Source organism: Bradyrhizobium forestalis (assembly GCF_002795245.1).
Lineage (GTDB): Bacteria > Pseudomonadota > Alphaproteobacteria > Rhizobiales > Xanthobacteraceae > Bradyrhizobium > Bradyrhizobium forestalis.
On the sequence record NZ_PGVG01000030.1, the window covers coordinates 1 to 57,226 of the forward strand.

Annotated in this window: 52 protein-coding genes and 1 pseudogene (1 of these 53 cut by a window edge); 32 read left to right on the top strand and 21 right to left on the bottom strand. The window is 64.2% G+C overall.

The genetic code is table 11. From position 1 onward, the window contains the following. Positions 1 to 122 precede the first annotated feature (122 nt). The 8 genes and pseudogenes from pimA to CVM73_RS39375 all read left to right on the top strand — a co-directional run bounded on the left by pimA (position 123) and on the right by CVM73_RS39375 (position 10,051). Positions 123 to 1,805, top strand: a complete 1,683-nt coding sequence (gene pimA, locus CVM73_RS28120; RefSeq protein ID WP_100235050.1) for a dicarboxylate--CoA ligase PimA — start codon at positions 123 to 125, stop codon at positions 1,803 to 1,805. Further along, the gene (locus tag CVM73_RS28125) at positions 1,802 to 2,989 is read left to right on the top strand and encodes an acetyl-CoA C-acyltransferase (RefSeq protein ID WP_100235051.1); all 1,188 of its coding nucleotides are present in this window, start codon (positions 1,802 to 1,804) and stop codon (positions 2,987 to 2,989) included. Before pimA ends, CVM73_RS28125 begins: the two co-directional genes overlap by 4 nt. A gap of 59 nt (positions 2,990 to 3,048) precedes the next feature. Further along, on the top strand, positions 3,049 to 4,239 hold the full coding sequence (gene pimC, locus CVM73_RS28130) for a pimeloyl-CoA dehydrogenase large subunit (protein WP_100235052.1): 1,191 nt from the start codon (positions 3,049 to 3,051) through the stop codon (positions 4,237 to 4,239). A 183-nt stretch (positions 4,240 to 4,422) separates the two neighbouring features. After that, entirely contained in the window at positions 4,423 to 5,565 is a 1,143-nt protein-coding gene (gene pimD / locus CVM73_RS28135) for a pimeloyl-CoA dehydrogenase small subunit (protein WP_100235053.1), read from the top strand. Positions 5,566 to 5,730: 165 nt separating this feature from the next. After that, entirely contained in the window at positions 5,731 to 6,504 is a 774-nt protein-coding gene (locus CVM73_RS28140) for an SDR family NAD(P)-dependent oxidoreductase (protein WP_100235054.1), read from the top strand. 129 nt (positions 6,505 to 6,633) lie between these two features. Beyond that, positions 6,634 to 7,041: pseudogene (locus CVM73_RS28145) on the top strand (endonuclease domain-containing protein). A gap of 269 nt (positions 7,042 to 7,310) precedes the next feature. Beyond that, entirely contained in the window at positions 7,311 to 8,813 is a 1,503-nt protein-coding gene (gene glpK / locus CVM73_RS28155; RefSeq protein ID WP_100235056.1) for a glycerol kinase GlpK, read from the top strand. A gap of 95 nt (positions 8,814 to 8,908) precedes the next feature. Further along, positions 8,909 to 10,051: a hypothetical protein gene (locus tag CVM73_RS39375; protein ID WP_146006670.1), complete on the top strand. Its 1,143-nt coding sequence runs from the start codon at positions 8,909 to 8,911 to the stop codon at positions 10,049 to 10,051. A 5-nt stretch (positions 10,052 to 10,056) separates the two neighbouring features. On the opposite strand, the gene CVM73_RS28165 is transcribed toward CVM73_RS39375, so the two are convergent. Further along, entirely contained in the window at positions 10,057 to 10,476 is a 420-nt protein-coding gene (locus CVM73_RS28165; protein ID WP_100235058.1) for a DUF6636 domain-containing protein, read from the bottom strand. Positions 10,477 to 10,488: 12 nt separating this feature from the next. Then, entirely contained in the window at positions 10,489 to 11,472 is a 984-nt protein-coding gene (locus CVM73_RS28170) for a threonine/serine dehydratase (RefSeq protein WP_100235059.1), read from the bottom strand. 27 nt (positions 11,473 to 11,499) lie between these two features. Here CVM73_RS28170 and CVM73_RS28175 point away from each other — a divergent pair, with 27 nt between their 5' ends. Further along, complete coding sequence (locus CVM73_RS28175; protein ID WP_018318809.1) at positions 11,500 to 11,802, top strand: ArsR/SmtB family transcription factor; 303 nt, start codon at positions 11,500 to 11,502, stop codon at positions 11,800 to 11,802. Between the two features lie 140 nt (positions 11,803 to 11,942). Then, positions 11,943 to 12,572 carry a glutathione S-transferase family protein gene (locus CVM73_RS28180; RefSeq protein ID WP_100235060.1) on the top strand — a complete coding sequence of 210 codons (630 nt, stop codon included), beginning with the start codon at positions 11,943 to 11,945 and terminating at the stop codon, positions 12,570 to 12,572. Between the two features lie 399 nt (positions 12,573 to 12,971). On the opposite strand, the gene metH is transcribed toward CVM73_RS28180, so the two are convergent. Together metH and metF are read right to left on the bottom strand one after the other, a co-directional pair. Beyond that, positions 12,972 to 16,817: a methionine synthase gene (metH, locus tag CVM73_RS28185; RefSeq protein ID WP_100235061.1), complete on the bottom strand. Its 3,846-nt coding sequence runs from the start codon at positions 16,815 to 16,817 to the stop codon at positions 12,972 to 12,974. A 1-nt stretch (position 16,818) separates the two neighbouring features. After that, positions 16,819 to 17,739, bottom strand: coding sequence for a methylenetetrahydrofolate reductase [NAD(P)H] (gene metF / locus CVM73_RS28190; protein ID WP_167407111.1), 921 nt, complete (start codon positions 17,737 to 17,739; stop codon positions 16,819 to 16,821). Positions 17,740 to 18,139: 400 nt separating this feature from the next. On the opposite strand from metF, the gene CVM73_RS28195 reads away from it, so the two are divergent. Continuing rightward, complete coding sequence (locus CVM73_RS28195; protein WP_100235063.1) at positions 18,140 to 19,153, top strand: LLM class flavin-dependent oxidoreductase; 1,014 nt, start codon at positions 18,140 to 18,142, stop codon at positions 19,151 to 19,153. A gap of 156 nt (positions 19,154 to 19,309) precedes the next feature. Here the strand turns inward: CVM73_RS28195 and CVM73_RS28200 are convergent, their stop codons facing one another. Both CVM73_RS28200 and CVM73_RS28205 read right to left on the bottom strand, forming a co-directional pair. Next, positions 19,310 to 20,167 (bottom strand): prephenate dehydratase, encoded by an 858-nt coding sequence (locus CVM73_RS28200; protein WP_100235064.1) that lies wholly within the window; start codon positions 20,165 to 20,167, stop codon positions 19,310 to 19,312. 21 nt (positions 20,168 to 20,188) lie between these two features. Next, positions 20,189 to 20,929, bottom strand: a complete 741-nt coding sequence (locus CVM73_RS28205) for a 3-deoxy-manno-octulosonate cytidylyltransferase (protein WP_100235065.1) — start codon at positions 20,927 to 20,929, stop codon at positions 20,189 to 20,191. Between the two features lie 233 nt (positions 20,930 to 21,162). On the opposite strand from CVM73_RS28205, the gene CVM73_RS28210 reads away from it, so the two are divergent. The 6 genes from CVM73_RS28210 (at position 21,163) to CVM73_RS28235 (ending at position 29,667) form a co-directional block, all read left to right on the top strand. After that, entirely contained in the window at positions 21,163 to 21,720 is a 558-nt protein-coding gene (locus CVM73_RS28210) for a c-type cytochrome (protein WP_100235066.1), read from the top strand. 212 nt (positions 21,721 to 21,932) lie between these two features. Next, complete coding sequence (locus CVM73_RS28215) at positions 21,933 to 23,843, top strand: extracellular solute-binding protein (RefSeq protein WP_100235067.1); 1,911 nt, start codon at positions 21,933 to 21,935, stop codon at positions 23,841 to 23,843. Positions 23,844 to 23,857: 14 nt separating this feature from the next. Further along, a complete protein-coding gene (locus CVM73_RS28220) occupies positions 23,858 to 25,732 on the top strand; it encodes an extracellular solute-binding protein (protein WP_167407112.1) in 1,875 nt (624 codons plus the stop codon). A gap of 2 nt (positions 25,733 to 25,734) precedes the next feature. Then, on the top strand, positions 25,735 to 26,844 hold the full coding sequence (locus tag CVM73_RS28225; protein WP_100235069.1) for a microcin C ABC transporter permease YejB: 1,110 nt from the start codon (positions 25,735 to 25,737) through the stop codon (positions 26,842 to 26,844). After that, on the top strand, positions 26,844 to 28,022 hold the full coding sequence (locus CVM73_RS28230) for an ABC transporter permease (protein ID WP_100235070.1): 1,179 nt from the start codon (positions 26,844 to 26,846) through the stop codon (positions 28,020 to 28,022). The genes CVM73_RS28225 and CVM73_RS28230 overlap by 1 nt, the downstream gene beginning before the upstream one ends. 7 nt (positions 28,023 to 28,029) lie before the next feature. Continuing rightward, complete coding sequence (locus CVM73_RS28235; RefSeq protein ID WP_100235071.1) at positions 28,030 to 29,667, top strand: ABC transporter ATP-binding protein; 1,638 nt, start codon at positions 28,030 to 28,032, stop codon at positions 29,665 to 29,667. Between the two features lie 6 nt (positions 29,668 to 29,673). Here CVM73_RS28235 and CVM73_RS28240 read toward each other — a convergent pair whose 3' ends face one another. Continuing rightward, positions 29,674 to 30,516, bottom strand: a complete 843-nt coding sequence (locus tag CVM73_RS28240; RefSeq protein WP_100235072.1) for a C40 family peptidase — start codon at positions 30,514 to 30,516, stop codon at positions 29,674 to 29,676. Beyond that, on the bottom strand, positions 30,509 to 31,882 hold the full coding sequence (locus CVM73_RS28245) for a leucyl aminopeptidase family protein (RefSeq protein WP_100235073.1): 1,374 nt from the start codon (positions 31,880 to 31,882) through the stop codon (positions 30,509 to 30,511). The genes CVM73_RS28240 and CVM73_RS28245 overlap by 8 nt, the downstream gene beginning before the upstream one ends. 201 nt (positions 31,883 to 32,083) lie before the next feature. Here CVM73_RS28245 and CVM73_RS28250 point away from each other — a divergent pair, with 201 nt between their 5' ends. From CVM73_RS28250 to CVM73_RS28260, 3 genes are all read left to right on the top strand, one after another. Then, positions 32,084 to 32,287, top strand: coding sequence for a hypothetical protein (locus CVM73_RS28250; RefSeq protein WP_100235074.1), 204 nt, complete (start codon positions 32,084 to 32,086; stop codon positions 32,285 to 32,287). A 279-nt stretch (positions 32,288 to 32,566) separates the two neighbouring features. Next, a complete protein-coding gene (locus tag CVM73_RS28255) occupies positions 32,567 to 34,072 on the top strand; it encodes a metallophosphoesterase family protein (protein ID WP_100235075.1) in 1,506 nt (501 codons plus the stop codon). A gap of 98 nt (positions 34,073 to 34,170) precedes the next feature. Continuing rightward, positions 34,171 to 34,998 carry a tetratricopeptide repeat protein gene (locus CVM73_RS28260; RefSeq protein ID WP_100235076.1) on the top strand — a complete coding sequence of 276 codons (828 nt, stop codon included), beginning with the start codon at positions 34,171 to 34,173 and terminating at the stop codon, positions 34,996 to 34,998. Positions 34,999 to 35,049: 51 nt separating this feature from the next. On the opposite strand, the gene CVM73_RS28265 is transcribed toward CVM73_RS28260, so the two are convergent. From CVM73_RS28265 to CVM73_RS28305, 10 genes are all read right to left on the bottom strand, one after another. Beyond that, positions 35,050 to 36,024, bottom strand: coding sequence for a type II secretion system F family protein (locus CVM73_RS28265; RefSeq protein WP_100235077.1), 975 nt, complete (start codon positions 36,022 to 36,024; stop codon positions 35,050 to 35,052). 9 nt (positions 36,025 to 36,033) lie between these two features. Beyond that, complete coding sequence (locus CVM73_RS28270; RefSeq protein ID WP_100235126.1) at positions 36,034 to 37,011, bottom strand: type II secretion system F family protein; 978 nt, start codon at positions 37,009 to 37,011, stop codon at positions 36,034 to 36,036. Positions 37,012 to 37,027: 16 nt separating this feature from the next. After that, a complete protein-coding gene (locus CVM73_RS28275) occupies positions 37,028 to 38,497 on the bottom strand; it encodes a TadA family conjugal transfer-associated ATPase (RefSeq protein ID WP_100235078.1) in 1,470 nt (489 codons plus the stop codon). Positions 38,498 to 38,518: 21 nt separating this feature from the next. Continuing rightward, positions 38,519 to 39,787: a CpaE/TadZ family protein gene (locus CVM73_RS28280; protein ID WP_100235079.1), complete on the bottom strand. Its 1,269-nt coding sequence runs from the start codon at positions 39,785 to 39,787 to the stop codon at positions 38,519 to 38,521. Then, positions 39,784 to 40,518, bottom strand: coding sequence for a CpaD family pilus assembly protein (locus CVM73_RS28285; RefSeq protein WP_100235080.1), 735 nt, complete (start codon positions 40,516 to 40,518; stop codon positions 39,784 to 39,786). Before CVM73_RS28285 ends, CVM73_RS28280 begins: the two co-directional genes overlap by 4 nt. Positions 40,519 to 40,538: 20 nt before the next feature. Continuing rightward, positions 40,539 to 42,029 (bottom strand): type II and III secretion system protein family protein, encoded by a 1,491-nt coding sequence (locus CVM73_RS28290; protein WP_100235081.1) that lies wholly within the window; start codon positions 42,027 to 42,029, stop codon positions 40,539 to 40,541. Then, positions 42,026 to 42,823, bottom strand: coding sequence for a Flp pilus assembly protein CpaB (gene cpaB / locus CVM73_RS28295; RefSeq protein ID WP_167407113.1), 798 nt, complete (start codon positions 42,821 to 42,823; stop codon positions 42,026 to 42,028). Before cpaB ends, CVM73_RS28290 begins: the two co-directional genes overlap by 4 nt. A gap of 129 nt (positions 42,824 to 42,952) precedes the next feature. Further along, complete coding sequence (locus CVM73_RS28300; RefSeq protein ID WP_100235083.1) at positions 42,953 to 43,477, bottom strand: A24 family peptidase; 525 nt, start codon at positions 43,475 to 43,477, stop codon at positions 42,953 to 42,955. A gap of 120 nt (positions 43,478 to 43,597) precedes the next feature. After that, complete coding sequence (locus CVM73_RS40515; RefSeq protein ID WP_167407110.1) at positions 43,598 to 43,738, bottom strand: hypothetical protein; 141 nt, start codon at positions 43,736 to 43,738, stop codon at positions 43,598 to 43,600. A gap of 76 nt (positions 43,739 to 43,814) precedes the next feature. After that, positions 43,815 to 43,979, bottom strand: coding sequence for a Flp family type IVb pilin (locus CVM73_RS28305; protein WP_100235084.1), 165 nt, complete (start codon positions 43,977 to 43,979; stop codon positions 43,815 to 43,817). Between the two features lie 269 nt (positions 43,980 to 44,248). Between CVM73_RS28305 and CVM73_RS28310 the strand changes: the two genes are divergently transcribed. The 4 genes from CVM73_RS28310 to CVM73_RS28325 all read left to right on the top strand — a co-directional run bounded on the left by CVM73_RS28310 (position 44,249) and on the right by CVM73_RS28325 (position 47,176). Next, complete coding sequence (locus tag CVM73_RS28310) at positions 44,249 to 45,076, top strand: sterol desaturase family protein (protein ID WP_100235085.1); 828 nt, start codon at positions 44,249 to 44,251, stop codon at positions 45,074 to 45,076. A 155-nt stretch (positions 45,077 to 45,231) separates the two neighbouring features. Beyond that, entirely contained in the window at positions 45,232 to 45,735 is a 504-nt protein-coding gene (locus CVM73_RS28315) for a pilus assembly protein N-terminal domain-containing protein (protein WP_100235086.1), read from the top strand. A 221-nt stretch (positions 45,736 to 45,956) separates the two neighbouring features. Beyond that, positions 45,957 to 46,538, top strand: a complete 582-nt coding sequence (locus tag CVM73_RS28320; RefSeq protein WP_100235087.1) for a TadE/TadG family type IV pilus assembly protein — start codon at positions 45,957 to 45,959, stop codon at positions 46,536 to 46,538. A 23-nt stretch (positions 46,539 to 46,561) separates the two neighbouring features. After that, positions 46,562 to 47,176 (top strand): TadE/TadG family type IV pilus assembly protein, encoded by a 615-nt coding sequence (locus tag CVM73_RS28325; protein ID WP_167407114.1) that lies wholly within the window; start codon positions 46,562 to 46,564, stop codon positions 47,174 to 47,176. Positions 47,177 to 47,278: 102 nt separating this feature from the next. Here CVM73_RS28325 and CVM73_RS28330 read toward each other — a convergent pair whose 3' ends face one another. The 3 genes from CVM73_RS28330 to CVM73_RS28340 all read right to left on the bottom strand — a co-directional run bounded on the left by CVM73_RS28330 (position 47,279) and on the right by CVM73_RS28340 (position 49,609). Then, positions 47,279 to 47,491, bottom strand: coding sequence for a cold-shock protein (locus tag CVM73_RS28330; RefSeq protein WP_014439634.1), 213 nt, complete (start codon positions 47,489 to 47,491; stop codon positions 47,279 to 47,281). A 265-nt stretch (positions 47,492 to 47,756) separates the two neighbouring features. Continuing rightward, entirely contained in the window at positions 47,757 to 48,044 is a 288-nt protein-coding gene (gene infA / locus CVM73_RS28335) for a translation initiation factor IF-1 (RefSeq protein WP_092292310.1), read from the bottom strand. 23 nt (positions 48,045 to 48,067) lie between these two features. After that, positions 48,068 to 49,609, bottom strand: coding sequence for a DEAD/DEAH box helicase (locus CVM73_RS28340; protein WP_100235089.1), 1,542 nt, complete (start codon positions 49,607 to 49,609; stop codon positions 48,068 to 48,070). Positions 49,610 to 50,130: 521 nt separating this feature from the next. Here CVM73_RS28340 and urtA point away from each other — a divergent pair. From urtA to CVM73_RS28380, 8 genes are all read left to right on the top strand, one after another. Next, the gene (gene urtA, locus CVM73_RS28345) at positions 50,131 to 51,459 is read left to right on the top strand and encodes an urea ABC transporter substrate-binding protein (RefSeq protein ID WP_167407115.1); all 1,329 of its coding nucleotides are present in this window, start codon (positions 50,131 to 50,133) and stop codon (positions 51,457 to 51,459) included. 84 nt (positions 51,460 to 51,543) lie between these two features. Then, a complete protein-coding gene (gene urtB, locus CVM73_RS28350) occupies positions 51,544 to 53,151 on the top strand; it encodes an urea ABC transporter permease subunit UrtB (RefSeq protein WP_100235091.1) in 1,608 nt (535 codons plus the stop codon). Beyond that, the gene (gene urtC / locus CVM73_RS28355) at positions 53,148 to 54,326 is read left to right on the top strand and encodes an urea ABC transporter permease subunit UrtC (protein ID WP_100235092.1); all 1,179 of its coding nucleotides are present in this window, start codon (positions 53,148 to 53,150) and stop codon (positions 54,324 to 54,326) included. Before urtB ends, urtC begins: the two co-directional genes overlap by 4 nt. Next, positions 54,323 to 55,084: an urea ABC transporter ATP-binding protein UrtD gene (gene urtD, locus CVM73_RS28360; protein ID WP_100235093.1), complete on the top strand. Its 762-nt coding sequence runs from the start codon at positions 54,323 to 54,325 to the stop codon at positions 55,082 to 55,084. Before urtC ends, urtD begins: the two co-directional genes overlap by 4 nt. A 3-nt stretch (positions 55,085 to 55,087) precedes the next feature. Further along, on the top strand, positions 55,088 to 55,783 hold the full coding sequence (urtE, locus tag CVM73_RS28365) for an urea ABC transporter ATP-binding subunit UrtE (protein WP_100235094.1): 696 nt from the start codon (positions 55,088 to 55,090) through the stop codon (positions 55,781 to 55,783). A 31-nt stretch (positions 55,784 to 55,814) separates the two neighbouring features. Next, on the top strand, positions 55,815 to 56,645 hold the full coding sequence (locus CVM73_RS28370) for an urease accessory protein UreD (protein WP_100235095.1): 831 nt from the start codon (positions 55,815 to 55,817) through the stop codon (positions 56,643 to 56,645). 37 nt (positions 56,646 to 56,682) lie between these two features. Further along, positions 56,683 to 56,985 carry an urease subunit gamma gene (locus tag CVM73_RS28375; RefSeq protein WP_027553946.1) on the top strand — a complete coding sequence of 101 codons (303 nt, stop codon included), beginning with the start codon at positions 56,683 to 56,685 and terminating at the stop codon, positions 56,983 to 56,985. A gap of 112 nt (positions 56,986 to 57,097) precedes the next feature. Then, positions 57,098 to 57,226, top strand: the start of a protein-coding gene (locus CVM73_RS28380; protein ID WP_092227079.1) for an urease subunit beta. It continues 177 nt past the right edge of the window; 129 of the gene's 306 nt are visible here — the first part of the coding sequence; it begins with the start codon at positions 57,098 to 57,100; the stop codon falls past the right edge of the window.

Sequence of the window (57,226 nt, forward strand, 5' to 3'; positions counted from 1 at the left end):
GAGGGGGGTAGCCCCGGGGGAGGTCGGAGTTCGTGGCGCCCCCTTCCCCAACCCTTCCCCGCAAGGGGGAAGGGAGCCCGTCCGTCCGTGCCCGCCTTACGTTTGCAGAGTATCGATCGCCTATGACCCATCCCGGCGAACAGTTTTATCCCGAGGGCGTGCATTGGGACGACGCCATCGTCCAGGGCACGCTGCCTGACCTCTTGTCGAAAGCCGCCGCCGACTATGGCCCGCGCACCGCGCTGGAATTCCGCGAACGGCCGATCACCTACACCGAGCTCGCCGCCATGGCCGAGCGCGCCGCCGCGGCGTTCCTGCGCGCCGGCTGTGGCAGGAACTCTTCCGTCGCGCTGTTCCTCGGCAACACGCCGGATCACCCTGTCAATTTCTTCGGCGCGCTGAGGGCCGGCGCCCGCGTCGCGCATCTGTCGCCGCTCGACGGCGAGATCGCGCTGACGCACAAGGTCTCCGATTCCGGCTCGCGCCTGCTGGTCACCTCCAACCTTGCGGCGCTGCTGCCGACCGCGCTGAAATTTTTGGAGAAGGGCCTGATCGACAAGCTCGTCGTCTGCGAGGACGACAATTGGGGCAAGGTCGGCACCCCGCAGGCGGCCATCCCCGATGATCCCCGCATCGTCACCTTCAAGGGCTTCGTCGAAGGCGCCACCACGCCGGCACAGTGGCCGTCCGTGACTGCCGATGACGTCGCGCTGCTGCAATATACCGGCGGCACCACCGGCCTGCCCAAGGGAGCCATGCTGACCCACGGCAATCTCACCTCGGCGGTGTCGATCTACGACGTCTGGGGCAAGCCGGCGCGCGCCGCGCGCGGCGATGTCATCGAGCGCGTGATCTGCGTGCTGCCGTTGTTCCACATCTACGCGCTCACCGTCGTGCTCTTGTCCTCGCTCCGCCGCGGCAATCTGATCTCGCTGCACCAGCGCTTCGACGTCGAAGCCGTGATGCGCGACATCGAGGTCAAGCGCGCGACTTACTTCCCGGGCGTGCCGACGATGTGGATCGCGATCGCAGCGCTGCCTGACCTCGACAAGCGCGACTTCTCCTCGCTGGCGACGATCGGCTCCGGCGGCGCGCCGCTGCCGGTCGAGATCGCGAGCTTCTTCGAGCGCAAGGTCGGCAAGAAGCTGCGCAGCGGTTGGGGCATGACCGAAACCTGCTCACCCGGCACCGGCCATCCGCCCACCGGCCCCGACAAGCCCGGCTCGATCGGCCTGATGCTGCCCGGCATCGAGCTCGACGTCGTCGCGCTCGACGATCCCAAGCGCGTGCTGCCGCCGGGCGAGGTCGGCGAGATCCGCATCAAGGGTCCGAACGTCACCAGGGGATACTGGAACAAGCCCGAGGGATCGACCGAGGCCTTCGTCGACGGCCGCTTCCTCACCGGCGACATCGGCTATGTCGACACCGACGGCTATTTCTTCCTGGTCGACCGCAAGAAGGACATGATCATTTCCGGAGGCTTCAACGTCTATCCGCAGATGATCGAGCAGGGGATCTACACCATTCAAGGCGTGCACGAGGTGATCGTGCTCGGCATCCCCGACCAGTACCGGGGCGAAGCCGCAAAGGCCTTCATCAAGCTCAAGCCCGGCGCAAAGCCGTTCACGCTCGACGAGCTGCGCGCGCAGCTTGCCGGCAAGCTCGGCAAGCATGAATTGCCGGCCGCGGTCGAGTTCGTCGCCGACCTGCCGCGCACGCCGGTCGGAAAATTGTCGCGCCACGAATTGCGCCAGCAGCAGAAACCATCACAATCCACCAAAACCGCATCAGGAGGTCGCTCGTGACCGACGCCGTCATCGTTTCCACCGCCCGCACCCCGATCGGCAAGGCCTATCGCGGCGCGCTCAATGCCACCGAGGGCGCAACGCTGCTCGGCCATGCCATCGGCGAGGCTGTCGCGCGCGCAAAAGTCGATCCGAAGGAGATCGAGGATGTCGTGATGGGCGCGGCCCTGCAGCAGGGCGCGACCGGCGGCAACATCGCGCGCAAGGCGCTGCTCCGCGCCGGCCTGCCCGTCACCGTCGCCGGCACCACCATCGACCGGCAGTGCGCCTCGGGCCTGCAGGCGATCGCGCTCGCCGCGCGCTCGGTGATCTTCGACGGCGTCGAGATCGCGGTCGGCGGCGGCGGCGAGTCGATCTCGCTGGTGCAGAACGACAAGATGAACGGCTTCCATGCGCAGGATCCGGCGCTGCTCAAGATCAAGGGCGAGGTCTACATGCCCATGATCGACACCGCCGAAGTCGTCGCCAAGCGCTACGGCATCTCGCGCGAGAAGCAGGATGAGTATTCTCTCGAGAGCCAGCGCCGCACGGCTGCGGCCCAGCAGGCCGGCAAGTTCAAGGAGGAGATTGCGCCGATCACGACGCAGATGGCGGTGACCGACAAGGCGACCGGTGCCGTCTCGATGAAGGAGGTCACGCTGTCGCAGGACGAGGGCCCGCGTCCCGAGACCACCGCCGAAGGCCTCGCCGGCCTCAAGCCGGTGCGCGGCGAGGGGTTCACCGTCACCGCCGGCAATGCCAGCCAGCTCTCCGACGGCGCCAGTGCCACCGTGATCATGAGCGACAAGGAAGCCGCCAAGCGCGGCCTTGCGCCGCTCGGCATCTTCCGCGGCTTCGTCTCCGCCGGCTGCGAGCCGGACGAGATGGGCATCGGTCCGGTCTTCGCGGTGCCGCGCCTGCTCAAGCGCCACGGCCTCACCGTCGATGACATCGGCCTCTGGGAGCTGAACGAAGCCTTCGCGGTGCAGGTGCTGTATTGCCGCGACAAGCTCGGCATCGACCCCGACAAGATCAACGTCGACGGCGGCGCGATCGCGGTCGGCCATCCCTACGGCATGTCCGGCGCGCGCCTCACCGGCCACGCTTTGATCGAAGGCCGCCGCCGCAAGGCCAAGTATGCGGTCGTCACCATGTGCGTCGGCGGCGGCATGGGCGCGGCCGGCTTGTTCGAGGTGTTGCAGTAGTAATTGCTGTCGTCCCGGCGAACGCCGGGACGACGAAGGGAAGCTCACAGGAGGATCCGATGGATCTCGCATTCACGAAAGAAGAGCAGGCGTTTCGCGAGGAAGTGCGGTCGTTCTTCCGCGACAACGTGCCGCCGGACACGCGGCGCAAGCTGGTCGAGGGCCGCCACCTCACCAAGGACGAGATGGTGACGTGGTGGCGCATCCTCAACAGGAAGGGCTGGGGCGTCAGCCACTGGCCGACGCAATATGGCGGCACCGGCTGGACCAGCGTGCAGCACTACATCTTCAACGAGGAGCTGCAGTCCTATCCGGCGCCGCAGCCGCTCGCCTTCGGCGTCAGCATGGTCGGCCCGGTCATCTACACCTTCGGCAATGAGGAGCAGAAGAAGAAGTACCTGCCGCGCATCGCCAATGTCGACGATTGGTGGTGCCAGGGTTTTTCGGAGCCCGGCTCCGGCTCCGACCTTGCTTCGCTGAAGACGAAGGCCGAGCGCAAGGGCGACAAGTGGATCATCAACGGCCAGAAGACCTGGACGACGCTCGCCCAGCACGCCGACATGATCTTCTGCCTCTGCCGCACCGACAACAACGCCAAGAAGCAGATGGGCATCTCCTTCATCGTGTTCTCGATGAAGTCGAAGGGCGTGACCGTGCGCCCGATCCAGACCATCGACGGCGGCCATGAGGTCAACGAGGTCTTCTTCGACGACGTCGAGGTTCCCTACGAGAACCTGATCGGTGAGGAGAACAAGGGCTGGGATTACGCAAAGTTCCTGCTCGGCAATGAGCGCACCGGCATCGCCCGCGTCGGCGTCTCCAAGGAGCGGCTCCGCCGCATCAGGGATCTCGCCTCCAAGGTCGAATCCGCAGGCAAGCCGATCATCCAGGATGCCGCGTTCCGCGAGAAGCTGGCGGCCTGCGAGATCGAGCTGAAGGCGCTCGAGCTGACCCAGCTGCGCGTCGTTGCCGATGAGGGCAAGCACGGCAAGGGCAAGCCCAATCCGGCGTCCTCGGTGCTGAAGATCAAGGGCTCCGAGATCCAGCAGACCACCACCGAGCTCTTGATGGAAGTGATCGGTCCGTTCGCCGCGCCTTACGACGTGCACGGCGACGACGGCTCGAACGAAGCCATGGACTGGACCGCGCAGATCGCGCCGAGCTACTTCAACAACCGCAAGGTCTCGATCTACGGCGGCTCCAACGAGATCCAGCGCAACATCATCGCCAAGGCGGTGCTGGGGCTTTGACGTGATCCTCTTCGCGGAGGCGGGGAGGGCAATATTTCCACCGTCATTCCGGGGCGCGACGAAGTCGCGAGCCCGGAATCCATCGGGCCGCATACGCTGAGGCGAAATGGATTCCGGGCCTGGCCCTTCGGGCCATCCCGGAATGACGAAGCCAAATAAGTCCGGGTACGAGGAACCAAAGAAATGGATTTTGACCTGAACGAGGAGCAGCGGCTTCTCAAGGAAAGCATCGATGGCCTGCTGACCGATTCCTACGATTTCGAGAGCCGCAAGAAGTACATGAAGGAGAAGGGCGGTTGGAGCAAAACGGTCTGGCTCAAGCTCGCCGAGCAGGGCCTGCTCGGCCTGCCCTTCAGCGAGGCCGACGGCGGCTTCGGCGGCGGCGGCGTCGAGACCATGATCGTGATGGAGGCGCTCGGCAAGGCGCTGGTGCTGGAGCCCTATCTGGCAACGATCGTGATCGGCGGCGGCTTCCTGCGCCATGCCGGCACCGATGCGCAGAAGGCTGCGCACGTGCCCGGGATCATCGATGGCAGCAAGACGCTTGCCTTCGCCCAGCTCGAGAAGAGCTCGCGCTACGATCTGTTCGACGTCACCACGACCGCGAAGAAGAAGGGTGACGGCTGGATCATCGACGGCGAGAAGTTCGTCGTGCTCAACGGCGAGAATGCCGACACGCTCGTCGTCACTGCCCGCACCAAGGGCGATCGCCGCGACCGAAGCGGCATCGGCGTCTTCCTGGTCCCCGCGAATGCCAAGGGCGTCGCGAAGAAGTCCTATCCGACCCAGGACGGCCTGCACGCCGCCGACATCACTCTCACCGGCGTCGAGGTCGGCCCGGACGCCGTGCTCGGCAACCCCGAGGATTCGCTCGCGCTGATCGAGCGCGTGGTGGATGAAGCCCGCGTTGCGCTTTGCGCCGAGGCGGTGGGCCTGATGGACGAATCGCTGAAGACCACGGTCGAGTACATCAAGACCCGAAAACAGGTCGGCGTCGCGATCGGCTCGTTCCAGTCGCTGCAGCACCGCGCCTCCGACATGTTCGTCGCGGCCGAGCAGGCGCGCTCGATGTCGATGTTCGCGACCATGGCAAGCGACTTCGAGGACGCCAAGGAGCGCAGCAATGCGATCGCCGCGGCCAAGGTGCAGATCGGCAAGTCGCTGAAGTTCGTCGGCCAGCAGTCGATCCAGCTCCACGGCGGCATCGGCATGACCATGGAGGCGAAGATCGGCCACTATTTCAAGCGCCTCACCATGATCGAGAACAGCTTCGGCGACACCGACTACCACCAGCGCCGTGTCGCCGACGCGGGCGGGTTGATCTGAGTTGATCTAACCACACGAAGACTGTCGTCCCCCCGCGAAGGCGGGGGACCCAGTACGCCGCGGCCTCTCGGTTCCAGCCGCGCCGCCTCTGGAATACTGGGCGAATTCAACCGGTCAAGCCGGGCGATGACACCGAACAAGTGGACGCAGGGAAACCCAACAACAATGAAAAACACCCCGTTCGATCTCACCGGCAAGGTCGCCGTGGTCACCGGCTCCAGCCGCGGCATCGGCCGCTCTTCGGCCGAGCTGCTCGCAAAGCTCGGCGCGAAGGTGGTGGTTTCATCGCGCAAAGCCGACGCCTGCAAGGACGTCGCCGACGGCATCAATGCGGCTGGCGGCGATGCCATCGTGATCCCCTGCAACATCGCCCGCAAGAACGAGGTCGAGGCGCTGATCGCGGGTGCGACCAAGCACTACGGCAAGATCGACATCCTCGTCTGCAACGCCGCCGTCAATCCCTATTACGGCCCGCTGCTCGACATCACCGATGAAGCCTTCGACAAGATCATGGGGAGCAACGTCAAGAGCAACATCTGGCTCTCCGCGCTCGCGATCCCGCAAATGGCGGAGCGCGGAGGCGGCTCCGTGATCATCATCTCCTCGATCGGGGGCCTGCGCGGCTCCACCGTGATCGGCGCCTACGGCATTTCCAAGGCCGCCGATTTCGCGCTGTGCCGCTCGCTCGCCGGCGAATGGGGCCCCAAAGGCGTCCGCGTCAATTGCATTGCGCCCGGCCTCGTCAAGACCGACTTCGCCCGCGCCCTCTGGGAAGACGAAGCCAACCTGAAGCGCCGCACCGCCACCACGCCGCTGCGCCGCATCGGCGAACCCGACGAGATCGCCGGCGCCGTCGCCTACCTCGCCTCCGATGCCTCGAGCTTCATGACGGGCCAGACCATCGTCATCGACGGCGGCGTGACGACGGCGGCGGTGTAGCCGCTCACCACTTACAATTGCATCGAGGTGACGCTTCGCTTACCCTCCCCTGGAGGGGTTCGGGACGAGCGTAGCTCGCCCGTGGGTCGCTCGCGCGTAGCGCGAGCGGAGTGGGGTGAAGCCGCACAAATGGTCTCAACATCGATCCGACGCGCCGCCGCGAAGAAGCTGAGGGCGAATACCACGCCGCACGAGCGAATTCTGTGGCGCGCCCTCAAAGAGCTCCCGATCGAAGGCTCGCACTTCCGCCGCCAGGCGCCAATCGGTCGTTACGTCGTCGACTTTTTCTGTCCAGCTAAACGTCTCATCATCGAACTCGATGGCGGGCATCACAATGAAGACGACACCGCCACGCGGGACCTCGAACGACAGTGCTAGCTCGAGAACGAAGGCTATCGCGTCATCCGCTTCTGGAATTCGGAGATCACGAGCGATCTGACAGCGGTGATGGAGCGCATCTATGTGGAGCTCTATGGCTCGCGCGAGGTGGAAGCCTTGCGGCTCGAGCACTGGCGCAAGCGGAGAACGTCAACCTGAGCTGGGCTGTGCTCTTTCTTACCCTCCCCTGGAGGGGGAGGGTCGATCGCGCGTAGCGCGAGCGGGGTGGGGTGATCTCTCCACACGGGCACTATTCGAGGTGGAGAGACCTTCACCCCACCCCGTCTCACATTTCGCTGCGCTCCATGTGAGCCGACCCTCCCCCTCCAGGGGAGGGTAAGCGAGACCAATCTTGACCTTGCCGCCCTAATCCGCTCCCTTTGGCGCGACATAACGACCCCATCAGGGATAACGCCAAGGTAGCCGCCATGTCTTTCGTCCTCGCCATCGACCAGGGCACCACTTCTTCGCGCGCGATCGTGTTTCGCGGCGACATTTCCATCGCGGCGAAGGCGCAGGCCGAGTTTCCGCAGCACTTTCCAGCCTCGGGCTGGGTCGAGCACGAGCCGGAGGACATCTGGACCTCGACCGTGATGGTCTGCCGCGAGGCGATCGAGCATGCCGGCATCAGCGCCAAGGACATCGCCGCGATCGGCATCACCAACCAGCGCGAGACCACGGTGGTGTGGGACCGTGCCACCGGCCAGGCCGTGCACCGCGCCATCGTCTGGCAGGACCGCCGCACCGCCGATATCTGCGCCAAGCTGAAGGCCGACGGCCGCGAGCCCGTGATCTCGCAGAAGACCGGCCTGATCATCGATCCCTATTTCTCCGGAACGAAAGTCGCCTGGATCCTTGACCACGTTCCCGGCGCCCGCGCGCGTGCCGCGCGCGGCGAATTGATGTTCGGCACCGTCGATTGCTATCTGCTCTGGCGCCTCACCGGCGGCAAGGTCCACGCCACCGACGCCACCAACGCCTCGCGCACGCTGCTGTTCAACATCCACACCGGGGAGTGGGACGACGAGCTCTTGGAGATCATCGGCGTGCCGCGCTCGATGCTGCCCGAGGTGAAGGACTCCTCCGCCCGTTTCGGCGAGAGCACGCCGGACCTGTTCGGCGGTGCCATCGCTATCTCAGGCATCGCCGGCGACCAGCAGGCCGCCACCATCGGCCAGGCCTGCTTCCGTCCGGGCATGATGAAGTCCACCTACGGCACCGGCTGCTTTGCCTTGCTCAACACCGGCACGACGCCCGTGGTTTCCAAGAACAAGCTGCTCACCACCGTCGCCTATCAACTCGGGGGAAAACGCACCTACGCGCTCGAAGGCTCGATCTTCGTCGCCGGCTCGGCGGTGCAATGGCTGCGCGACGGTCTCGGCATCATCAAGCACGCCGCCGAGACCGGCCCACTCGCCGATCAATCCGACTCGATGCAGAGCGTCTATCTGGTCCCCGCCTTCGTCGGCATGGGCGCGCCCTACTGGAATCCGCGCGTGCGCGGCGCGCTGTTCGGCCTCACCCGCAACACCGGCCCCGCCGAGCTCGCCCACGCCGCGCTGGAAAGCGTCTGCTACCAGACCTTCGACCTCTGGGCCGCGATGCGCGCGGACTGGCCGAGCTCGGAAACAGCCAGCGTCGTGCTCCGCGTCGACGGCGGCATGACCGCGTCGGACTGGACCATGCAGCGCCTCGCCGATCTCTTGGATGCACCGGTCGACCGTCCAGTGATCCAGGAGACCACAGCGCTGGGCGCCGCCTATCTCGCCGGCCTCAACGCCGGCGTTTATCCCGAGCCGACCAAGTTCGCCGACAACTGGCGATTGGAGCACCGCTTCAAGCCGAACATGAGCGAAGCAACGCGCGAGCGAAAGCTCGCCGGGTGGGCGAGGGCGGTGAAGGGCGTGCTGGCGAGCGATGAGGGGGAGTGATGTACAGCACGAGGCTATATCGAAAGAAGCTCGGTCATTCGTTGATTCGTCAACTGGTCCATGATGGGGAAGCGTAAATTTGCTTGGAGGGATCAGTGAAATCCAAAAAGCCGGCCGATCGCATCGATCCCGAAAAATTCGTACCCTTCAGGCGATATCAGGAAAACCGTGAAGCTCTAACCAAGCATATTCGAGCTACCGATATCGCCTACGCGCTTACTGTGTGTACTCTTAGCGATCTTCGATTCAAGGCATCCGAGCCCGCTAGGCTCGAGCGAGCCGAGACATTTTCGAAAGCTGATTTTGGAGTGCGGAAGATCAAGCGTGAATATGGATGGGTCACTCTCAAGGAATATTCCGAACTTGAGGGCTTGCCGCTTGGTGATGTTGAGCGGCGCCTCGAAAGAGGCGAGTTGGGTCGGGTCGAGAAGCATCCGAAGTCTGGGTCGGCCGTCGTTATTTGGCCGTCTAGTAAGTCGGGATCGGTTGAAGCTCAAAACCTAACGGTAGGAATGAGCAATTGGGCGGTGGAGGTTCGTGAACCCAAAGCAATTGTTGGCATTGAATTCGAGGCCGACGATGAAGCTTCATTAGATCAAGCGCATGCTACGCTGGTTCATTTGGGTCGTGATCTTGGGGAACCAGACTTAGTATATCGGGAAGTAAGTGATCTCTTCTATCGCGGTTGTTTTCTAAATCTTTGGTCGAGCTTCGAGATATTCGTCAAGGATTGCTTTGGCGAACTATTGCGAAGCTTCCCAGCTGCCCTCGCGGCTCTGCCGGACTGGAGGAAACTCTCAATTTCTTATGCAGATCTCGTAGTTCAGACTGGCGGACTACAGGACATCTCGTCTCTTCGGGAGTTACTCATCAACACTGAGATTGCGAAAGCGGAGTCAGGTGGGCGCAGTGTGGCGGGTCTTATCAACCTTCTTAAGTCAGTCTTTGTCTGGCCTGAAGATCTTTATCGAAGATCCTATCGAGACAAGGGGAATACCGCCACGTCTAGATTCAGAGATCTAGAAGAAATAAGAGAGGTCCGGAATTTTCTGGCACATCAAGGTGGGAAGGATACAGAAGTGCTCAAAGCGTCAAAGAAGTTGAAATATCTCGATGGGCATCCATTCGTCGACAAAGAATACTTGCACTGGGCTGAAGTTGTGCTGAGTGCAGTTGCACATGGCATCTCCGAAGACGTCGTGGCAGGGCGTATCTCGGTCTCAAAGGGTGGTTCTTAGCTGCCTCAAAACACGTCCTGCTTCCCCCGCGCCAGCGAAAACCCCCGCTGCACGGCATTGAAGCACGTCAGCCCCACTTGCTCAGACCGGCACGTGAACCCCGCGCGTTGCCACACTTCACCATAGGCCAGCACCGGCAGTGACGCGTCCATCACGGTGTCGCCGGCGCAGATGCGCCCCGCAGTTCCCTTGGCGCTCATCTCGAAGGCGTGGCCGTAATCGAGCTCGCAATCGGCGGGGCGGCGCGGGCGAGTCTCCATGTTCATGATGTCGCAGCGGAGCAGGCCCTGACCGTTGTCAGTGAAGAACTGGCAGGCGATGTTCTTCGACGGGGTCAGAAAGCCGATCGGGCGGTCCTGAGCGTGTGCGGCGCCGGTCACCGGCAGCAGGATCGCCATCAGGATCAATGCGCGCGGCCCGATCATGTCACCCTCAAACTAGCTGTCGAAAGTCACCGCCGTGGTGTTGGCGCCGCAGACCAGAACCGCAATCCTTTCGCCGGGCGAGGGACGATAGCGGCCGGAGAGCAGCGCGGCAAAGGCGGCCGCGCCGCCGGGCTCGGCGACCAAGCGCAGGCTTGACCACAAGGCGGCTTGCGCTTGACGGATCGCCTCATCGCTGACCAGGACGACCCGCTCGACATGGGCCCGTGCGATCGGAAACATCAATTCACCGACGCGCTTTGGCGCGAGGCTGTCCGCGGCAAGGCCGCCAGCCGGTGCATCAACCGGGGCGCCTGCCGCGAGCGCGGCGTGCAGCGTCGGCGATTGCTCCGGCTCGACCGCTACGATTCGGGTTCGGCCTGAGAACCAGGCTGCGATCCCGCCGATCAGCCCGCCGCCGCCGACCGCCACCAGCAGCGTGTCGATGCCGGGAGCATCCTGCTCCAGCTCCAGTCCGACGCTGCCCTGGCCGAGCAGGGTTTCGGCCTGGTCGTAGGCATGGACGGCAAGCGCGCCGGTCTGCGCGACATGGGCTTCGCTCGCGGCGAGCGCATCGGCGTAGCGGCTGCCCGCAATCACGAGCTTCGCGCCATAACCCCTGATGCGCTCGGCCTTGGCCGGCGAGGTGATGTCAGGCACGAAGATCGTCGCGGGAATGCCGAGCCGCTGCGCCGCATAGGCCACCGCCGCGCCGTGATTGCCGCCGGAAGCGGCGACGACGCCGGCCTGCGGCACCTGCCGCAGCAAGAGATTGGCGAAAGCGCCCCGCGCCTTGAACGATCCGGAATGCTGCAGCATCTCGAGCTTGAACGTGACCGGCAGGGCCGGCAGGCCGAAATCGACGAGATCGGCCTGAACCAGCGGCGTGCGCCTGATATGCGGACGGATGACCGCCTCGGTCGCCGCAATCCGCTCCCGCGTGATGTCCATTGTCGCTGTCATGATACCGTCCCTGATAGCGCATCGGAGCGTTGACATCAATTAGGAAATTAGCAAAATGGCTAAATGAAATTTGCCGTCGCCCTGCGTGCGCTCGCCAACGAGCGTCGCCTGCAGATCCTGGAGTGGCTGCGGGACCCGCGGAAGCATTTTCGCGAGCAGGCCGACGGCGACCTGGTCGAGGACGGCGTCTGCGGATTGCTGATCGCCGAGAAGCTCGGCGTCAGCGCGCCGACGGTGAGCGAGCACATGCGGGTGCTGACGGCGGCCAAGCTGGTGCGCGCCAAGCGCATCAAGCAGTGGACGATGTACAAGCGCAACGAGACCGCGATCGCCGCCATCAAGCGCTCGATCCAGGACGGTCTTTGAGCGCGCGGCGCGTCAGGCTGTCGGACGTCGTTGCAGCCGGCGCAATGCTCCATTTCCAAGATCTTCCTTGCGCTGCGCCGCTCGTTCCGTGGAGACTGGACGGCCCTGCGATTTCCCACCCCTTGAGAAGAGCGAAAACCATGTTCCTGATCGGCCAATATGATTCCCCCTTCGTCCGCCGTGTCGCGATTGCGCTGCGGCTTTACGGGCTCGCCTTCGAGCACAGGCCGTGGTCGACCTTCGGCGATGCCGACAAGATTGCGCCGTACAATCCGCTGCGGCGCGTGCCGACGCTGGTGCTCGACGACGGCGAGGCGCTGATCGAGAGCATGATCATCCTCGACTATCTCGACGAGCTCGTCGGCGAGGGGAAGGCGATGCTGCCGCGCAACGGCACCGAGCGGCGCAGGCATTTGCGCATCTGTGCGCTCGCTTCCGGTCTCGGCGACAAGGCGGTGAGCCTGCTCTACGAGCGCGTGCTGCGGAAGGAGCAGCTCGCGCTGTGGGTCGAGCGTTGCCAGGCTCAGATCGGCGACGTGCTCAAGGTGCTCGAGGCCGAGCGGGCCAAGGTGACGACGCCGTACTGGCTGGGGATGCGCATCGGCCATGCCGACATCGCGGTGGCCTGCGTCGTCCGCTTCACCCGCGAGGCGCACCCACAGCTGTTCGATGCGTCACGCTATCCGGCCTTGTCAGGGCATGCCGAGCGCTGCGAGGGGCTCGCCCCGTTCAAGGAAATCGTGCAGCCGCTCGCGCCGCCGAAGGGGTGAGATCTCTTACCCTCCCCTGGAGGGGGAGGGTCGATCGCGCGCAGCGCGAGCGGGGCGGGGTGACAGACCATCCGCGATCTCGCTGCTTCTGTTCGCGGTCTGGAGGCTCTCAGCGGGGTCTCGTTCGTGGCTTCACCCCACCTCGGTCCGCATTCCGCTGCGCTGCATGCGAACCGATCCTCCCCCTCCAGGGGAGGATGGGCATCGTGCGTGTCGGAAGAGCGAATGGACACATCCGCCGGCGTTACGTCACTGGGCGCAGCAGCCGATGATGAAACAATACCCCTGTTTTGCCCGACGCCGCAACTCGTTTCGGCAAGACCGAAATTGTCCCGCCTTTTCAACCCCATCGCTACTGTGCATGGGGTTGTTTTCTCACTTTTTGTTTTGCAGGCGCGCCTATCCCGCCCCCGCGCGCTTCTTCTGCCAGACGAGGTGCACTGCGCAGGTGCAGCCCGGCGGATGCGAGGCGAGGTCTTTCGGCATCTCGTCGTTCGCGGGCGTCGCCGCGAAGGCCTTGTCCCGTTGCGACGGGATGTAGTTGAGCACCGGCGCAAGCCAGCGCTCGGCTTCCGCCACTGTCATGCCCTTGCGTGCCGCGTAGTCCTCGACCTGGTCGCGCTCGATCTTGCCGACGCCGAAATAATAGCTCGCAGGGTTCGCGAAATAGAGCCCTGAGACGGACGAGCCCGGCCACATCGCAAAGTTCTCGGTCAGCTTCACGCCGGCGGTCGCTTCGGCATCGAGCAGCGCGAACAACGTTGCCTTCTCGGTGTGGTCGGGCTGCGCGGGATAGCCGGGCGCGGGGCGGATGCCCTGATACTTTTCGAGGATCAGCTCCTCGTTGGTGAGTGCCTCGCTAGGTGCATAGGCCCAGAACTCGCGGCGCACGCGGGCATGCATGCGCTCGGCAAAGGCCTCGGCGAGGCGGTCGGCCAGCGCCTTGCACAGGATCGAGGAGTAATCGTCATTCGCGCTTCTGAAGCGGTCAGCGACCGCATCCTCGCCGATGCCGGCGGTGACGACGAAGCCGCCGACATAGTCGGGGACGCCGGCGGGTGCGATGAAGTCGGACAGTGCCGCGTTGAAGCGGCCTTGGCGCTTTTCCAGCTGCTGGCGCAGCGTGTGCAGCGTCGCGATGCTCTTGGTCCGGCTTTCGTCGGCATAGAGCACGATGTCGTCGCCTTGCGCGTTCGCCGGCCAGAAGCCGATCGTCGCGCGGGCCCGGAACCATTTCTCCTTGACGATGGTGTCGAGCATCTTGCGCGCATCGTCATAGAGCGAGCGCGCGACCTCGCCGACCTTGGCGTCGTCGAGAATGGCCGGGAAGCGCCCCGCGAGCTCCCAGGTCTGGAAGAACGGCGTCCAGTCGATATAAGGCACGAGCTCGGCGAGGTCGTATGCGTCAAAGCTGCGGGTGCCGAGGAAGGTCGGCTTCACCGGCCGGTTGGCAGCAAAGTCGATCGGTACGCGGTTGGCGCGTGCATCAGCGAGCTTCAGCCGCTTCTTGTCGGCCTGCGCGCGCAGATGCGCCTCCGAGATTTTTGCGTACTCGGCCCGCACTTCGGCGGCATAGGCCTCGCGCTTCTCGGGCGAGAGCAGCGCGGACGCGACGCCGACGGCGCGGCTGGCGTCGTTGACGTGGACCACGGGGCCGGCGCGATAGCTCGGGTCGATCTTGACAGCCGTGTGTACGCGGCTGGTCGTGGCGCCGCCGATCAAGAGCGGCAACTTCAAGCCTTCGCGCTGCAATTCGCCGGCGAAGAATGCCATCTCGTCGAGCGAGGGCGTGATCAGGCCGGAGAGGCCGACGATGTCGGCCTTCTCCGCTTTCACCGTCTCGACGATCTTGGCGGCGGGAACCATCACGCCGAGATCGATGACCTCGAAATTGTTGCACTGGAGCACGATGCCGACGATGTTCTTGCCGATATCGTGGACGTCGCCCTTCACCGTCGCGAGCACGATCTTGCCGGCGGAGGAGGAGCCCTCGGTGCCGATGCCGCTGGCGAGGTTGCGCGCCTTCTCCTCCTCCATGAACGGCATGAGGTAAGCAACGGCCTGCTTCATCACGCGCGCGGACTTCACCACTTGCGGCAGGAACATTTTTCCGTCGCCGAAGAGGTCGCCGACCACGTTCATGCCCGCCATCAGCGGGCCCTCGATCACGTCGAGCGGACGCGATGAATTCTTGCGAGCCTCCTCGGTGTCCTGCTCGATGAATTCGGTGATGCCATGCACCAGCGAATGCGACAGCCGCTTCTCCACCGGCCATTCGCGCCAGGCCAGATCAGCTTCCTTGCTTTCGGTCTTCTTGCCGCGGAATTTCTCGGCGAGCGCCAGCAGCCGTTCGGACGCGCCCGCGTCACGGTTGAGCACGACGTCCTCGCAGGTCTGCCGCAGCTCGGGATCGATGTCGTCATAGACGATCATCTGCCCGGCATTGACAATGCCCATATCCATGCCGGCCTTGATGGCGTGATACAGGAACACCGAGTGCATGGCCTCGCGCACCGGCTCATTGCCGCGGAACGAAAACGACAAATTGGAGACGCCGCCGGAGATGTGCGCGCCGGGCAGGTTCTGGCGGATCCAGCGCGTCGCCTCGATGAAGTCGACGCCGTAATTGTTGTGCTCCTCGATGCCGGTCGCGATCGCGAAGATATTCGGATCGAAGATGATGTCCTCCGGCGGGAAGCCGACCTTGTTCACCAGGATGTCGTAGGCGCGCTTGCAGATCTCGGTCTTGCGCGCGAACGTGTCGGCCTGGCCGACCTCGTCGAACGCCATCACCACCACGGCCGCGCCGTGGCGGCGAGCGATCTTGGCCTCGTGAATGAACTTCTCCTCGCCTTCCTTCATCGAGATCGAGTTGACGACCGGCTTGCCCTGCACGCATTTCAGGCCGGCCTCGATCACCGAGAATTTCGAGGAATCGACCATCACGGGGACGCGGGCGATGTCGGGCTCGGCGGCGACGAGGTTGAGGAAGGTCACCATCGCCGCTTCGGAATCGAGCAGGCCCTCGTCCATGTTGACGTCGATAACTACCGCGCCGTTCTCGACCTGGTCGCGTGCGACCTGCAGCGCGGCGGTGTAATCACCGGCGGTGATCAGCTTGCGGAAGCGGGCCGAACCCGTGACGTTGGTGCGCTCGCCGACATTGACGAAGGGGATCGCGTCCGTCAGCACGAACGGCTCGAGACCGGAGAGTTTTAGGTGCGGCTCGATCTCCGGCACGATACGTGGCTTGTGCGGGGCGACCGCGGCAGCGATCGCCGCGATATGGTCCGGCGTGGTGCCGCAGCAGCCGCCGACGATGTTGACGAGGCCGTCGCGGGCGAACTCGCCGATCAGGCGCGCCATGTACTCGGGCGTCTCGTCATACTGGCCGAACTCGTTGGGCAGGCCGGCATTGGGGTAGGCGCAGACCAGCGTGTCCGCGACGCGGCCGATATCGGCGATGTGTGCGCGCAGATCTTCGGCGCCGAGCGCGCAGTTGAAGCCGATGGTAACAGGCTTGGCGTGCCGCACCGAATTCCAGAACGCTTCCGGCATCTGGCCCGACAGCAGGCGGCCGGATTTGTCGGTGATGGTGCCCGACACCATCACCGGCATGTCGATGCCGCGCTCTTCGGTGATCTCGGCGATCGCATAGAGCGCCGCCTTGGCGTTGAGCGTGTCGAAGATGGTCTCGACCAGCAGAAGATCGACACCGCCGTCGATCAGGCCGCGGATCTGCTCGCCATAGGATTTGCGCAAATCGTCGAAGGTGACGGCGCGGTAGCCGGGATTGGAAACGTCGGGCGAGATCGACGCGGTGCGGTTGGTGGGACCGATGGCACCGGCAACGAAGCGCGGCTTGCCGTCCTCGGCCGCGACGCGCCGGGCGGCATTGCCGGCGAGGCGGGCGCCCTCGCACGCCATCTCATAGACGATGTCGGTGAGGTCGTAATCGGCCTGCGCGATCGAGGTCGTGGAGAAGGTGTTGGTTGCGACGATGTCGGCGCCGGCGCGCAAATAGGCGGCGTGGATGTCCTCGATCGCCTGCGGCTGGGTCAGGATCAACAGGTCGTTGTTGCCGCGCAGGTCGCGATGAAAGTTCTTGAAGCGCTCGCCGCGGAAGGCTTTCTCGTCGAGCTGGAGATTCTGGATCATCGTGCCCATGGCGCCGTCGAGCACGAGAATGCGCTCGCGCGCGGCATTCAGCAGGGCAGTTCGCTTGGGAGAAACGGGAGCGGTCATCTTACGCTGCCTTCTGCGCGCTCTTGGCGCGAATGCCGAGCAAATGGCTGATCGCGAAGACGAGATCGGCGCGGTTCATGGTGTAGAAATGGAAGGTGTCGACGCCGTGCTTGGCGAGCTTCTGCACCTGGCCGGCGGCGACGGTCGCCGCCACCAGCTTGCGGGTCTCGGCGTCGTCATCGAGGCCCTCGAACTTGGCGGCGAACCAGTCGGGCACGGTGGTGCCGGCACGCGTCACGAAGTTTCGCGCCTGCTTGAAATTGTGCATGGGCATGATGCCCGGCACGATCGGGATGTCGATGCCGCGCGCGCGCACGCGATCGAGATAGCGGAAGTAGAGGTCGTTATCGAAGAACACCTGCGTGATCGCGCGCGTCGCACCCGCATCGACCTTGGCCTTCAGCGTGTCGATATCGGCGTCGAAGTCGCGCGCCTCGGGGTGCTTCTCGGGATAGGCCGAGACCGACACCTCGATATCGCCATGCCGCTTCTTGATTCCCGCGACGAGGTCGGCGGAGCTCTGATAGCCCTCGGGATGGCTGGCATAGGGCGTGCCGATGCCGCCGACGGGATCACCGCGCAGGGCCACGATGTGGCGAACGCCGACCTCGTGATAGCGGTCGACGATCTCGTCGATCTCGCCGCGCGAGGCGCCGACGCAGGTCAGGTGAGCGGCCGGCAGCAGCGCGGTTTCTTGCAGGATGCGGGCAATGGTCGAATGGGTGCGCTCGCGGGTCGAGCCGCCGGCGCCATAGGTCACCGAGACGAATTTCGGCTCGAGCGGGGCCAGCCGCTTGATGGTGTCCCAGAGATTGCGCTCCATCTCCTCGGTCTTGGGCGGAAAGAACTCAAAGGAGATCGCAGGCCGCTTCAGGTGCCCGTCTTGCCCGTCGGATTGGGCAGGCGTCGTCGGATCGGTCATGGCACCACTCACTCCAAGGCTCTCGCTCAGCCACGGCGGCCAGCGGCCGCACCTAGCTCCGGGAGGCCTAAGATAGGGCAAAGCCGGTTCGATCGACAGCCCATCAGTGATGGGAAGTGGCCCACTTACGCCAACAATCTCTGAATTATTGAGCGTATATCGATATGGGTGGGAAGTTGATGCGACCTAAATTACTATATAAAATCAGTGTATTGAGCTGAACCTGATTCGACCTTGAGTGTCCTTGCTCTTTGTGGGCTGTGTGAATCTGCGTGATTGTGGCTGCCCCTTGTCCCACCACTCCGGTTCCGCCGAGGCACGTGGCCGCTCCACCTGCACACGTCAGACCTGCGCAGCCTGCCCATTGCCGCCGCGCCGGCCTCCATTACCTTAAGCCGCCATGATCCCGCTCTCCGTCCTCGACCTCTCCGTGGTCACCACCGGCACCAAGCCCGCCGCGGCGCTGCGCAACAGCATCGATCTGGCGCGCCACGTCGATGGGCTCGGCTATGTCCGCTACTGGCTCGCCGAGCATCACAACCTCGCCTCCGTCGCGAGCCCCGCGCCCGACGTGATGATCGGGCAGATCGCGGCGGTGACAAAGCACATCCGCGTCGGCTCCGGCGGCGTGATGCTGCCCAATCACGCGCCGCTGGTGGTGGCCGAGCGCTTCAAGATGCTGCAGGCGCTGTTTCCCGGCCGGATCGATCTCGGTCTCGGTCGCGCGCCGGGCACCGATGGTGCCACGGCCTATGCGCTCAGAAGCCGGCTCGACCGTCGCGAGGGCGACGATTTTCTGGAGCGGCTGCACGAGCTGATCCTGTGGGAGACCCGCGAATTCCCTGCAGGGCACCCCTACAACAATGTCGTCGCGATGCCCGACGATACCAGGCTGCCGCCGATCTGGCTGCTTGGCTCCAGCGATTATTCCTCGGAATTGGCCGCCCAGGTCGGCATGGGCTTCGCCTTCGCCCATCATTTCGCGTCCCACGACGCGATCGATGCGATGGTGCATTACCGCGATCGTTTCCAGCCCTCTGCCTGGCGTGCGAGCCCGCATGCGATTCTTGCGGTCGCCGTCATTGCGGCAGACACCGACGAGGAGGCCGAAAGGCTCGCCTCTTCCTTTGACCTCAACCGCCTTCGCCGCGACCGCGGTCAATATCTGCCGCTGCCAAGCGTCGAGGAGGCGATGGCCTATCCGTATACGGAGGCCGAGCGCACCTCGATCCTCCGCAACCGCTCGCGCCTGTTCGTCGGCAGCCCCGCGACGGTGCAGAAGAAGCTGCAGCCCTTGATCTACGCGAGCAAGCCGGACGAGCTGATGGTGATCACGGCGGTGTATGACCACGAGGCGCGGAAGAAGTCGTATTCGTTGCTGGCGGAGGCGTTCGGGCTGGTGAAGGCGGCGTAAGCCGCTCTCGTGCCCCGGACGCAGCGCAGCGCTTCCCCGGCGATGCGAAGCATCGTCCGGTGCAGCGGTGCGCTGCTGAGCCGGGGCCCATCTCGCGACAGGGTATTCGTGGCCCCTGGGTCCCGGCTCGCGCTTCGCGCGTCCGGGACACGCGGGTCAATCCTGCGCTTCGCTGAACGTCGCGCGGAACGGATGTCCCGGATACACGCCGACGATGCGGAATTCGCGCGAGAAGAATTTCAGCTCCTCGATCGCGAAGGCGAGGCCCTTGTCATCGGGGTGGCCCTCGACGTCGGCATAAAACTGCGTGGCGAAGAAATTGCCGTCGACCATGTAGCTCTCGAGCTTGGTCATGTTGACGCCGTTGGTGGCGAAGCCGCCGAGCGCCTTGTAGAGCGCCGCCGGCAAATTGCGCACGCGGAAGACAAAAGTGGTGACGAGCGGGCCGGTGCCTTGGGGCGCCCATTTCGGCTCGCGCGCCAGCACCACGAAACGCGTGGTGTTGTGCGCCTCGTCCTCGATGTCCTCGGCGAGGATGTCGAGGCCGTAGATCTTTGCGGCCAGGCGCGAGGCGATCGCAGCGACCGTCTTGTCCTTGCGCTCGGAGATGTCGCGGGCGCTGCCGGCGGTGTCGGCGTGGACGATCGGCTTGATGCCGAGCTTGCGGATCATGCGCCGGCACTGGCCGAGCGCATGCACATGGCTCTCGACGCTCTTGATGTCTTCGAGCCTGGTGCCCTTCACCGCCATCAGTTGATGCCGGACCGGCAGAAACCATTCGCCGATGATGAAGAGGCCGGAGGCCGGCAGCAGATGGTGGATGTCGGCAACGCGGCCCGCGACCGAGTTCTCGATCGGGATCATGCCGAGGTCGGCTTCGCCCGATGAGATCGCCGACAGCGCGTCCTCGAAGGTGGCGCAGGGCATCGGCTCGGCGTCGGGATAGGCCTCGACGATGGCGATGTGGGAATTGGCTCCGGGCTCGCCCTGGAATGCGATTTTCATCTTGCTCATGCTCGGCCTTGTAGCAGCGGCTCAGGATTTGGAAAGGATGCTGCGCGCGGTTTCGAGATCGGGCGGCGTGTCGACGCCGCGGGGCACGCTGTCGACGATCATGATGTCGATCCGCATGCCGGCCTCCACGGCCCGGAGCTGTTCCAGGCTCTCCTGGCGTTCCAGGGGGGAAGGCGGCAGCGACACGAACCGCTCCAGTGCCGCGCGGCGATAGGCATAAAGGCCGATGTGGTGGTATCGCGGTCCGTTGCCGTAAGGGGCTGTGGCCCGGGTGAAATAAAGTGCCCGCAACCGCTTTGGCCCGATCGGCGAGCCGATCGCCTTCACGACGCTCGGCGCGAGGTCCTCCTCCTCCGTGTGGATCTGCGAGGCCAACGTGACGATGTCGACAGCGGGGTCGTCAAAGGGCGGCAGCACCTCGCGGATGGTCTGCGGCGTGATGGTCGGGAAATCGCCCTGGAGATTGATCACGATCTCGGCCTTGCCCTCGGGGTCGAGCTTCTGCATGGCCTCGTGGATGCGGTCGGAGCCCGAGGGGTGGTCGGAGCGGGTCATCACAGCCTCGCCGCCATGGGCGGTCACCACCGAGGCGATCTCGTCGGTGTCGGTGGCGACCGCGACCCGGCCGATTGCAGCGGCCTCGGCGCGGCGCAGCACATGCACGATCATCGGCAATCCCGCGATATCGGCGAGCGGCTTGCCGGGCAGGCGGGTGGCGGCCATGCGGGCCGGGATCAGCACCAGGATGCGAGGATCGGTCATGGGTTCAAATTCTTGGGGTCAAGAGCCTGGAAACGGGGCGCTTTCCGCGCCGAGAAATGCGGTGGGGACGGGCTGAAAGCCGGCTCGCTTATACGGGTTGCCAGACCCCGGGCAAACCGATATCTCAATGGCAAAACTCGGGGAAACAATAAGGAACGTTTTGATTCTCCCGAGGCTCGTCCTTGCGGCCATTTGGGCCGCTGTTTCCTTCTTGCGGTGGGGCCTGGCCGGAAATGGACTCTTTCGAACTCAATAAGATTCTCGGTGCCGTGCTCGGCACCTGTCTCGTTCTGCTGGTGACGAGCTTCACCGCGAGTGCGCTGTTCTCCCCCAAGATGCCGGAAAAGCCGGGTTTCGAGATCGCGGTGAAGGAAGATGCCGGCCATGGCAAGGAAGGTGGCGCCGCCGCCGCAGCCTCGTCCGAGCCGATCGAGAAGCTGCTCCAGACGGCCTCCGTCGAGAAGGGGGCTGCCGCCGCCAAGAAATGCGGCGCCTGCCACACGTTCGAGAAGGGCGGCCCGAATCGCGTCGGTCCGAACCTCTATGGCGTTGTCGGCGAGAAGAGGGGCGAGGGCCGCGGCGGCTTCAACTTCTCGGCTGCCATGAAGGCCAAGGGCGGCACCTGGACGTTCGACGACCTCAACAAGTTCATCGCCAATCCGAAGGGCTTCATCCCGGGCACCGCGATGGGCTTCGCCGGCATCCCGAAGGACTCCGAGCGCGCCGACGTCATCGCCTATCTGAACTCGTTGTCGGAGCATCCGCAGCCGCTGCCGACCGCGTCGAAGTAAGGCCCCCAGAACCCATTTCGCAAATGTGCGGCCAGGCTGAAAAGCCTGGCCGTTTCCTTATCCGGGCCTCGCGATGACGTTATCGGGGCGTTTGGCCGCATCCGATAAGCTGCCGGGGCTTCCAAGATGAGGAAAAAGCAACATATTCGGTCGAAACCTCGCCTATATTGGGACCTTAAAGGAGTAGCCTCCTTCAAGACAGGGATGTTGATTTGGCCATTACCCGACGCGATCTCCTGCTCACCGGCACTGCTGTCGCAGCGCTTCCCGCCCTCGGTTCCGTCGCGGGCATTCCGATCATTGGTGCCGCGCAGGCGCAATCAGCGAGTGAGCTGCCTTGGCGCCATGCGTTGTCGCTGTTCGGTGACATCAAGTACCCCGCCGATTTCAAGCGCTTCGATTACGTCAATCCGGACGCGCCGAAGGGCGGCGTCGTGAGACAGATTGCGGTTGGGACCTTCGATAATTTCAATTATGTGGTCTCGGGGGTGAAGGGTGCGCTCGCCGCGCCAGTTCCCCTCATCTATGATACCCTGACAACCAGCTCGTTGGACGAGGTATCGACCGAATACGGGCTGCTGGCTGAAGCTCTCAGCCATCCGAAGGATTTTTCGTTTGTCGTCTATCGACTGCGTTCGGAAGCAAAGTGGCACGACGGCAAACCTGTCACGCCAGACGACGTGATCTTCTCGCTTGATGTGCTGAAGAAGAACCATCCGTTCTACTCAGCCTACTACAGGCATGTCGTCGGTGTCGAAAAGATAGGTGATAGCGCCATCAAGTTCACCTTCGATTCACCTGGAAATCGCGAGTTGCCGCAGATTGTCGGTCAACTCGTTGTTCTTCCGAAGCATTGGTGGGAGGGAACGGACGCACAAGGCCGGAAGCGCGACGTTACAGCGACCACGCTTGAGATTCCGCTGGGCTCCGGTCCCTACAGGATCAAGGATTTTGTCGCTGGTCGAAGCGTCGTGCTCGAACGGGCGAAGGATTATTGGGCGCGTGATCTCAACGTCAATGTTGGGCGCAATAATTTTGACGAGCTGCACTACGACTATTTTCGGGACGTGACCGTCGCGATCGAGGCGTTCAAGGCCGATCAGGTGGATTGGCGTACCGAAAACAGCGCGAAGAACTGGGCAACTGCCTACGACTTCCCGGCCGTGTCCGAAAAGCGTGTGATCCTGGAAGAGTTTCCCAATCGCAGCTCAGGCGTCATGCAAGCCTTCGTGCCGAATCTGCGACGCGCCAAGTTCAGCGATCCGCGCGTGCGCCGTGCACTGAACTGTGCTTTCGATTTCGAGGAGATGAACAAGCAGATCTTCTTTGGGCAATACAAGCGCATCAACAGTTATTTCGATGGCATTGATGAGTTGATGGCCACGGGCTTGCCGCAGGGAAAGGAGTTGGAAACTCTAGAAGCCGTCCGCTCCGAGGTCCCACCGGAGGTATTCACGACGCCCTATACCAACCCGGTCGGCGGCAGCGCGGAGGCAGTGCGTGAAAACCTGCGTGAGGCGCTCAGGCTAATGAAGGAGGCGGGCTTTGAGGTTCGTGATCGAAAGCTCGTTAGCATTGCAAGTGGCGAGCCGCTGACGATCGAGTTGCTGTCCCGCACCGACGATCCCGCTTTCGAACGTGTCGCTCTGTTCTACAAGCCTTCTCTGGAGCGGATCGGTATTTCGGTTTCTGTTCGCAACGTGGATTCGATCCAGTACGAAAACAGGCTTCGCAACTGGGACTATGATGTCCTGACGATTGCGTCATGGAGCGAGTCGCCTTCGCCGGGCAACGAGCAGCGCGAGTTCTGGGGTTCGAAGGCAGCCGATACGGTCGGCTCGCGCAACATGGCCGGTATCAAGAATCCCGCCGTGGACAAGTTGATCGAGCGAGTAATTTTCGCCAAAGATCGTGGTGATCTTGTTGCGGCCACAAAGGCCTTGGATCGCGTCCTCCTGTGGAATCACTATGTCGTGCCGCAATGGAACTATCCGAAGGTGCGAACGGCGCGCTGGGATCGGTACGGCCGGCCAGCGGAATTGCCGAGGTATGGCGCGTCCGGCTTCCCGTTCATCTGGTGGTACGACGCAGACAAGGCGGCGCGGATCGCAAAGAAGTCGTGAAGGACATTTCACGCATGACGCAGCTTTCACGCCGGCATGTGCTGGTCCTGGGTGCAGGCGGTGCGCTCGGCGTCGCCCTGTCGCGCCGCGCGGCGGCGTCGGAAGGGCCGGTCGAGGCCCACGGCATCTCCGCCTTCGGTGACCTCAAATACCCCGCAGACTTCCATCATTTCGACTACGTCAACCTCGATGCGCCGAAGGGCGGCGCATTCTCGCTCATCCCGTCGGTGCGCGCCTACAATCAGTCCTATCAGACCTTCAACTCGCTCAATGCCTTCATCTTGAAAGGCGACGGCGCGCAAGGCATGGACATGACGTTCTCGCCGCTGATGGCGCGCGCAAATGACGAACCGGACGCGATGTACGGGCTTGCCGCCAAATCCGTGCAGATCTCGCCGGACAAGCTTGTCTATCGCTTCACCATGCGGCCCGAGGCGAAATTCCACGACGGGACCAGGCTCACCGCGCACGACGCGGCCTTTTCGCTGACGGCGCTGAAGACCAAGGGACATCCGCTGATCATCGTGCAGATGCGCGACATGGTCAGTGCGGAGGCTCTCGATGACGCGACGCTGGTCGTCACCTTTGCCAAGGGACGCGCGCGCGACGTCCCGCTCTATGTCGCGGGCCTGCCGGTCTTCTCGAAGGCCTATTACGCCTCCCGCCCGTTCGACGAGTCGTCGCTGGAGATCCCGCTCGGCTCGGGTCCGTACAAGGTGGGCAGGTTCGAGGTCAATCGCTACATCGAGTTCGAGCGGGTCAAGGACTGGTGGGCGGCCGATCTCCCGGTCTGCCGCGGCAGCTACAATTTCGATGTCGTGCGCTATGAGTTCTATCGCGATCGCGATGTCGCCTTCGAGGGTTTCACCGGCAAGAGCTATCTCTATCGCGAGGAGTTCACCTCGCGCATCTGGGCGACGCGCTACGACTTCCCGGCCGCGAAGGATGGCCGCGTCAAGCTGGAGGTCGTGCCCGACGACACGCCGTCCGGCGCGCAAGGCTGGTTCATCAACACGCGGCGCGACAAATTTAGGGATCCGCGGGTGCGCGAGGCCCTGATCAACGCCTTCGATTTCGAGTGGACCAACAAGACCATCATGTACGGCGCCTATGCTCGTACGGTGTCGCCGTTCCAGAATTCGGACCTCATGGCGGGCAATGCGCCGCCTTCGCCGGAAGAGCTGAAGCTGCTGGAGCCGTTTCGCGGCCAAGTTCCGGCCGACGTTTTCGCTGCGCCGTTCACGCCGCCGGTCACAGACGGCTCCGGGCAAGACCGCAGCCTGTTGCGCAAGGCGCAGCAACTGCTGAACGAAGCCGGCGTGCCGATCAAGGATGGCAAGCGGGTGCTGCCGAATGGCGAGGTGTTCAGGATCGAGTTCCTGCTGGATGAGCCTTCCTTCCAGCCGCATCATGCGCCCTACATCAAGAATCTCGCGACGCTCGGCATCGAGGCGAGCGTCCGCCTGGTCGATGCCGTGCAGCACAAGGCGCGGCAGGAAGATTTCGATTTCGACATGACAATCCAGCGCTTCAGCATGTCGGCGACGCCGGGCGATGCGATGCGTGCGTTCTTCTCCTCGCAGGTGGCGAACACCAAAGGCTCATACAATCTCGCCGGCGTCGCCAGCCCGGCGATCGATGCCATGATCGAGAAGATCATGGCGGCTGACAGCCGCGAAGAGTTGACCGTCGCCTGTCGCGCTTTCGATCGCCTGTTCCGCGCCGGCCGCTATTGGGTGCCGCAATGGTACAACAAGACGCACCGGCTGGCTTATTGGGATCAGTTCGGCCATCCGCATAAGCTGCCGCGTTATGCCAACGGTGTCGGCGCGCCTGACATCTGGTGGCATGAACCCGCCAAGGCGGCCAAGCTCGAGCAGGCGAAATAGCCATGAGCGCCTATATCGCCCGCCGCATTCTCTTGATGATCCCGACGCTGCTCGGGATCCTCTTCGTGTCCTTCGTCGTCGTGCAATTCGCGCCGGGCGGCCCGGTCGAGCGCGTGATCGCGCAGCTTTCGGGCGCCGACACCGGCGGCACGTCGCGCATTTCGGGCGGCGGCGATTTTGCGCAGCGCGCACCTGGGCAAGTCGGTGCCGGCGGCGACGCCATCAACTCGAAATATCGCGGTGCGCAGGGGCTCGACCCTGACTTCATCAAGAAGCTGGAGGTGCAGTTCGGCTTCGACAAGCCGGCCCCGGAACGCTTTCTGCTGATGGTGTGGAATTTCGCCCGGTTCGACTTCGGCAAGAGCTATTTTCGCGACGTCAGCGTGCTCCAGCTCATCAAGGAGAAGCTGCCCGTCTCGATCTCGCTCGGCATCTGGCTGACGCTGCTGACCTATCTGATCTCGATCCCGCTCGGCATTCGCAAGGCGGTGAGTGACGGCGCGCGTTTCGACACCTGGACGTCGACGGTGCTCGTGCTCGGCTATGCGATTCCCGGCTTTCTGTTTGCGATCCTCCTGATCATCCTGTTTGCCGGTGGCTCGTTCTTCAACTGGTTCCCGCTGCGCGGACTGACCTCGGACGGCTGGTCGCAGTTTCCCTGGTACTGGAAGATCCTCGACTATTTCTGGCATCTGACGCTGCCGCTGATCGCCATGGGGTTGGGTGCGTTCACCACCATGACCTTCCTGACCAAGAACTCGTTCCTGGACGAGATTCGCAAGCAATACGTCATGACCGCGCGCGCCAAGGGCTGCAGTGAGAACCGGGTGCTCTACGGCCACGTCTTCCGCAACGCGATGCTGATCGTGATCGCCGGCTTCCCCGGGACGTTCATCCACGCCTTCTTTTCAGGCTCGCTTCTGATCGAGACCATCTTCACGCTGGACGGGCTCGGGCTGCTCAGCTTCGAGAGCGTGCTGAACCGCGACTATCCCGTGGTGTTCGGCACGCTCTACATCTTTTCGCTGGTCGGACTCGTGATCAACCTGATCTCCGACCTGACCTATATGTGGATCGACCCCCGCATCGATTTCGAGGCACGGGAGGTCTGATGACGATCACCGCGCCGACGCCGATTGAAACCACAGCGAAGTCGCCGCTCGGCGATGCCGTTCCGATCACGCGCAAGTCCTTCGCGCCTTCGCCACTCAACAGGCGGCGTTGGCAGAACTTCAAAGCCAACCGGCGCGGCTACTGGTCGTTCTGGATCTTCATCGGCTTGTTCGTGGTCTCGCTGTTCGCGGAACTGATTGCCAATGACCGGCCCTTCCTGATCAAATTCGACGGCCGTCTCTATTGGCCGGCCTTCGTGACCTATTCGGAGACGACCTTCGGCGGCGATTTCGAGACCGCGGCCGACTATCGCGACCCGTACTTGCAGAAGCTGATCAAGGACAAGGGCGGCAGTATTGTCTGGCCGCTGATCCGTTACTCCTACGACACGCACAATCTCGACCTGCCGACGCCCGCGCCGTCGCCGCCAACCTGGATGCTGACGGAGAAGCAGTGCCAGCCGGTGGTGGAGAAGAAGGGGCTGAAGAGCTGCCGCGATCTTGAATACAACTGGCTCGGTACCGACGATCAGGGGCGTGACGTGGTGGCGCGGCTGATCTACGGCTTCCGCATCTCGGTGCTGTTTGGACTTTGCCTCACCATCGTCTCGTCCGTCATCGGTATCGCAGCGGGGGCGGTGCAGGGCTATTTCGGCGGCCGGGTCGATCTCATCTTCCAGCGCTTCATCGAGATCTGGACGGCTATACCCTCGCTCTACCTGCTCCTGATCCTGTCCTCGGTGCTCGTGCCCGGCTTCTTCGTGCTGCTTGGCATCCTGCTACTGTTCTCCTGGGTCTCGCTGGTCGGTCTCGTGCGGGCCGAATTCCTGCGCGGCCGCAATTTCGAGTACATCCAGGCGGCGCGGGCGCTCGGCGTTTCCAACCCCGTCATCATGTTCCGCCACCTCCTGCCGAACGCGATGGTCGCGACCATGACGTTCCTGCCCTTCATCGTGTCGAGCTCCGTGATGACACTGACGGCCCTCGATTTCCTCGGCTTCGGCCTGCCGCCGGGATCGCCTTCGCTCGGCGAATTGCTGTCGCAGGCCAAGGCCAATGTGCAGGCGCCCTGGCTCGGCTTTTCCGGCTTCTTCTCTGTCGCGATCATGCTATCGCTGTTGATCTTCATCGGCGAAGCCGTGCGTGACGCGTTCGATCCGCGCAAGACGTTCAGGTGAGGGCGTGATGGACGCTATCAACCAGCCTCTGCTCAGCGTACGCGAACTCTCGGTGGCCTTCCACCAGGGCGGCGCCACCACGCTCGCGGTCGACAAGGTCTCGTTCCAGATCAAGCGCGGCGAGTGCGTGGCGCTGGTCGGCGAGTCCGGCTCCGGCAAGTCGGTCAGTGCGCTCTCGATCCTGAAGCTGCTGCCGTACCCGAACGCCTCGCATCCCTCGGGCAGCATCCGTTTCAAGGGGCAGGAGCTGATCGACCAATCCGAGCAGCAGATGCGGGAGCTCAGGGGCAGCGATATCTCCATCATCTTCCAGGAGCCGATGACCTCGCTCAATCCGCTGCACACGATCGAGGCGCAGATCGGTGAGATCATCCAGCTGCACAATCCGACCAGCAATGCCGAGGCGCGCAAGCGGACGCTGGAATTGCTGACGCAGGTCGGCATCCCAGAGCCAGAGACGCGGCTGAAGAGCTATCCGCACCAGCTCTCCGGCGGCCAGCGCCAGCGCGTGATGATCGCGATGGCGCTCGCCAACGAGCCGGACCTGTTGATCGCGGACGAGCCGACCACGGCGCTCGACGTCACCGTGCAGGCGCAGATCCTGGCGCTGCTCGCCGAGATCCGTTTGCGGCTCGGCATGAGCCTCTTGTTCATCACCCACGATCTTGGCATCGTGCGCCGCATCGCCGACACGGTTTGCGTCATGAAGGGCGGCGTGATCGTCGAGCAGGGGCCGGTCGAGCAGGTCTTCAAGACGCCGAAACATCCCTATACGCGCGACCTGCTCGCGGCGGAGCCGAAGCCCGATCCGGCGCCGCCGCAGCCGAACGCGCCGGTGGTGATGTCGGCCAATGATTTGAAAGTGTGGTTTCCAATCAGGCGCGGCCTGATGCGCAAGACGGTCGGCCACATCAAGGCTGTCGACGGCGTCAGCGTCGCCGTGCGCAAGGGCGAGACGCTCGGTGTGGTCGGCGAGTCCGGCTCGGGCAAGACCACGCTGGGGCTCGCGCTGCTGCGATTGATCTCCTCCAACGGGCGCATCGTGTTCTTAGGGAACGACATCCAGGGCCTGCGCTTCAAGGAGATGCGCCCCTTCCGGCGCGACATGCAGATCGTGTTCCAGGACCCGTTCGGCTCGCTCTCACCGCGCATGTCGGTCGCCGACATCATCGCCGAAGGGCTGTCCGTGCATCAGCCGAAGCTGTCGCACGAGGAACGCGAGGCGCGCGTCGTCAAGGCGCTGGAGGATGTCGGGCTCAATCCGGATACGCGCTTCCGCTATCCGCATGAATTCTCCGGTGGCCAGCGCCAGCGCATCAGCATCGCGCGAGCGGTGGTGCTGGAGCCGGATTTCGTCGTGCTGGACGAGCCAACCAGCGCGCTCGACATGCTGTTCCAGGCGCAGATGGTCGATCTGTTGCGCGAGCTCCAGCGCAAGCGCGACCTCACCTACATGTTCATCTCGCACGATCTGCGCGTCGTCGCTTCGCTCGCCAGCCATCTCATCGTGATGCGCGGCGGCAAGGTGGTCGAGGAGGGGCAAGCGGCCCAGCTGTTCAGGAATCCGAAGACGGATTACACCCGCGCGCTGTTCGCCGCGGCGTTCCGGCTGGAGACGGCCGGGAACGGCTCGGTGGCGACGTAACGTCCGTCACAGCCGCTTGATCGCGACGATCTCGCTGCCGGCTTGCCTGATCCGCGCGATCGCCGGCTCGATCGGCTCGATCACCGTCGCCATGTGATGCGCATTGGCGTGAACCATGGTGCTGGCGTCGCGGACGATGGCGACGTGGCCTTTCCAGAAGATCAGATCGCCGCGCAGCAAGCTGCCTCGCTCATGCGGCTCCAGCGTGCGGCCGAGGCCGGCCTGCTGCATGTCGCTGTCGCGCGGGCAGCCGATGCCTGCGGATGTCAGCGAGACCTGCACCAGGCCCGAGCAGTCGATGCCAAAACTGCTCTTGCCGCCCCAGAGATAGGGCGTGCCGACGAAGTTTTCGGCGACGGCGACGAAATCTGGCTCGCGATGATCGAGTGGGGCGAGGTGCGTCTTGGGCAAGAACATCCCTTCACGGGTGACCGCGAAGGCCCCATCCTCGCGCACGATTGTGAGCTTTGAACCCAGCAGGAGCGCGTCAGCCGGAGGCAGCTTGATCGACGGGCCGGGGAACGCAAGCGTCCGGAGTACGCTGACCTTGTGTGTCGGCGCGGCCGTCGGCTTCGAGAGTGCCGCATCGGGAAGCCAGCCTACGTAGCCATCGTCATTGAGTTGGCCCCAGGCCCAACCTTCGCCGTTGCGGTCGTAGACCGTGACGCGCTCACCCCGCAGCGCCTCCGTCATCAGCATCGCGTTCGGGGATGGCTGCTCGCGCATCGGGGCGATCGCGTCGATCACCTCGAATTCTTCCCCGGCGACGAAGCGCTCCGCCGCGACCTTGCCTTCGAGATATTTCGCGGCGAGGTCGCCGCGCGCCGGTGTTATTCGCGGATCATGCATAGCGTTCGCTCAGCAATGCGTAGATGGCGCGTGCGGCCTGGCACTCGCCACCTTCGGGCCGTGCCGGTTTCGCCGACGGCGTCCAGCCGAAGATGTCGACGTGCAGCCAGCTCCTGGCGTGCTCGACGAAGCGTTGCAGGAATAACGCGCAGGTGATCGAGCCGGCAAACCCGCCCGACGGCGCATTGGTGATGGTCGCCGTCTTGGAGTCCAGCCAGGCATCGTAAGGCGGCCATAGCGGCATGCGCCACAACGGATCGTTCTCCTTCACCGCGCAGCGCGCGACATCGGCGGCCAGCGTCTCGTCATTGGTGTAAAAGGGCGGTAGATCCGGGCCCAGTGCGACGCGGGCCGCGCCGGTCAGCGTGCCGAGGTCAATCAGCAGATCCGGCTTCTCCTCGTCGGCCAGCGCCAGCGCGTCGGCGAGCACGAGCCGGCCTTCGGCGTCGGTATTGCCGATCTCCACCGTGATGCCTTTGCGAGACGTAAAAATGTCGAGCGGGCGGAAGGCATTGCCCGCGACGGCGTTCTCCACCGCCGGAATCAGCACGCGCAGCCGCACCTTCAGCTTTGCGTGCATCACCATGCGCGCGAGCGCCAGCACGTTGGCGGCGCCGCCCATGTCCTTCTTCATGATCAGCATGCCGCTCGACGGTTTCAGGTCGAGCCCGCCGGTGTCGAAACACACGCCCTTGCCCACCAACGTCACCTTGGGGTGATCAGGATCGCCCCAGCCGATGTCGATCAGCCGCGGCGCGCGGCTGGAGGCCATGCCGACCGCGTGGATCAGCGGGAAGTTCGTCTTCAGATCCTCGCCGATGGTGCAGGCGAAGCTTGCGGCGAACTCGGCGGCGAGCGCTTGCGCGGCTGCGGCGAGCTCCTCCGGACCCATGTCGTTGGAGGGTGTGTTGATGAGGTCGCGCGCCAGCATTGCGGCATCGGTGATCCGCTCGATGTCGGCCGGGTCGACACCGTCAGGCGGCACCAGCCGGACCTCGGGGCGATCAGCCTTGCGGTAGCGGGCGAAGCGATAGCATCCCAGTGCGAAGGCGAGCGCCGCCAGCCGCGCATCGTGCGGCGCATTGGCGAAGCGATAGGTGCCCGGCGGCAGCAGGCCGGGCAGGGCGCCGGGTCGGAACAGGTCGCGCGATTTGGCGCCCGCGTCTTCGAGACCGAACAGCACCTGTGCGATCGCGCCGTCGGGCGCGGGCAGTGCCAGATAGCTGCCTGGCTTGGCGGCAAAGGCGCTGGCGCTCGCGAACTGGCGTTGCGCCGGCGGCAGCGTCTCGGCGACCTGATCCCAGCTCGATTTGGTGACGAAGGTGATCGGGGTGGCGGTGGTTGACGTCTCGAAGACAGAAGGCATTGGCGGGTCCGGATCATCAGATCAAGCGGGTCATGCGAACGGACGAGACTTCGCAGAGTTTCGTCGCCGCTGCAATCGGCTTTGCCGTCACCGTTCAGCGAGCCGCTACTCGCCGCAAGGAGGCCATGCTACGTTCCGGGGAGCGGCCGCCAGATGTGGAGATCGCCGGCGACCGACGAGGAAGCGCCGGGAGGAAATGCGATGGAATTCGTGTGGAGCGTGGTCACATTCATCGGCCAGGCCGTCGAGGTGATTTTTGGCTATGTCGAGCATCACCATTGGATCTTCGCGTTCCTTGCCGGCGGTTACGTCTTCTATCTCCACGACCGCTCCATCCATGCGCGGTTCGATGCGCTCGACAAGCGCGTCGACGAGATCCGCAAGCGGCTCGCCATCGAATATTGACCTGGCGAGACGAAACCGTCCTCGGGCGGATCTCGTATCTCACGCCGAGAACTGCCTTCGCAAGGACACCACCGCAGGGCTTTACTAGCGCTTCGGTTGTGGCATTATTGGCGAACATTTTAGATTGTGTTGCTCGCTCTGCATGCTCCGAACGCAGACACGCGGCACGTGGTTGATATCTGTCCAGGTTCATTCTTGGCTGATACGTCCTGAATCTGTTGGTCGAAGCATTTCTCTCATCGTTTGGGCGGCGCAGCATTTGCAGATGAGCGGCGCAAAATGGATAGATCGTTCGTTATTGCGCAGATTTCCGACCTGCATCTGGACGGGGCGGGCCGGCTGCTCCCGGCCATCGAGACACTCACCGCCGCGATTCGCGAGAAGATGGCGGGCGTCACGGATGTCCCTGATCGCATCCTGCTGATCACGGGGGATCTGGTGGACGACCCGACACCGCGCGCGCTCGACGAGGCGCTCGCCGTCATCGCGTCCTTCCGGCAGACCGGGCTGTTCACCGACATTCAGGCCGTTGCCGGCAATCGCGATGTCAAGCGGCCGAGCCAGCGTGCGGGCCGTCACGACGCCTACGATTATCTGCACCTGCCGCGGACCTCGAAGAGTGTCTATTACCGGCAGGCAGGCCTCGACCTGGTGCTGCTCGACTCCAATCGCGCAAGCCTCATGACGCTCGCGGGCGGCAAGATCGACGAGAGCACCTACAAGGCGATGGTCGCAGATTCCGCCCGCTTGAGCGCCGAGCTCGCGGGCAGCATGGGTTCTGCGGGGCGTGCCGTTTATGCCGAGCCGGCGGAGAACCTGGTGCGTGTGCTGGCCCTGCACCATCATCCGCTGCCGCAGGCGACCGGCGAAGGAAAGCGCTTTCTCGGCGTGCCCGACGAACCGCTGATGTATCTCGCCGCACCCGCGACCTTCCTCGAGGCCGCCACCTCGCTCAACGTCGATCTGGTTCTGCACGGTCATCGCCATGTCGAGGGACTGACCCGCTATTCCATCCCCGATCCGCGCGCGACCTCGAGCGAGAGCGGGGAGGCGTTCTGGCGCACGATCTACGTGCTCTCCTGCCCATCCTCGACCGGGCAAGCCGGCGACGCTGCCGGCTTCAACCTCATCCATTTCGGCCCCGCGTCCCGTGCCGGGCGCACCGAGCACCGTTTCGCGATCACCCGCTATTCGAGGCTGCGCAACGATTCCGCCTTCGGGCCGCTCGATTCGAACCTGCCGGACGGCGTCATCAGGCTGCCGGCGGGGCGGGACTTTTCCCGTGATCCGGCCGTCCAGTCGGCGATCGAGGTCGCCTCATCCGGCTCGCTGAAGCGGGATCAGGTCGCGGCGATTACCCGCCGGCTATTCATGCGCCGCAGCTTTTACGATGAAGCGGAGCCGAACTGGGCGGATGCGCTCAACACCTACGTCGTCTCCTCGCATGCCTGGGCGGAGCTCGAAGGCAAGGTCGCGCGGTCCGGGCCGAGATCTGACATCGACACGCTCGCCAGGGTGAGAACGCTGCTCGGCCGATTGATCGAGCAATCCGCCGACGTGCTCGGCATCGATCGCGCTCAGCTCGATGAGCTCTGCGGGAGGGGGTTGATCAACTGTGACGACTTCCTGCGCCGACTGCCGCGGCTGCCTTGCGAGGGCGTCGACGTTCAGCGGCGGGCGCGGCAGAGGCTGCAATTGCTGCGCGACCTGGACGAACAGGTGAAGACGCTCGGCCTCGATCTGGACCTCGGCGGTGAAGCGCCGCCGTGGCAATCGCCGCCGTGAGAGCAGTAGGCCCGAGACGGGCGTTAACCGGCCGTTAGGGTTAACATTCTATTGCTGGCGCGTTCGGCTCGGTCGAGCGGCTCGAGAGTCAAGGCGTCATGCGTCAACGGATCAGTCTTACCCGGCTACTTGCCTCCACGTCGCTGGTCGCGACGGTGGCGATGGGTCTCGGCGGCTGCACGGCCATGTCGAAACTCTCCGAAGTGACGGGCTCGGTCGGCCCGCGGGCGGAGGCGGCTCCCGCCGATCGTGCACTGACCGATCCAGCGCGCGCTGTCGAGGTCTATGGCGAGCGCTACCGCGCCAATCCCCGGGATGCCGACGCCGCGCTCGCCTATGGACAGGCCTTGCGCGCCAACGGCCAGCGCGCCCAGGCCGCCGCCGTGCTTGAGCAGGCGACCATCGCCAATCCCGGCAACAAGGCGCTGCTTGCCCAATACGGCCGCGCACTCGCCGACAACGGCAATTTCCAGCAGGCTTACGACGTCCTGTCGAAGGCGCATTCGCCCGACAATCCGGACTGGCGCCTGCTTTCGGTACAGGGCACCGCGCTGGACCAGATGGGCCGTCATGAGGAGGCGCGATCCTATTACGCGAGCGCGCTGAAGATCGCACCGGGTGATCCCGGCGTACTCTCCAATCTCGGCCTGTCCTACATGTTGTCGAGAGAGCTGCCGAAGGCCGAAGAGGCGCTGCGGCAGGCCTACGCCTCGCCGCGTGCGAGTGCCCGGGTGCGGCAGAACCTCGCCTTGGTCGTCGGTCTCCAGGGCCGCTTCGCGGAAGCGGAGACCATCGTGAAGGCGGACCTGCCGCCGGACCAGGCCGCGGCCAATGTCGCCTATCTCAAGGACATGCTGAGCCGCAGCGATGCCGCGCGCGGCGCGTCGAAGCGGACGCCGGTCGCTTCGCTGAGCCAGCCCGACTGATCAGAGCTGCTCGTCCTGGCGTTGGTGGCGGACCGTGTGGTCCAGCCCGGCTCATTGCATCTCGGTGACCTTGATGGCGGTCGGTCCGAGAATGACCACGAACAGCACCGGCAGGAAGAACAGGATCATCGGCACCGTGAGCTTCGGCGGCAGAGCGGCCGCCTTCTTCTCGGCCTCGTTCATGCGCATGTCGCGATTCTCCTGCGCCATGACGCGCAAGGAATGGCCGAGCGGCGTGCCGTAACGTTCCGCCTGCTGCAGCGCCAGACACACCGACTTGACGCCCTCGAGCCCGGTGCGCCGTGCCAGATTCTCATAGGCGACCTTGCGATCCTGCAAATAGGACAGCTCGGCCGTGGTCAGGGTGAACTCCTCCGACAGGGCGATCGACTGGCTCACGATTTCGTTCGCAACCTTCCGGAATGCCATCTCGACCGACATGCCGGATTCGATGCAGATCAGGAGCAGGTCGAGCGCGTCGGGAAAGGCGCGCTTGATCGAGAGCTGGCGCTTGGAGATCGCATTCCTGAGGAACAACATCGGCGCCTGGAGGCCGAGATAGGCGGCGCCGACGCAGATGCCGATCTTGATCGGCATCGCTTGCTGCATATGCGCGATCACGAAGACGTAGAGGACCGAGCCGATCAAGAGCACGATCGGAGCGACCATGCGGGCAAACAGGAAGGTGATATAGGGCGCCTGGCCACGGTAACCTGCCATGATGAGCTTGTCCCGCGCAGCTTCCTGCGCGAGCCATTTGGTCAGATTGAAGTCCTCGACCACCTTGGAGACGAGTTGCTTCGGCGTCTGGCGCAGCGAGACCTTCTCGTTCTTGTTGAGGCGCTCGCGCTCGCGCTGCCGGATGCGCTCACGCTCGCTCGCCACCGCCTTCATGCGCTTGGACAGGCCCTCGCCGGCGAGCAACGGCATCACCAGCGTATAGACCGTGGCGCTCGCAGCGATCGCCGCGAGCAGCATGGTCATGAAACGGGCGTCGTGCAGTTTCGAGACGAGGAATTCGACCATACGGCACCGTCAGAAATCGAAGTTGATCATCTTCTTCATCACCATGATGCCGATCGACATCCAGACGACGCAGCCGACCAGCATCAGCTGTCCGGTGGGATGAGTCCAAAGCAGCGAGATGTATTGCGGCGTCGTGAGATAGACGAGGAACATCACGATCGGCGGCAGCGATCCGATGATGCCGGCCGAGGCCTTGGCCTCCATCGACATCGCCTGGATCTTTTCCTTCATCTTCTTGCGGTCGCGCAGCACCTTGGAGAGGTTGCCGAGCGCTTCGGAGAGGTTGCCGCCCGACTTCTGCTGGATCGATACCACGATGCCGAAGAAATTGGCCTCCGGCAGCGGCATGCGCTCGTAGAGCCGCGCGCAGGCCTCGCCAAGGGGCATGCCGATCGCCTGCGTCTCGATAATGGCCAGGAACTCGCTGCGCAGCGGCTCGGGCGAATCGGCGGCCACGACCTTGATCGATTCGAACAGGGGAAGGCCCGCCTTGATGCCGCGGACGATCACGTCGACCGCGTCGGGCAGCGCAGCCAGGAACTTGGTTTCGCGACGCTTCTTCAGGAAGCCGAGTGCCCAGCGCGGTAGGCCGAAGCCGCCGGCAAAGGCAAGACCGGCGGCGCCGATCAGGCCGCCGCCGCCGAACAGAGCGGCCGCGAAAAATGCGCCCGCCACGATGGCCGACACGATCCAGAATTTCTGAGGCGTCCAGTCGAGCCCCGCCTGTGACAGGCGGACGCTGAGCGGAGCGCTCTTCTCCTGCGCGCGCCGCGCCTCGAGATCCTTCAGCGTGGACTCGACCTGCTCGCGGCGCGAGCGCTGGGTCTTCTCGGCCTGACGGGCCGTGGGCGCCTCGGCGCGCGCGACCGAGGCGCGGCGGCTTTCCGCCTTTCGTTCTCCGGACAGCAGCGGATAGAGGAAGACCCAGGCGATGCCACCGACCGCTGCGGTGGCGAGGAAGGCGAGGGCGAGGACCTGCATGTTCATGGCGGTGCTGACCTGCTCACGTCTTCGGCGCGACTTCCGCCGCGTCCAGCGCCGCGGCAAGGCGCTTCTCCTCGCCGTAATAGCGGGCGCGTTCCCAGAACTTCGGTCGGCCGATGCCGGTCGAGCGGTGCCGGCCGATGATCTTGCCGTTGGCGTCCTCGCCGACCATGTCGTAGAGGAAGATGTCCTGGGTGATGATGGTGTCACCCTCCATGCCCATCACCTCGGTGATGTGGGTGATGCGACGGGAACCGTCGCGCAGGCGCGCGGCCTGGATAATGACGTCGATCGAGGCGCAGATCATCTCGCGGATGGTGCGCGAGGGCAGCGAGAAGCCGCCCATCGTGATCATGGATTCGCAGCGCGACAGCGCCTCGCGCGGGTTGTTGGCGTGCAGCGTGCCCATCGAGCCGTCGTGGCCGGTGTTCATGGCCTGGAGCAGGTCGAAGGCCTCGGGTCCGCGGACCTCGCCGACGATGATGCGTTCGGGCCGCATACGCAGGCAGTTGCGCACCAGTTCGCGCATGGTGACCTGGCCCTCGCCCTCGATGTTGGGCGGGCGGGTTTCCAGCCGCACCACGTGGGGCTGCTGAAGCTGGAGCTCGGCGGCGTCCTCGCAGGTGATGACGCGCTCGTCGTGCTCGATGTAATTGGTGAGGCAGTTGAGCAGGGTGGTCTTGCCCGAGCCGGTACCGCCGGAAATCAGCACGTTGCAGCGGACGCGGCCGATGATCTGGAGGATCTCGGCGCCTTCCGGCGTGATCGCGCCGAACTTGACGAGCTGATCCAGCGTCAGCTTGTCCTTCCTGAACTTGCGGATGGTGAGCGCGGGGCCGTCGATCGACAGCGGCGGCACGATGGCATTGACGCGAGAGCCGTCGGCGAGGCGCGCGTCGCAGATCGGTGAGGATTCGTCGACGCGCCGGCCGACCTGGCTGACGATGCGCTGGCAGATGTTGAGGAGCTGTTGGTTGTCGCGGAAGCGGATGCCGGTGCGCTGGATCTTGCCCCCGACCTCGATGTAGACGGTGTTGGCGCCATTAACCATGATGTCGGCGATGTCGTCGCGCGACAGCAGCGGTTCGAGCGGGCCGTAGCCGAGGACGTCGTTGCAGATATCGTCGAGCAGCTCCTCCTGCTCGGCGATCGACATCACGATGTTCTTGATCGCGATGATCTCGTTGACGATGTCGCGGATTTCCTCGCGCGCGGACTCCGAATCGAGCTTGGCGAGCTGGGCAAGGTCGATGGCCTCGATCAGTGCGCCGAAGATGGTCGCCTTGACCTCGTAATAATTATCCGAGCGCCGGCTCTCCATGGCCGGAGGCGGCGGGGCCTTGGCAGGAGCGAGCGGCGGCGAGGTGACGGCCGGCGGAGGCGGGGCGCGCGACACCGTCGGCGCCTGAGCCTGGGCAGGCTCGAGCGACACGGCGCCGGGCTTGGGCGCCCGAAAGTCGGTGTCTGTTCCGCTACGCTTACCGAACACTTAACAACTCCATGCGGCGGCTTATCTTCCCCGCAACTTCTCAATCAGAGGTGAAAGCAGGGACGACTTTTGTTTCTTGGTCTCGCTGCGGCCGGTCAGGCGCTGGGCGATCTGCAGGAACATCTCGATCGACTTGTGGTTGGCGGAGATCTCCGCGATCATCTGGCCGTTGTTGGCCGCCGAGCCGAAGATGTGCGGCTCGAACGGGATCGAGACGACCGGCTGGCTCTCGATCGCCTTGGCGAACTCCGCGGCGGCAATTTCGGGCCGTTTCGGCACGCCGACCTGGTTCAGGCAGTAGAGCGGCGGCCGGTCGTTGGGGCGCGCGGCCTTCAACAGATCGAACAGGTTCTTGGTATTGCGCAAATTGGCGAGGTCGGGCGCGGCCACGATCAGGATGTCATCCGCTCCGATCAAGGCCCGTTTGGTCCAGCCCGACCACTGATGCGGAACGTCGAGCACGATGCAGGGCATGGTGGAGCGCAGCGTGTCGAACACGGCGTCGAAAGCATCGGTGCCGAAATCATAGACCCGGTCGAGCGTCGCAGGCGCCGCCAGCAGGCTGAGATGGTCGGTGCATTTCGACAGCAGGCGGTCGATGAAGGCCGTGTCGACGCGGTCGGGCGAGAACACGGCGTCGGCAATGCCCTGCGGCGGATCCTGGTTGTAGTCGAGCCCGGCGGTGCCGAAGGCGAGGTCGAGGTCGGCGACGACGGCGTCCATCGCGAGGTCGCGCGCGATCGCCCAGGCGACATTGTGGGAGATGGTGGAAGCCCCGACGCCGCCCTTGGCGCCGACCACGGCGATGATGCGGCCGACCGCCTTGGCTTCCGGCGCCGAGAACAGGTTGCAGATCGAGCGTACGACGTCGATCGCGCCGACCGGCGCGAGCACGTAATCGCTGACGCCGCGGCGAACCAGCTCGCGATAGAGCGTGACGTCGTTGATGCGGCCGATCACGACCACGCGGGTGCCGGCGTCGCAGACGGTGGCGAGCTGGTCGAGCCCGCCCAAGAGATCGCTGCGGCCGTCGCTCTCGAGCACGATCACGTTCGGCGTGGGGGCCGAGCGGTAGGCCTCGATTGCGGCCGCCATGCCGCCCATCTGGATCTTCAGATGGGCCTTGCCGAGACGGCGATCCTCGCCGGCCGACTGTACCGCGGCGGCAGTCTCTACGGTCTCGCAGAAGGCCTGGACCGAGACGCGCGGCGCGGGCGCGATATGCTCCTCGACCGGCGGAGGAGCTGCTGCCGGCTGCTCTTCTGGTGTCTGGCGCGCGTAGCTGATCATCTGCCGGTGTCGCTGAGTTTGGCCTTGTCGGCCTCGGGATAGGTGATCGCCGTCGTCGTTCCCTTGCGATATTTCTCGAGAGCGGTGATGCGCCGCGGCGTGTATGACGGAGTTTCAGGCCGCGGCTGCTCGAGGTCCGACGGATTGTCGACCATGGCCGCGAGGTTGCGCTGATAGGCGCAGCCGTAATTGTAGTAATCCTTGTTCTCGAACCAGCGCTTGTTCTTCATCGAGGGGCCGATGTCCTCAGGCCACAGGCCGCAGGGGCCGGCGACCGCCGCGATCTTGGAATAAGTGAGCCGGATCGGCGGCAGGAAACGCTTGTCTTCCGGCTGATACGGGTGAACGCTGACGCCGCGCGGCGGAACGCCTGCCGCCGACAGCATCGCCTGGATCTCACGCATCGTGTCCGCGACCGGACGAGCATTGGGCGTATTGGACGGCACGTCGATGCGAATGGCGCCGGTGCCTTCGTGCAACCATGCCGATGCGACGCCCATCACGTCGGCGCGCTGGGCGGCGGTCAATCCACCGCGGGCATGGCCGACGAAGACGACGATCGAGCGGTTCTGCTCCTCGACCGCGATCGGATGGCGCTGCTTGTAATCGTCGGGAATGGAGGCCGTGACGACTTCGTCGTGCTGGCAGCCGCCGAGCACGAGCGCCATGCCGACGAGCGCGCCACCGAGGCGGATGGCGCGTTTGCGAAGCTGGGGTGGTCTTGTGGTCATTGTGAAGTCCCCGTTCCGCCTCAGTCGGTGATGAAGCCGTAGGTGCCGCGGTAGTTCTTGGCCGGTTCGGTCCGTCCGGGCACGCCGTAGAGCCGGTTGATATTGCCGATGAGCTGGGCCTGCGGATCCGCAGGCGGGGCGAAGCCGTCATCCGGCCGCGACAGATCCTTCGGTGCCACCGCGCGAACGACATAGGGCGTCACGATCACGACCAGCTCGGTCGCGTTGTTGACGAAGTCGCGGCTGCGGAACAGCGTGCCCAGGATCGGCAGCTGCATCAGTCCCGGCAATCCGCTGACCGCCTGCTTGGTCTGCTGCTGGATCAGGCCGGCCATCGCCATCGCGCCGCCGGAGGGAATTTCCAGCGAGGTCTCGGCGCGGCGGGTCCTGATCGAGGGCACCGTCAGCGAGTTCACCGAGGTCGAGGTCACGGCCTGCGACAGCGTGATCGCATTCTCGTTCGACAGCTCCGAAACCTCGGTCATCACCCGCAGGCTGATCTTGCCTTCGCTCAGCACGACGGGGGTGAAGTTCAGCGAGATGCCGAACTTCTTGAAGCTGATCTGGGTGGTACAGACATGGGTGGTGGGGTCGCAGGCATAGCCTGCCGGAACCGGGAATTCGCCGCCGGCAATGAACGTTGCCGACTCGCCGGAGATCGCAGTCAGGTTCGGTTCGGCCAGCGTGCGGATCACGCCCGCGGTTTCCATCGCACGCAGGGTGGCCTGCACCGATGGCGCGGCGCCGAACTTCGTGGTCAGGTTGTTGCCGTCCACGAGGTTCTTGCCGAGAGCCGTGAACGGATTGGAGTTGGAGAAGCTCACCACCGACGTGCCGTAGTTGAGGTTGGCGGTCAGGTCGATGCCGAGCTGCTTGATGATGCTGCGCTGGACTTCCGCCACCGTCACCTTGAGCATGATCTGGTCGCGGCCGCGCACCACGATCGAGTTCACCACCTTGTCGGCGCCTCCGGCCAGGCGCGCGGCGAGATCGTTGGCCTGCTGCGCCTCCATCGGGTTGGCGGCCGTGCCGGTCAGGACGATGCCGTCGCCGAGGCCATCGATCTGGATGTCGGAATTGGGCAGGACCTGCTTCAGCGCGGCCCGTACGCCGTTGAGGTCGCGCTTGACCGCGATGTCATAGGCCGCAATCTGCTGACCGGCGGAATCGAAGAACACGATGTTGGTCTGGCCGACCGCGGCGCCGATGATATAGGCGCGCTGCGCCGAGCGGACCACCGCATTGGCGATCTTGGGATCGGCGACCAGCACGTCCTTGATGTCGCGCGGCAGGTCGATCACGATGGACTTGCCGATGCCGAGCGAGAGGAAGCGCGCGTTGATCTGGCCGTCCGCAGCGACCGGCGCCACGGGACGATAATCGGCAGCGACCACCGGGGCGATCGCCGGGTTGAGTGCCAGCGCGAGGGCGGCCGAAAACGACAGGGCGCGGAGCAGTGAGGTTCGCATCGTCGCTGAATCTGCCCTGCATTTGATATCGACTGTCTTCATCGTGCCTTAGCCGTCTGACTTGGAATGCCGTAGCGAATGATCGAAACACCCTCTCGCTTCTGCGCGGAGTCATCGAGCGTGATTTCGCTCATCTTGACGTCGACGATACTGCGCAGCGCCAGCGACAGCGTGCCGCTCTGCCGCGCCGCGGAGAGCGTTGCGGTCTGCGCGGGACTGAGCTCGAGGGTGACGGTCTTGCCGATCACCGCGTTCTGGCCGTCCTTCTCCTTCGGCGCCTGGTCGATGGCGAGGACGCGGATATTGGCCAGGATGATCTCGGAGGTGACGACGTCGGGGGCGCCGCTGCTCTGGTCCGGGTTCTTCAACCGGCGCGTGAGCAGGACGTCGACGCGATCGTTGGGCAGGATGAAGCCGCCTGCGCCGGTCTCCGGCGAGATCTCGGTCGAGATCGCCCGCATGCCCGTGGGCAGGATTGCCGCCATGAAGCCGGAGCCTTCGACCTTGACCAGCTTCTGGTCGCGGATCGGCTCGCCCTGAATGAACGGAGCCCGGGCGATCGAACCGGCCACCTGGGTCGCAGCATCGGGGCGCTCGTTGCGGCGGATGAAGGTGGCGCTGGCGGTCGCGGTCGGCCAGGTCTGCCATTGCACGTCTTCCGGCTTCACGGTCTGGCCGAGGCCGATATCGTTCTTGGCCACGAGGACGTCGACGGTCGGCAACTGCGCGACCGGAAGCGGAGGCGGCGCGGAATTGTCGGTGCCGCTCGCCAGGTACGCGGCGACGCCGCCGGCGCAGATGGCGACCGTCAGGACGACAATGCGTGCCCTATTCATACGCTTCAACTTTCCAACAATACGCCGCGACGCTGCCGCCGCCGTACTCGGCAGTTGACCAGCTATTCGTCAAAGCATGGTTAATGAGGCGTATCTAAATCGCCTTAACGCCGGGTTTACCCGGTGCGTTCAGCGCAGTGCGAGGTGAGCGAGGTCGACCGCCTTCACCCATTCGGTCTCCGGGTAGACCATCAACGCGCTCAGCGCGAGCGCGATGCCGTAGGGAATGCCGCTCTCCTTGGCGTGCAGCCGCGCGAGCCAGGCCTGACCCGCCAGCCCGTAGGGCAGCGGCCATTGCCGGAACTGGAGCAGGAGCAGCGTCAGCGCGCCGCCGAACAGCGAGGCGTAGAGCAGGAAGTTCATCAGATGCGCAAAGCCGAACCAGAGCGCGACGGACGCCGCGACCTTGGCGTCGCCGCCGCCCACCCAGCCCATCGCAAAGCAGGTGAAGGCGACGACCAGGAGAAGCGCACCGGCGCCGATATGACTCAGCATCTCGTAAGGTGCCACGCCACCGGCGAGGGCGAGCACGAAGAAGCCTGCCACCAGCGCCAGCGACACGCGGTTCGAGATCGTCATCGTGAAGAGATCGCTGGCGGCGGCGAATGCCATCAGGGCCGGGAAGAGCAGAAGGCGCGCAAGGTCGAGGATCATGGGCTGCGTCTTGAGGCCTGGGTTTGCCGCGGGAGCTGGCGTCGCCGGATACTAGCGCGCGGTGCTAAACAAACCGACAACGGCGGCAGGGGCGCGCGGCCGAGGCCGCCGAATGCGCCTTCACCAGAAGCTGGCAATGCGCGCGGCGAGTGCGACCGTCGCAAGCAGCAGCGCAAGGCAGATCCAATAGGCCGGTGAGCTGGCCTGCGCCGCCTCTGCCTCGTGCGCCGCGACTGCGGTATCGGTTCTGAACTTGTGCAACGCCACTGGAACTCGCCGTCTTCACAAAAACAAAGGCCCCGGAGATCCGGGGCTTTTGCCGTCGTTCGTCGGTCGCTTACTTCAGCGACGAACTGATCGAGGTGAACTTGGAGTTCAGCGAGGTGCCGAGATTGTTGACGACAGTGATGATGGCCAGCGCGATGCCGGCGGCGATCAGACCATATTCGATGGCGGTGGCGCCGGATTCATCCTTCGCGAAACGCGCAATCAAGTCTTTCATGAACAAAACTCCGTCTGGGTGGGATCGCCTCGTTCGGCGCTGTCTTTGACGCGATGACCATGAGAGGCGAGCTCTTTCGGTAGAGTTAATCCGATCGGGTAAACCCAGGTCCGGCGCGATGCTTTTGCCCAGAGTGAATTTCGACTTAAGACGGCGGCTGCAATTCGTTCCGGTTCCGGATGCATCGGCAGCGCCGGCGCCTGCTTCATCCTCCCTTAAATTTCACCGAGTAGGCCTAAGCAACACTGGAATTCGCAAGAGAGGCGACGATGTCGAGCCTGCCCATGCAAGTCGCCCTGATGCTCGGCGAGACCATCGTGAAGGTGATCCCCGTCACCTTCACGCTCGCAGCCGTCTTCACCGTGCTGGAGCATTTCTGGGCCTGCAATCCCGGCGCGCCGTGGTGGCGCAAGCGCGAGATCGTCACCGACATCTGCTATTGGTTCTTCGTGCCGGTGTTCGCCCGCACCATGCGGATCGGGCTTCTGATCGTCGGTGCCGGTGCCGTCTTCAACATTCACGACGCCGACGAACTCATCGCCTTCTACGACAATGGCCATGGTCCGCTGGCGCAGCTGCCTCTGTGGGTGCAGGCCTTGTTGTTCCTGGTGCTGTCCGATTTCATGCTGTACTGGCTGCACCGGCTTTTCCACGACGGCGGCTTCTGGAAGTACCATGCCATCCATCATTCGTCGGAGGAGATCGGGTGGATCTCCGCGGCCCGTTTCCATCCCGTCAATCTCTTGCTCGGGACGATCAGCGTCGACGTCGTGCTGCTGATGGCCGGTATCTCCCCGAACATCATGATCTGGGTCGGCCCGTTCACCACCTTTCATTCGGCCTTCGTGCACGCCAACCTGAACTGGACCTTCGGACCGTTCAAATACGTGCTGGCGACACCGGTATTCCATCGTTGGCACCACACTTCGCTCGAAGAGGGCGGCGACACCAATTTCGCCGGGACGTTCCCGATCTGGGACGTGCTGTTCGGCACCTTCCGCATGCCGGAGGGGAGGCTGCCGCAGGATTACGGCAAGGACGAAGCGACGATGCCGAAGGAGATCGGGGGCCAGCTCGCCTATCCGTTTCGCCATTAGGTGGGACAGCTGGGCCCGCAAATGCCAGTCCGTTCAAACAATAGTCGGCGAGTTTGCGGAACGTTCACGAATTAAAGGCAGGTTAGCCGGGTCGGGCACCGGCTCCGCCGTGTCGAGTCGCTTCTGCCGGTTTGTGACGTCCCGGGGGTAAGAGTATGCGTAAAGAATTGCTGCGCCGTCATGCGCGCGTCTGTCTTCTGGTTGCCGCCGCGGTGCTGGCATGGCCGGCCGCTGGCCTTGCCGAGCCCACCGCCGACACCATCGCCGTCAACGTCGACCAGGCCAAGCTGGTCCGGCTGCCCGGCAAGGTGGCGACCATCGTGGTCGGCAATCCCCTGATCGCCGACGTCACGCTCCAGCCGGGCGGCATGATCGTCGTGACCGGGAAGGGCTATGGGGCCACCAACTTCATCGCGCTCGACCGGGGCGGCGAGATTCTGGTCGACCGCCAGATCCAGGTTGAAGGTCCCAGCGACCGGCTCGTCACCGTCTATCGCGGGATCGAGCGCGAGTCCTACAGCTGCGTACCGCTTTGCCAGCGTCGCGTGACGCTCGGCGACAGCGATACCTACTTCAACAACACGATGAGCCAGGCCGGCTCGCTGAGCAGCAGTGCCAGCGGCGGTGGCGGTGCCGGCGCGGCCGCGAAACCCAACTAGCCGACCGGCGGGTCTGCTGGGGCAGCATCCCGCCAGGCTGCTTTCCGGATTCGAGGGCGGCGTCTCTCCGCGCGCCGTGTTTCCGTGCGCTTCGGGGCGCATCTGGTTAACGCATTCCTAACGGCGCGGTCCGCCGGACGCGGATCGCCTGAAACACTTAGACAATCAGTTTCCGCTATTGAACGGGCAGATGATCGCCCGTTGCTGGGGAATTTGACGAGATGCCATCGCCTGCACCTACGAGGTTCACGCTCCGGAAAGCGCTGGTCCGGTTTCGCGGCAACCGCCGCGGCTCCGCAGCCGTCGAGTTTGCGCTGGTCGCACCGATGTTCTTCGGGCTGCTGTTCGCGATCATCGAGACGGCGCTGATGTTCTTCTCGAGCCAGGTGCTCGAGACTATCGCGCAGGACTCCGCACGTGCGATTCTGACTGGCCAGGCGCAGGCACAGGGCGGCTCGTTGGCGGCCTGTCAGACCGCACCCAACACGGTCTCTGCATGCGATCAGACAACGTTCAAGGCCTATGTCTGCACTAAGATCCCGGCGCTGTTCGATTGCAGCAAGCTTTACGTCGACGTTGTCAGCACCAGCTCCTTCGGGACGCTCAGCCTCACAAGCTATGGCGATTCCTGCAATTTCAACCCAACCGGCATGCAGTACAGTGCCGGGACCTCCGGCCAGGTCGTCGTGGTGCGCCTGTTCTATCAGTGGCCGCTCATCATCACCGGCCTCGGCTACAACATGGGGTGCAACAACAAGCGCCTGATGGTGGCGACAGCGGCCTTCAAGAACGAACCCTTCTGAGGCAGATGGATCTGAGCGGACCGATGCGGGCGATTGCGAATATCTGGAGTAATGCACGTTGCTCGCTGCGCGGCTTCGTCGCCGACAAGCGCGCGCTGGCGGCAACCGAATTTGCGGTCATCGTACCGTTGATGCTGGTGATGTTCTTCGGCACCGTCGAATTTTCGTCCGCCGTGGCGATCGACCGCAAAGTCACGGTGATCGCACGGACACTGTCCGATTTGACGTCACAGTCGACGACGCTCGACGATGCCGGCATGAAGGATGCGTTCACGGCAAGCATCTCGGTCATCATGCCTTACGACGCTACGCTCGTGAAGGGCGCGATCTCCCAGATCTACATCGATGCCGACAGCATTGCCACGGTCCAGTGGAGCAGGGCCGGCACCATTGCGAGCGGCGCGACGCAAGCCACTCTGGCGACCTCGACTCGGAAAGCCGGCGACAAGGTCACCGCGATGATTCCCCCGACGCTGCTGATCCCGTCGAGCTATCTCATACTGAGCGAAGCCAACTACACTTACACGCCGACCGTCGGCTACGTGTTGAAGTCGAGCATAACGCTGAGCGATCTCTCCTACACGCGGCCGCGCCAGGTCACCTGCGTGCCCTACAACGGCGTACCGTCGACGTGTTGAGATTTACGAGCCGACCCCGAAATGAAAGAGGCCGTGCGTGACGCACGGCCTCTTTGTTTGCTTTGGCTCGCTTGCGCCGGTCGGGCCAAGGGCCCGGCGGGCTCAGCCCGCAGCGCGGAGGTTGTCCGCCGCCGACTTGCCGGAGCGGCGGTCGGCCACGATCTCGTAGGAGATCTTCTGGCCTTCGCGCAGCGAGCCGAGACCGGCGCGCTCCACGGCGCTGATGTGAACGAACACGTCCTGTCCGCCGTCGTCGGGCTGGATGAAGCCAAAGCCCTTGGTCGCGTTAAACCACTTCACGGTTCCCATGCTCATGGGGGTAGTCCCTTCTCAGATAACACAGTGTCAGAGCCCGCTCGCGCGGGCAGGTTAGATCGAATTTCTGGAAGGGTCGTCAGCGTGTCTGACCGGCTGTACCGGTGGATGCTAATGTCGTCCGGCCGAAAATCGATTAATTCATTTTATCGAAAACAGGGGTCCGAAACAATCCGGACGCGCACGATTTTTTGATCCGCCGTGAATCAACGGCGGATCAAACTACAGGTCGGAATTTTATCCCGCGTCCCCGCGCAGTGGCCGACTAGCGGCGGCGGAACTGGCCGCCGCGCTGTCCGGGACGGGGCGGTCCGCCCGCCGCGCTGGGACGTTCGTCCTTGTGGCGGAAAATCAGCCGGCCCTTCTCGAGATCATAGGGCGACATCTCCACCGTCACGCGGTCGCCCGCGAGCGTCTTGATGCGGTTCTTCTTCATCTTGCCGGCGGTATAGGCAACGATCTCGTGTCCGGCGTCGAGCTGCACGCGGTAGCGGGCGTCGGGGAGGATCTCGGTGACCAGTCCTTCGAACTGGATCAGCTCTTCCTTAGCCATGAATGTCTCCAGGTCGTGGACGGCTAGTGCGAATAGGGTTTGCGGTTCGGTTGGCTGTTTGGCCGACTCTCGCGGCGCAAAAAGGCAACGCCTTGTATCCCATCAGGCGTCCCGGCGCTATGCGCGGAACGCTGTTCCGGACGGTCGACAGGCGATGAATGCATCTTACCACCGGAGCGGCGGCGGCGAGAACCCTTGGAGGCATTCGGGCCGCTGCCGGGCCGTCCGTCAGCATGCCTTGCCTCGGCGTGCCGACCTTCACCGTGCCTTACGTCGCCTTGCTTCCCGGCACTATGGTGGCGCCCGTCGGCATGCCTTTCGTCGGCACGCCGCCCGTCACCGTGCCGCGCGCCTTGCGGGCGCTGGCCGGGGCGGCCGCCCGGCCGGCCCTGTCGTGGCTGCGACGGGGCGGGGCCGGCATCGCGGCGGCCGGCGTCGGTGCGGTGATCCTCCCGCGGCAGCGCCACGCGGATCAGCCGCTCGATGTCGCGGAGATAGGCGAGTTCCTCGCCGCCCGCGACCAGCGAGATCGCAGTGCCGTCGGCGCCGGCGCGCGCGGTGCGGCCGATGCGGTGGACATAGGTCTCGGGCACGTTGGGCAGGTCGAAATTGATGACGTGGCTGATGCCGTCGACGTCGATGCCGCGGGCGGCGATGTCGGTGGCGACCAGGGTGCGGATCTCGCCCGAGCGGAATTGGGCGAGCGTGCGCTCGCGATGGTTCTGCGACTTGTTGCCGTGGATGGCGTTGGCGGCGATGCCGGCCTTGGCCAGCGTCTTCACCACCTTGTCCGCGCCATGCTTGGTGCGGGTGAAGACCAGCGCGCGGTTGATCGGCTCGTCCCTCAGGAGCTTGGTCAGGAAGGCGGGCTTGGCCGAGAAGTCGACCTGGAGGATGCGCTGGTTGATCCGCTCGGCGGTCGAGGAGACCGGAGTCACTGCAACGCGGGCGGGATCACGCAGCATGGCGTCGGCGAGCTCGGCGATGTCCTTCGGCATGGTGGCCGAGAAGAACAGCGTCTGCCGCTTAATCGGCAGCTTGGCGACGATTTTGCGGATGTCGTTGATGAAGCCCATGTCGAGCATGCGGTCGGCTTCGTCGAGCACGAGGAACTCGACGCTGGAAAGCCTCAAGCCGTTGCTCTGCACCAGGTCGAGCAGGCGGCCGGGAGTGGCGACCAGAACGTCGACGCCCTGCATCAGGGCGCGGACCTGGCGGCCCATCGGCACGCCGCCGATGGCAAGCGTCGAGGACAGGCGGATGTGGCGGCCGTAGGCGTTGAAGCTGTCGAGGATCTGGCCGGACAGCTCGCGGGTGGGCGAGAGCACCAGGACGCGGGCGGTCTTGGGCTGCGGCTTGATGCGGTTCTCGAGCAGGCGATGCAGGATCGGCAGCGCGAAGGACGCGGTCTTGCCGGTGCCGGTCTGGGCGATACCGACGACATCGCGGCCGGTCAGCGCCAGCGGGATGGTCTGGGCCTGGATCGGGGTGGGGGTGACGTAGTTCTCTTCATGAAGAGCGCGCGCGATGGGTTCGGCGAGGCCGAAGTCCTGAAACGAAGTCAAAAGAGGGTTCTTTCCATGTCAAAAGCGGGCGCCCGGCGCATTCAGCGCGGCGCGCGCAAAAGGGTGTCGAGAAGACACCTGCGTGTTTGGGGTGTCGGATGGCTTGGGAGATATGGGGCAAGCCAGAGGCCCGTAGGGGGCTTAAGAACACGCGGCTCGCAACGACCCCTCGATTCGCAAGAGGTCTCGACCGCTCATATGGAACATCGAGGGGGCGCTTTCAAGGCAAGTCGGCCCCAAATAGCGGTTGCGGTGCAGAAATAGTTATGCCGGAAATTTAGACAGAAGTGTCATTTTGCTCAAAAAATGAACTGTCTGCCACATTAGCATACATTTTATTCGCCCAAGTTTTGAGCAGGTGAGCGGCTGCAAAACTCCGATTTGCGCCAAATTTTCAAATGAAATCAGTTGCTTGTTGTGTGTCCAGTCCATGGCATGGTTCTTGCGATTCCGTTAATCGCAGGCGGCCGTGGGGCCGTTTCGCAGCGTTTTCACGTCTGCGTCAGGGAGATGAGACACTCATGTTTAGCAAATCCACTCACGATATAGCGGCGTCATTTAGCCGCCGCGGCGTGCTCGCCGCGACCGCCGGACTAGTGCTTGGTCTGGCTTCATTGACTGGCGCGAAGGCCGCGGACGACACCATCAAGGTCGGCGTGCTGCACTCCCTGTCCGGCACCATGGCGATCAGCGAAACCACGCTGAAGGACACCATCCTCTTCCTGATCGACGAGCAGAACAAGAAGGGCGGCGTGCTCGGCAAGAAGCTGGAAGCCGTCGTCGTGGACCCCGCGTCGAACTGGCCCTTGTTCGCCGAAAAGGCGCGCGAGCTGATCACCAAGGACAAGGTCTCGGTCGTGTTCGGCTGCTGGACCTCGGTGTCGCGTAAGTCGGTGCTCCCGGTGTTCAAGGAGCTGAACAACATTTTGTTCTACCCCGTGCAGTACGAGGGCGAGGAGAGCGAGCGCAACGTGTTCTATACGGGTGCGGCGCCGAACCAGCAGGCGATCCCCGCCGTCGACTATCTGATGAAGGAAGAGAAGGTGAAGCGCTGGGTGCTCGCAGGCACCGACTACGTCTATCCGCGTACCACCAACAAGATCCTGGAAGCCTATCTGAAGTCCAAGGGTGTCGCCCAGGAAGACATCATGATCAACTACACGCCGTTCGGTCACTCCGACTGGCAGACGATCGTGGCCGACATCAAGAAGTTCGGCTCGGCCGGCAAGAAGACCGCGGTGGTCTCGACCATCAACGGCGATGCCAACGTGCCCTTCTACAAGGAGCTCGGCAACCAGGGCATCAAGGCGAAGGACATCCCGGTCGTGGCGTTCTCGGTCGGTGAGGAAGAGCTCGCCGGCATCGACACCAAGCCGCTGGTCGGCCATCTCGCCGCCTGGAACTACTTCCAGTCGATCAAGACAAAGGACGGATCGAACGAGAAGTTCATCAAGGACTGGCAGGCCTACACCAAGAACCCGAAGCGCGTGACCAACGACCCCATGGAAGCGCACGTGATCGGCTTCGCCATGTGGATCAAGGCCGTCGAGAAGGTGAAGTCGACCGATCCGGACAAGGTGATCGACGCGCTGCCCGGCATCGAGGCGCCGAACCTGACCGGTGGCGTATCGAAGATGCTGCCGAACCACCACATCACCAAGCCGGTGTTCATCGGCGAGATCAAGGGCAACGGCCAGTTCGACGTGGTCTGGAAGACTCCCGGCCTCGTCGCGGGCGATGCCTGGTCGAAGGAGCTCGACGGCTCCAAGGACCTGATCGGCGACTGGGTCGGCAAGAAGTGCGGCAACTTCAACACAAAGACCAACAAGTGCCTCGGTTCGGGCTCCTGATCCGGATCTGACGTTCCATCGCACGACCGGAGAGGGCGGCGATCCCGCCGCCTTCTCCACTCATTTCTGCCGGGGTCTTTCACAGTGCCAGCCCATTTGTCCGCACGTCTCTGCTCGCTTGCGCTCTCGCTGTTTCTGATCGCGTTCGCGCTGCCGGCCTTTGCCGGTCCGTTCGAGGATGCGGTCGCCAAGTTCGCCAATGACGATTTTTCCGACACGGAAGAGGCGATCGGCGTGGTCGCGGGCAGCGGCAACAAGCTGGCGTTCCCCATCATCAGCGCGCTTCAGGACAGCCGCCTCATGGCCGATCCTGACAGCAAGAAGGTTTACGTCACCGGCGCCGACGGCAAGTCGATCGACGCTGCGACCGGCGAGGCCGTCGCCAGCGTTCCCGACAGTGCGAGCGCGGTTCGCCTCAACAACCGCCTGCGTCGCAGCGTCGATGCCGCGCTCGGCAGCCTGACGCTCCAATCGCCCGATCTGTCGACGCGCCTGCAGGCCGCGCAGTCGGTCTTCAAGTCGCACGAGGAGACCGCACTCGAGGCGGTCGATGCCGCGCTCGCCAAGGAAACCAACCGATCCGTCAAGACCGCGCTCGGTGAGGCCCGCGCCGCGATCCTGCTGTTCAAGTCGGACGCCACCGAGGTCGAGAAGCTCGAGGCCGTCGCCACCCTCAAGGCTCGCGGTGACCAGGAGGCGCTGGCGCTGCTCACCGGCATGGGCGATCAGCCGACCTCGGTGACCAAGGCCGCCGCGAGCGCGATCGGCTCGATCCAGAACTCGCTCGCGATCTGGTCCATGGTGCAGAACGCCTGGTACGGCCTCTCGCTTGGCTCTGTGCTGCTGCTCGCCGCGATCGGGCTCGCCATCACCTTCGGCGTGATGGGCGTCATCAACATGGCCCATGGCGAGATGGTGATGTTAGGGGCCTACACCACCTTTGTGGTGCAGGAGGTGATCCGCACCCGTTATCCCGGCCTGTTCGACTATTCGCTGCTGATCGCGGTGCCGCTCGCCTTCCTCGTCGCCGGCGCCATCGGCGTGCTGATCGAGCGCAGCATCATCCGCTTCCTCTACGGCCGTCCGCTGGAGACGCTGCTGGCGACCTGGGGCCTGTCGCTGGTGCTGCAGCAGGCCGTGCGCACCATGTTCGGCCCGACCAATCGCGAGGTCGGTAATCCCTCCTGGATGAGCGGTGCGTTCGAGCTCGGTCAGATCACCATCACCTATAACCGGCTCTGGATCCTTCTCTTCACGCTCGCGGTGTTCGCGATCCTGCTCGCGATGCTGCGCTACACCGCGCTCGGCCTCGAGATGCGCGCCGTGACGCAGAACCGCCGCATGGCGGCCTCGATGGGCATCGCCACCTCGCGCGTCGACGCGCTCACCTTCGGCCTCGGCTCGGGCATTGCCGGTATCGCCGGCGTGGCGCTGTCGCAGATCGACAATGTCAGCCCCAATCTCGGCCAGAGCTACATCATCGACAGCTTCATGGTCGTGGTGTTCGGCGGGGTCGGCAATCTCTGGGGCACGCTGGTCGGCGCCTTCACGCTCGGCATCGCCAACAAGTTCCTGGAGCCGGTCGCCGGCGCCGTGCTCGGCAAGATCGCGATCCTGGTTCTCATCATCCTGTTCATTCAAAAGCGCCCGCGCGGCCTGTTCGCGCTCAAGGGCCGTGCGGTGGAAGCATGACCCCTCACATGCTGACGCGATCGCTTGACCGCAGCGCGACGATCTTCCTCGCGATCGTGGCGGCCTGCGGCATCCTCATCCCGCTCTCCAACCTGCTGCTGCCCGCGAACTCGTTCCTGCAGGTGCCGACCTATCTCGTCGCGCTCTGGGGCAAGTATGTCTGCTACGCGATCCTGGCGCTTTCGATCGACCTGATCTGGGGCTATTGCGGCATTCTCTCGCTCGGCCATGGCGCGTTCTTCGCGCTCGGCGGCTACGCCATGGGCATGTACCTGATGCGCCAGATCGGCACCCGCGGCGTCTACGGCAACCCGATCCTGCCCGACTTCATGGTGTTCCTGAACTGGCAGAAGCTGCCCTGGTACTGGTACGGCTTCGACATGTTCTGGTTCGCGGCGCTGATGGTGCTGGTCGTGCCCGGCCTGCTCGCCTTCTGCTTCGGCTGGCTCGCCTTCCGCTCCCGCGTCACCGGCGTGTATCTGTCGATCATCACGCAGGCGATGACCTACGCGCTGCTGCTCGCCTTCTTCCGCAACGATTTCGGCTTCGGCGGCAATAACGGTCTGACCGACTTCAAGGACATTCTGGGCTTCAACGTGCAGGCGGAGGGGACGCGTGCCGCGCTATTCGCGCTGAGTTGCCTGGCGCTGATCGTCGGTTTCCTGATCTGCCGCGCCATCGTCTCGTCCAAGCTCGGCAAGGTGCTGATCGCGGTGCGCGACGCGGAATCGCGCACGCGCTTCCTCGGCTATCGCGTCGAATCCTACAAGCTGTTCGTGTTCACGGTGTCGGCTTGCATGGCCGGCGTTGCCGGTGCGCTCTATGTGCCGCAGGTCGGCATCATCAATCCATCCGAATTCGCGCCGGGCAATTCGATCGAGGCGGTGATCTGGGTCGCGGTCGGCGGCCGCGGCACGCTGGTCGGCGCCGCGCTCGGCGCCGTCGTCGTCAACTACGCGAAAACGTTCTTCACATCGGGCGTGCTGGCGCCGTACTGGCTGTTCATGCTGGGTGCATTGTTCATCCTGGTGACGCTGCTGCTGCCCAAGGGCATCGTCGGCACCTTCAACGCCTGGTGGGATCAGTCGAAGGAAAAGCGCACTGCCGCGGCCATTGCGAGCGCGGCGGCCGAAGACGGCGTCACCGAACCCAAGATGGCGGAGGAGCGGTCATGAACGTCATGGACACCCGCGCAACCTCGGCGATGCTCTACCTCGATGGCGTGCACGTCTCGTTCGACGGCTTCCACGCCATCAACAATCTGTCGCTGACACTCGAGCCCGGCGAGATGCGCGCCATCATCGGCCCGAACGGCGCCGGCAAGACCACGATGATGGACATCATCACCGGCAAGACCAAGCCCGACGAGGGCACCGTGCTGTTCGACGGCGTCACCGACCTGACGCGGCTCGACGAGACCCGCATCGCCGAGCTCGGCATCGGCCGCAAGTTCCAGAAGCCGACCGTGTTCGAGAGCCAGACCGTGCAGGACAACCTGCTGCTCGCGCTCAATGTCGACCACTCGGTTCGCGGCACGTTGTTCTGGCGCGGCAGCAAGGCTGAGTCCGAGCGCATCGACAAGGTGCTGGAGACGATCCGCCTCACCGACGCACGTAACCGCCTTGCCGGCAGCCTCAGTCATGGCCAGAAGCAGTGGCTCGAGATCGGCATGCTGCTGGCGCAGGACCCGAAACTGCTGCTGGTCGACGAGCCTGTTGCCGGCATGACCGACGTCGAGACGCATCTCACGGCCGAGCTCTTGAAGGAGATCAACAAGACCCATACCGTGATGGTGGTCGAGCACGACATGACGTTCGTGCGCGAGCTCGGCGTCAAGGTCACCTGCCTGCACGAAGGCACGGTGCTCGCCGAAGGCACCATCGACCAGGTCTCGTCCAACGAGCGGGTCATCGAAGTCTATCTGGGACGCTGAGCGATGCTTGAGGTCAAGGACATCAACCTGTTCTACGGCGCGGCGCAGGCGCTACGCGGCGTCTCCATCTCGGCGGACCCGGGCAAAGTGACCTGCGTGCTCGGGCGCAACGGCGTCGGCAAGACCTCGCTGCTGCGCGCCATGGTCGGGCAATATCCGATCTCCTCGGGCGCGATCGTGCTCGACGGCAGCGACATCACCGGCCTGAAGCCCTATGAGCGCGCCCGCAAGGGCATCGGCTTCGTGCCGCAGGGCCGCGAGATCTTTCCGCTGCTAACGGTCGAGGAGAACCTCAAGACCGGCTTCGGTCCACTCAAGCGCGAGGACAGGCACATTCCGGACGACGTGTTCTCGCTGTTTCCGGTGCTGCAATCCATGCTCGGCCGGCGCGGCGGGGACCTCTCCGGCGGCCAGCAGCAGCAGCTCGCGATCGGCCGCGCGCTGGTGATGCGGCCGAAGCTTCTCCTGCTCGACGAGCCGACCGAGGGCATCCAGCCCTCGATCATCAAGGACATCGGCCGCGCGATTTCATATTTGCGCAACCTCGGCAACATCGCCATCGTGCTGGTTGAACAATATCTCGACTTTGCCTGCGAACTCGGCGACAGTTTCGCCGTGATGGATCGCGGTGCGGTGAAGTTCACTTGCGATCGCTCCAATCTCGACGCGAGCGAAATCAGCCGCCAGATGGCGCTGTAGGCCATTCTGCCGCGACCGGCTGGGGAGGCGGATGCGCAGCGACGTTTCAGTCACATCCGGGGTGTTCGAGGCGAACCGTGCCCGCGGCGCGGTGCGCTTCGACGTCCATGCCCGCGATGGCGTGACGCGGCGCGGGGTCTTGCATGAATCCGGCTCCCTGCGCGTGCGCTTTCCCTCGCCGGAAGGCGAGGGACTCTCCGGCGTGTTCGTCAACACGGCTGGCGGCGTCGCCGGCGGGGACAGTTTTGACATCGACATCGCAGCTGGCCAGGACTCGCGGCTGACATTGACCACGGCGGCGGCCGAAAAGGTCTATCGTGCGCCCGGGGCCGCGGCGCAGCTCAGTATTGCCTTGAAGGTTGCCGCGGGCGCGCATCTGTCCTGGTTGCCCCAGGAGACGATCCTGTTTGATCGCGCCAAGGTCCACCGCCGCTTCGACATCGCGCTCGATGAAGCCGCCTCGCTACTGCTCTGCGAGATCGTCGTATTCGGTCGCGCCGCCATGGGCGAGCGGATGGAGCAGGGCGAGTTCGTCGACCGCTGGCGGCTGCGTCGCAGTGGCAAGCTGGTGTTCGCCGAGACCATCAGGCTCGATGGCGATATCGGCGTCAAGCTCGCGCGATCCGCGGTTACCAAGGGCGGGGCCGCAATCGGCACGGCGCTGATCGTGCCCGGCGACGAGTCACTGGTCGAGCGCATCCGCGAGGCTTCGGACTCTTTCGCCGGCGAGGTCGGGATATCCGCCTGGAATGGCTTTGCAATGGCCCGGTTCTGTGCCCAAGATGCGGCGCGTTTGCGCGCCGACATGATGGCGGTGCTGGCGCGCACGGGTGCGGCCTTGCCGCGGCTCTGGTTGAACTGACTGGCTGAATTGACGTGTTGAACGGAAGAGATCTCGCATGAACCTGTCTCCCCGCGAAAAGGACAAGCTTCTGATCTCGATGGCGGCCATCGTGGCGCGCCGCAGGCTGGACCGCGGCGTCAAGCTCAACCATCCCGAGGCGGTCGCGATCATCTCCGATTTCATTCTCGAAGGCGCCCGCGACGGCCGCACCGTGGCCGAGTTGATGCAATCCGGTGCGCAGGTCCTCACCCGCGACCAGGTGATGCCCGGCATTCCCGAGATGATCCACGACATCCAGGTCGAGGCGACTTTTCCTGATGGCACCAAGCTCGTCACAGTGCACGAGCCGATCAGGTAGTTTGAATTCGTCATTCCGGGGCGCCCGCAGGGCGAACCCGGAATCCAGAGGTTTTGGTTTCGAGATTCCGGCCTTCTCGCTGCGCGAGCCCCGGAATGACGAGGAGGATAGAATGATCCCCGGCGAACTCTTCATCCAGGACGGCGAGATCGAGCTCAATGCCGGCCGCAAGACCGTGACGTTGACGGTCGCCAACACCGGCGACCGCCCGATCCAGGTCGGCTCGCACTACCATTTCTTC

Bases quoted from the DNA above. Each gene is read 5' to 3' on its own strand.
- pimA (WP_100235050.1), top strand. From the start codon at position 123: ATGACCCATCCCGGCGAACAGTTTTATCCCGAGGGCGTGCATTGGGAC.
- pimC (WP_100235052.1), top strand. From the start codon at position 3,049: ATGGATCTCGCATTCACGAAAGAAGAGCAGGCGTTTCGCGAGGAAGTG.
- pimD (WP_100235053.1), top strand. From the start codon at position 4,423: ATGGATTTTGACCTGAACGAGGAGCAGCGGCTTCTCAAGGAAAGCATC.
- CVM73_RS28140 (WP_100235054.1), top strand. From the start codon at position 5,731: ATGAAAAACACCCCGTTCGATCTCACCGGCAAGGTCGCCGTGGTCACC.
- glpK (WP_100235056.1), top strand. From the start codon at position 7,311: ATGTCTTTCGTCCTCGCCATCGACCAGGGCACCACTTCTTCGCGCGCG.
- CVM73_RS28165 (WP_100235058.1), bottom strand. From the start codon at position 10,476: ATGATCGGGCCGCGCGCATTGATCCTGATGGCGATCCTGCTGCCGGTG.
- CVM73_RS28170 (WP_100235059.1), bottom strand. From the start codon at position 11,472: ATGTCAACGCTCCGATGCGCTATCAGGGACGGTATCATGACAGCGACA.
- CVM73_RS28175 (WP_018318809.1), top strand. From the start codon at position 11,500: ATGAAATTTGCCGTCGCCCTGCGTGCGCTCGCCAACGAGCGTCGCCTG.
- CVM73_RS28180 (WP_100235060.1), top strand. From the start codon at position 11,943: ATGTTCCTGATCGGCCAATATGATTCCCCCTTCGTCCGCCGTGTCGCG.
- metH (WP_100235061.1), bottom strand. From the start codon at position 16,817: ATGACCGCTCCCGTTTCTCCCAAGCGAACTGCCCTGCTGAATGCCGCG.
- metF (WP_167407111.1), bottom strand. From the start codon at position 17,739: ATGACCGATCCGACGACGCCTGCCCAATCCGACGGGCAAGACGGGCAC.
- CVM73_RS28195 (WP_100235063.1), top strand. From the start codon at position 18,140: ATGATCCCGCTCTCCGTCCTCGACCTCTCCGTGGTCACCACCGGCACC.
- CVM73_RS28200 (WP_100235064.1), bottom strand. From the start codon at position 20,167: ATGAGCAAGATGAAAATCGCATTCCAGGGCGAGCCCGGAGCCAATTCC.
- CVM73_RS28205 (WP_100235065.1), bottom strand. From the start codon at position 20,929: ATGACCGATCCTCGCATCCTGGTGCTGATCCCGGCCCGCATGGCCGCC.
- CVM73_RS28210 (WP_100235066.1), top strand. From the start codon at position 21,163: ATGGACTCTTTCGAACTCAATAAGATTCTCGGTGCCGTGCTCGGCACC.
- CVM73_RS28220 (WP_167407112.1), top strand. From the start codon at position 23,858: ATGACGCAGCTTTCACGCCGGCATGTGCTGGTCCTGGGTGCAGGCGGT.
- CVM73_RS28225 (WP_100235069.1), top strand. From the start codon at position 25,735: ATGAGCGCCTATATCGCCCGCCGCATTCTCTTGATGATCCCGACGCTG.
- CVM73_RS28230 (WP_100235070.1), top strand. From the start codon at position 26,844: ATGACGATCACCGCGCCGACGCCGATTGAAACCACAGCGAAGTCGCCG.
- CVM73_RS28235 (WP_100235071.1), top strand. From the start codon at position 28,030: ATGGACGCTATCAACCAGCCTCTGCTCAGCGTACGCGAACTCTCGGTG.
- CVM73_RS28240 (WP_100235072.1), bottom strand. From the start codon at position 30,516: ATGCATGATCCGCGAATAACACCGGCGCGCGGCGACCTCGCCGCGAAA.
- CVM73_RS28245 (WP_100235073.1), bottom strand. From the start codon at position 31,882: ATGCCTTCTGTCTTCGAGACGTCAACCACCGCCACCCCGATCACCTTC.
- CVM73_RS28250 (WP_100235074.1), top strand. From the start codon at position 32,084: ATGGAATTCGTGTGGAGCGTGGTCACATTCATCGGCCAGGCCGTCGAG.
- CVM73_RS28255 (WP_100235075.1), top strand. From the start codon at position 32,567: ATGGATAGATCGTTCGTTATTGCGCAGATTTCCGACCTGCATCTGGAC.
- CVM73_RS28260 (WP_100235076.1), top strand. From the start codon at position 34,171: ATGCGTCAACGGATCAGTCTTACCCGGCTACTTGCCTCCACGTCGCTG.
- CVM73_RS28265 (WP_100235077.1), bottom strand. From the start codon at position 36,024: ATGGTCGAATTCCTCGTCTCGAAACTGCACGACGCCCGTTTCATGACC.
- CVM73_RS28270 (WP_100235126.1), bottom strand. From the start codon at position 37,011: ATGAACATGCAGGTCCTCGCCCTCGCCTTCCTCGCCACCGCAGCGGTC.
- CVM73_RS28280 (WP_100235079.1), bottom strand. From the start codon at position 39,787: ATGATCAGCTACGCGCGCCAGACACCAGAAGAGCAGCCGGCAGCAGCT.
- CVM73_RS28285 (WP_100235080.1), bottom strand. From the start codon at position 40,518: ATGACCACAAGACCACCCCAGCTTCGCAAACGCGCCATCCGCCTCGGT.
- CVM73_RS28290 (WP_100235081.1), bottom strand. From the start codon at position 42,029: ATGAAGACAGTCGATATCAAATGCAGGGCAGATTCAGCGACGATGCGA.
- cpaB (WP_167407113.1), bottom strand. From the start codon at position 42,823: ATGAATAGGGCACGCATTGTCGTCCTGACGGTCGCCATCTGCGCCGGC.
- CVM73_RS28300 (WP_100235083.1), bottom strand. From the start codon at position 43,477: ATGATCCTCGACCTTGCGCGCCTTCTGCTCTTCCCGGCCCTGATGGCA.
- CVM73_RS28305 (WP_100235084.1), bottom strand. From the start codon at position 43,979: ATGAAAGACTTGATTGCGCGTTTCGCGAAGGATGAATCCGGCGCCACC.
- CVM73_RS28310 (WP_100235085.1), top strand. From the start codon at position 44,249: ATGTCGAGCCTGCCCATGCAAGTCGCCCTGATGCTCGGCGAGACCATC.
- CVM73_RS28315 (WP_100235086.1), top strand. From the start codon at position 45,232: ATGCGTAAAGAATTGCTGCGCCGTCATGCGCGCGTCTGTCTTCTGGTT.
- CVM73_RS28320 (WP_100235087.1), top strand. From the start codon at position 45,957: ATGCCATCGCCTGCACCTACGAGGTTCACGCTCCGGAAAGCGCTGGTC.
- CVM73_RS28325 (WP_167407114.1), top strand. From the start codon at position 46,562: ATGCGGGCGATTGCGAATATCTGGAGTAATGCACGTTGCTCGCTGCGC.
- CVM73_RS28330 (WP_014439634.1), bottom strand. From the start codon at position 47,491: ATGAGCATGGGAACCGTGAAGTGGTTTAACGCGACCAAGGGCTTTGGC.
- infA (WP_092292310.1), bottom strand. From the start codon at position 48,044: ATGGCTAAGGAAGAGCTGATCCAGTTCGAAGGACTGGTCACCGAGATC.
- urtA (WP_167407115.1), top strand. From the start codon at position 50,131: ATGTTTAGCAAATCCACTCACGATATAGCGGCGTCATTTAGCCGCCGC.
- urtC (WP_100235092.1), top strand. From the start codon at position 53,148: ATGACCCCTCACATGCTGACGCGATCGCTTGACCGCAGCGCGACGATC.
- urtD (WP_100235093.1), top strand. From the start codon at position 54,323: ATGAACGTCATGGACACCCGCGCAACCTCGGCGATGCTCTACCTCGAT.
- urtE (WP_100235094.1), top strand. From the start codon at position 55,088: ATGCTTGAGGTCAAGGACATCAACCTGTTCTACGGCGCGGCGCAGGCG.
- CVM73_RS28370 (WP_100235095.1), top strand. From the start codon at position 55,815: ATGCGCAGCGACGTTTCAGTCACATCCGGGGTGTTCGAGGCGAACCGT.
- CVM73_RS28375 (WP_027553946.1), top strand. From the start codon at position 56,683: ATGAACCTGTCTCCCCGCGAAAAGGACAAGCTTCTGATCTCGATGGCG.